Raw genomic sequence first — 53,998 nt, forward strand, 5'->3', positions numbered from 1 at the left:
GTCGATCCGCCGCCGCGTGCCGCCGGTCGTCATCTCCGGCAGCGCATCCACCGGGAAAAACCCCGCCGCCTTGATCTCGCGGTCGGGTGACTTGGGGGCGGTCTGGCGGAAGTCCGTCACCAGGTAGACGCCGACATGGTCGCGCCGGCTGGCATGACGGTTGTGGTGGAGGCTGACCAGCGCCGGCGGGCCGGTGAGCTCGATATTGCCCTCCTCGAAAAGCTCCCGCTCCAGCGCCTGCAGCATCGTCTCGCCGGTCTCGACGCCGCCTCCCGGCAGCTGCCAGCCGGGCACGTAGGTGTGCTCGATCAGGAAGACGGCGTTCGCCGCGCGGTCGTAGACGATGCCGCGTGCGCCGAGCGTCATCGGCCGGCGGAACAGAAAATAGAGGTGGAACAGACGGCCGCGCAGGCCGGGCCAGCCGGTCTGGCGGAACGGATCGGACGGCGCGCTCATTGTGCGTCCCGGAAGCGGTGGCACGGCCATGCGCCATCCGCTACAGAGGTTCTATGTTCCGGCTCGCGCATATCTCGGATGTCCATCTCGGGCCCCTGCCCCCTGTAACCTATCGCCAGCTCGCCTCAAAGCGGATCACCGGCTACATCAACTGGCAGCGCACGCGCAGCAGGAGTTTCCACGACGGCGCGCTGGGCGCGATCGTCGCCGACATGAAGGAAGCTGCCCCCGACCACACCGCCGTCACCGGCGACCTGATGAACCTGGCGCTCGCCGAGGAGATCGCGGTGTCGCGCAAATGGCTGGAGATGCTGGGCGCGCCGGCAGACGTCTCGGTCGTGCCCGGCAACCACGACGCCTATGTGCCCGGCGCGCTGCGCAAGGCCTGTGAGGCGTGGCGGCCGTGGACGGAGGGCGAGCACGGCTGGGCGAAGACGAATGTCAACGGCTTCCCTTATGTCCGCGTCCGCGGCCGGGTGGCGATCATCGGCGTCTCCTCGGCGCGCGCCACTGCCCCTTTCCTCGCCACCGGAAGCTTCACCGACGAGCAGGGCCGGCGCCTCGGGCGCATCCTGCATCGCGCCGGCGAGGAGGGCCTGTGCCGCGTCGTCCTGATCCACCATCCGCCGGTGCGCGGCGCGGACCCCGCCCACAAGCGGCTCTACGGCATCGGCACCTTCCAGAAGGTCGTGCGCCGCCACGGCGCGGAGGTCGTGCTGCACGGCCACACGCATCTGCCGACGCTCAACTGGATTCCCGGCAAGGGCAAAAGCCAGGTCCCCGTGGTCGGCGTGGCCGCGGCAGGCGAGAGCCTCGGCCACGAGAAGCCGCTGGCGCAGTATAACCTGATCGAGATGGAGGCCGACGAGGGCGCCGAATGGCGCATCCGCCTCACCCGCCGCGGTCTCGTGGGCCCGACGGGCCGCGTCGAGCAATTGTCGCAGCAAGAGCTGATCGAACCGGCGAAGCGCGCCGAGGCTACGGCATGACGGCAGGCGGCAGCTTGTCCCACAGCCAGGCGAGCACGGCGGTCACCCCGGCCGCGGCGCCGATGACGATGAAGGTGAGCGCCCACAGGAACCACGCCCATCTGTCGCCGGTCGAGGACGGCGCCGCCTGCGTCTCGACCGCCAGGGCGGCGGGGTGAACATCGCCATTCATCATGCGTTCGCGTTCGATCATCCGCTCGGCGATGTAGCGCGTCACCTTGTCGGCCACGTCCTTCATCTCGGCGGTTTCGGCGAGCACGACACGGCCGAGGCGGGTGTCGCGCACGAAGCGGTAGACCCGGCGATCGCGGCCCATCGCGACATGCGCGGTAGCGTCGATCCACAAGCGCGGCTGCAGGCCGGACGAGATGGTGAAGTCGAACTGCTCGCTGTCCTTCGGCGTCTCTTCGAACACGGTGCTGAGTTCCTGCGCCAGAAGCTCCAGCCGCATCCGGCTCGCCTCGCGCAGCTCGACCACGACATCGTCGCGATCGGCGAGCGCGTTCTTCATCTCGCGGATCTGCTCGGCCAAGCGGCCCAGCGACTCGGGATGCTTCGGACTCTGGCCGGACTCACTCATCGGCGAACGCTCCACACAGGCGTGTTAACCGATCATTAACACAAAACGGTGCGCCAGAGCTACGTCGCCCGTCGCATGGTGGTTCGTATGGCGTGGATGACGCTCTTGCGCGCTTCCTCGGGCAGCATATGGCCGATGCCGGGCAGGACGACGAGCTGGAAGCTCTCCGGCAAGCCCTCGGACTGCGAGAACGGCAGCACCGGATCGTCCGTGCCCCACACGACGGTGACGGGCATGGCGAGCGTCGCCAGGCTGTCGCGCGGGATCTCGCCCTGCTTGCCGTCCTTCGCGATCTTGCCGACGATCTCCACCAGCTTCGCCTCCTGGCCGGGCAGCGAGCGGGTCGCGGCGAGTGCAGCGATGTTCTTGGTCGGCATGTCGAAGCCGGGCGCGCCGAGCGCATTGACCGCGGCGCGCAAGCCATCGGTGGAGCCGGGTGAGGCGAGGTTCTTCAGCCGGTCTTCGCTGATATCCGGGCCGAAGCCGCCGGGCGCCAGAAGGGTCAGCGAGGCGACGCGGTCGGGCGCGCGCAGCGCCATCAGCGTGGCAACGGCGCCGCCCATCGAGAAGCCGGCGACATGCACGCGCGCAATCCCGCGCTGGTCGAGGTCGGCGAGGATCGCCTTCGCCATGCCCGAGGCCGACCCCGCCGCCGGATGGTCCAGCGAGCGGGCATGACCGGGAAGGTCGTAGGCGAGCACGCGGGCGTCGCGCGCCAGGTCCGGCTGGATGTCGTACCAGTCCATCCAGTGGCCGCCGAAGCCGTGCAGGAGAACGAGCGTCTCGCGCCCGTTCCCCTTCTCGCGCGCGTGCAGCGTGTCGCTCAAGCCTTGGCTTTCCTGCCTTCGAGGATGCGGTTGGCCGCGGAGACCACCGCTTCGAGCGAGGCGGCGACAATGTTGGTGTTGATGCCCGCCCCAAACAGCCTGCCGCCCGGATGCTCCATCTCGACATAGGAGATGGCGGCTGCGTTCGAGCCGCGCTGCATCGAGTGCTCCGAATAGTCGAGCACCGACATGTCGACGCCGACATGGCGCGACAGCGCGTCGACGAAGCCGTCGATCGGGCCGGTGCCCGTGCCGGTGATCGTCACCTCCTTGCCGCGGTCGAGGATCGTCGCCTCGACCTTGCGGCGCTGGCGGTTCTCCGGGTCCGAGATCGTCTGGTGGTCGACGAACTTCAGACGACCCTTCGGCTGGTCGACATAGCGCTCGAGGAACTGCTCGTAGATGCGCTTCGCCGGCACTTCCTTGCCCTCGGCATCGGTGATCGACTGGATGTGCTGCGAGAACTCGACCTGGAGGTTGCGCGGCAGGTTCAACCCGTAATCGGCCTGCAGCACGTACGCGATGCCGCCCTTGCCGGACTGCGAGTTGATGCGGATGATCGCCTCATAGGTGCGGCCGACGTCCTTGGGGTCGATCGGCAGGTAAGGAACCTCCCATAACTCCTTGTTCGCCTTCTTGATCGCCTTCATGCCCTTGTTGATGGCGTCCTGGTGCGAGCCGGAAAAGGCGGTGTAGACCAGCTCGCCGACATAGGGGTGGCGCTCAGGGATCTTGAGCTGGTTCGAATATTCGTAGACGTCCTTCATCCGGTTGATGTCGGTGCAGTCCAGCTCGGGGTCGATCCCTTGGGTGTACATGTTCAGCGCGAGCGTCACGATGTCGACATTGCCGGTGCGCTCGCCATTGCCGAACAGCGTGCCCTCGACCCGGTCGGCGCCCGCCATCAGTGCCAGCTCGGTGGCCGCCACACCCGTGCCGCGGTCGTTGTGCGGGTGCAGCGAGACCATGATCGAGTCGCGCCTGTCGAGGTTGCGGCACATCCATTCGATCATGTCGGCATAGATGTTGGGCGTCGACATCTCGACGGTCGCCGGCAGGTTGAGGATCAGCTTGTTGTCCGGCGTCGGATTGACGATCTCGGTGACGGCGTTGCAGATCTCCAGCGCCACATCGAGCTCGGTGCCCGTAAAACTCTCCGGCGAATATTCGAAGCGGAAGCCGCCGCCCGCCTTCGCCGCCATGTCGGTGATCATCTTCGCCGCATCGGTCGCGATCTGCTTGATGCCGCGCACGTCCTTCTCGAACACGACGCGCCGCTGCAACTCGCTGGTCGAGTTGTAGAAATGCACGATCGGATGGCGTGCGCCCTGCAGCGATTCGAAAGTGCGCGTGATGAGTTCGGGGCGGCACTGCACCAGCACCTGCAGCGAGACGTCGTCCGGAACGCCTGCTTCCTCGATTGCCCAGCGGGCAAAGTCGAAATCGGTCTGCGAGGCCGACGGAAAGCCGATCTCGATTTCCTTGAAGCCCATGTCCAGCAGGAGCTTGAACATGCGAGCCTTGCGGTCATGGCCCATCGGGTCGATCAGCGCCTGGTTGCCGTCGCGCAGGTCGACCGAGCACCAGATCGGCGCAGTCTCGATGCGCTTCGACGGCCAGGTGCGGTCGGGAATGTCTATGAAGGGATAGGGCTGGTATTTGCGCGGGGCGTCCGGCATGCCGCGCTTCTGGGATATCGGGCTGTGCTTGTTCATCTGTCGTTCTCCGGAGCCGCCGGCGCGCTGAGGCGTGTACGGACGGCGTCCTAGCATGCATTGATCGAGATTGGGACTGGCGAGGAGCGCAAGCCTGGGCGGCTATCGACCGCCGGGCGCCCCTCTTCAGCGAGCCCGGCGATCGCCGATAAGGCCGAGAAGAAGCAGGGTCGAGGAGAACGCGCGCGCCGTCTCGCCCGCGAAGGCGGCGAAACGGGAGACGGTGATGGTCTGGCGCGACGACATGGCGCGCTCAATATCCGAAGCCGCGCGCCGGCGCAAGCCGTCAGGCCGGCTTTGCGGCATTTGCCTGTTCGATGAGCCGCGCGCTGCGGCCAACGAGCTGGCTGGAATAGATCACCGCCGCGCAGCCGATCGGGAAGATCACTTCGTTGATGATGCTCGACGCGATCTGCACGGCGCCGGGCGACAAGCCCTTCGAGACCGCCACCTGATAGGTGAAGAAGGCGATGGCGCCGCCGAACACCACGCCCACCAGCCCGCCCGAGCCGAAATAGCGCGTGGCGCGGACCTCGCTTTTCTGGACGAGACGCGCCAGCAGCCAGCCGAGCACGCCGTATTCGACCGCGCGCAGCACCGAGATGGCGCTGAGCGACAGGACCGGCTCCTGCTCGGCCGCGGAGACCAGCCCCGCCATCACCTTCTGGCTGGACTTGGCGAACGCCACCGCGAGCGGCGCGACCAGAAGCGACACCAGGCCCGCAACCAGCGGCTTTGCCTTCGACACGGCCGTGACGATGCCGACCCCGACGCAGATCAGCAGCGACCAGGAGACGCCATGCGTGAGATCGGCGATGATCGTCGAGGTCGCCGGCGTGATCCCGCCCGCGAGCTTCGAGAGGAGGATCAGGCCCTGGATGGCGAAGCCGAGCAGGATCGAGAGCAATGCGATCAGCGCGATGCGCCTGACCAGCGCGCCGGCCTGCTCCCCATCGGCGGGCTCGCCGTCCGCCACCTCGATCCGACCGTCCGTCATCTCATACGGGCTCCTGCACATGCCGTTACGTAATGGCCGAGCGAGACGATGCTTGCAAGCCCTTGGCGTTCCTAGTCGGGCTCGCGGACCCGCTCCGCGAGCCAGCGCACGACCGGCGGGCCGGCGAGCAGGACGATCAGGAAGCGCATCATCTGCATTGCCATGACGAAGGCGATGTCCACCGAACTGGACGCAGCAGCGATGATGGCGACGGTGTCCATGCCGCCTGGGCTGGTTGCCAGATAGGCGGTCAGCGGGTCGATGCCGAGGGAGTGGACGAGCACCCACGCGACCGCGCCGCAGAAGCCGATGAGCAGGAGGACGGCCAGCATGACCTGCGGCAGCGAGCGGCCGGCATGCGCGAGCACCTTGCGGTCGAAACGCAGCCCGATCGACCAGCCGACCAGCACGTAGCTTATGGCGAGCAGCCAGTGCGGCAGTTGCAGCGGCAGGCCGAAGCCGGCGTGGACGACGATGCCGAGCAGCATCGGCCCGAGGAAGATCGCCGCCGGCAGGCGCACCAGCCGGCCGCCGACAACACCGGCCAGCGCGACGGCGAGCGTCGTCATGAACGGTCCCCACTGCAGCGGCGGGAACCATGCGACCGGCGACCGCTCGATCCCCGACGTGTCGACGAACAGCCTTGCGATCAGCGCGGCGGCGATCGAGACCATGATGACGCGGACATATTGCATGAAGGCCACCAGCCGCGCGTCGGCGCCGAAGGCGTCGGCCATCAGCACCATCGCAGAGGCCGCACCCGGCGCGGAGCCCCAGATCGCGGTCGTTCCGGGAAGGATGCCGAACCGGGCGATCAGGCCGCCGAGCCCGCCGCTGGCCACCAGCGTGGCGAGCGTCGCGCCAAGCAGGATCGGCCAGTCGTCCAGAAGGGCGGCGAACAGGGCGGGCTCAAGCGAGGCCGCGATGAGGCAGCCGATGATCGCCTGCGCGCCCAGCAGGGCGACCGGCGGCAGGCTGAGCCGCGCGCCGAGGACGCCGACCACGATGCCCGCGATCATCGGCCCGATGAGGAGCCCGGCCGGCAGGTCCGCCCACTCGAACAGCGCGGAGAAGGCGACGGAAAGAACGACGAGCAGGGCCCACCAGCCCAGCTTCGCAAGACGAGATGTCGGATCGGCCTGCTGTTGTCCCATATACCCTTTCTAGAACCTGCGGCCCGCCGGGCGAACAGGCAATCTCGCCGGGCAGCCATGCGCGACGTCAGGCGAAGGGCACCGCAGCGGTGCCGAGCGGCAGCTTCGCTTCGTCGTCGGGCTCAACGTGGATGGTGACGCGAACGCTCGGGATCTCCGCCTTCAGCGCCTCCTCGATCCGGTCGCAGATCGCATGCGAATCGCCCACCCGCATGTCGGCGTCGACGATGAGGTGGAACTCGATGAAGGTGGCGCGGCCGGCGATGCGCGTCTTCAGGTCATGCACCTCGAGCGCGCCCTTGGAATTGGCCGAGATGATCTCGCGGATGCGGATGTTCTGGTCGAGCGGCACCGCCTCGTCCATCAGGCCGCTGAGCGAAGACGTGATGACCTTCCAGCCCTGGAACAGGATGTTCAGCGCCACGATCAGCGCCAAGAGCGGATCGAGGAACACCCAGCCGGTGGCGATCGCGCCAAGCAGGCCAGCGAGCACGCCGACCGAGGTGACGACGTCGGTCATCACATGCCTGCCATCGGCAACCAGCGCCGGCGACCGCTCCTGCCGGCCGGCGCGGATCAAAAGCCACGCCCAGAACGCATTTACCGCCGCCGCGGCGGCGTTGATGCCGAGGCCGAGGCCCGGCTCGTCGAGGGTAACGGGCGCCTGCCAGGCGCGGAACACTTCGGCGAGGATCAACAGCGAGGCGACGACGATCAGCACGCCTTCCAGCACGGCGGAGAAATACTCCGCCTTGTGGTGGCCGAACTGATGGTCCTGGTCGGCCGGCTTGTGGCTGACATTGATCGCCCAGAACGCGGCCCCGGCCGCGATGACGTTGACGATCGATTCCAGCGCGTCCGAATAGAGCGCGACCGAGCCGGTCAGCCACCAAGCGACGAATTTGAGAGCCATCACCGCGAAGGCGACGATGATGGACCAGAAGGCGAGCCGGGCGACCCTGCGCTTGGGTGTCATTCGCCGGCAGGCGCTCTACGGCGCCCCCCTCTGTCCTGCCGGACATCTCCCCCACGAGGGGGGAGATCGGCTGTCATTTCCATCCGCGCCAATTCTGCAACGTTCAATTCTGGCGAAAAGCCGCGTGCCGGCCAATCTCCCCCCTCATGGGGGAGATGTCCGGCAGGACAGAGGGGGGCGCGAAGGAACGCCACCTTTGCCAACTCCAAGCTCACGCCGCCTTCACCTTCGCCCGCCGCGGCAGGTGCGCCACGACGTTCTCGATCATGCGCATGCCGGCGTTCTGGCCGAGCGTCATGATCGATTCCGGGTGGAACTGCACCGCCGCGATCGGCTCGTTGCGATGCTCGAAGGCCATGATGACGCCGTCTTCGGTCTCGGCCGTCACCAGGAACTCGTCCGGCAGCCGAACGGGATCGGCGAAGATCGAGTGGTAGCGGCCGACGGTGACTTCCTTGGGAAGGCCCGAGAAGACGATGCCCTGCTTGTTGATACGGATGCGCGACGGCTTGCCGTGCATCGGCACGTGCAGTTGGCGCAGCTCGCCGCCATAGGCCTCCGCCAGCGCCTGCAGGCCGAGGCACACGCCGAAGATCGGCAGCCCCCTCGCCCGCGAGCGCTTGATCGTCGACTTGCAGTCGAAGTCGGCCGGCGTGCCGGGCCCCGGCGACAGGACGACGAGATCGGGGCTGAAGCGGTCGAACACTTCGTCCGGCACTGGCGTGCGCACGGTGGTGACGTTGGCGCCGGTCTGGCGGAAGTAGTTGGCGAGCGTGTGGACGAAGCTATCCTCGTGGTCGACGAGCAGGATGTTGACCCCCTCGCCCACCCGCGCCGGCATGCGCTGCGTGACGGCGGCGTTGCCGGCCTTGGCCTCGCGGATCGCCGCCAGCATGGCCGACGCCTTGAGTTCGGTCTCCGCCTCCTCCTCGGCCGGGTCGGAATCGTAGAGCAGCGTGGCGCCGGCGCGCACCTCGGCGATGCCGTCCTGGATGCGGATGGTGCGCAGGGTCAGGCCCGTGTTCAGGTCGCCGTTGAAATGCACCATGCCGATCGCGCCGCCGTACCAGGCGCGCTGGCTCTTCTCGTTCTGCTCAATGAACCGCATCGCCCAGAGCTTCGGCGCGCCGGTGACCGTCACCGCCCAGGCGTGGCTGAGGAACGCGTCGAACGCGTCCATGCCTTCGCGCAGCCGGCCCTCGATATGGTCGACCGTGTGGATCAGCCGCGAATACATCTCGATCTGGCGCCGGCCGATGACCTTGACCGAGCCCGGCTCGCAGACGCGCGACTTGTCGTTGCGGTCGACGTCCGAGCACATCGTCAGCTCGGACTCATCCTTCTTTGAATTCAACAGTTTGAGGATTTGTTCTGAATCAGAAATTGCATCGTCGCCGCGGCGGATCGTGCCGGAGATCGGGCAGGTCTCGACACGGCGGCCGTTGACGCGCACGAACATTTCGGGCGAGGCGCCGATCAGATACTCGTTGTCGCCGAGATTGATGAAGAAGGAATAGGGCGACGGGTTGATGGTTTTCAGCCTGCGGCAGATCTCCGACGGCGTCGTCTCGCAGCGCTCGTAGAACATCTGACCGGGCACGACCTCGAACAGGTCGCCGCGCTTGAAGGAGAGCTTCGCCTTGTCCACCAGCCTGGCGAATTCGCCGGGCTCGTGGTCGCCGCGCGGGGGGATGCGGTCGGAGGTCTTGAACGGCCGCTCCTCGCCGCCGCGCGCGAGGCCATCGGTTGAGTGGCCCTCGGCGGCAAAGTCGTAATGATCGTGCCAGGCCCGCGCGGTGTAGTGGTCGACGACGAGAATCTCGTCCGGCAGGAACAGCACCAGGTCGCGCTGGCCGCGCGAGCGATCCAGCGTCAGCGTCACGGGGTCGAACTGGAAGGCGAGATCGTAGCCGAACGCGCCGTAAAGGCCGAGATTGGCGTCGTCATTGGTCTTGTAGAGCGCCACGATGGCACGCAGCACGGTGAAGACCGAAGGGACGCGGCTGCGCTCTTCCTCCGAGAACACCCGGCCGGGCTCGGCGATCTTCAACGCAATCAGCGCCGCCGTCGCCTCCTCTACCGCCACATCGGCAAGGGCGCCGACCGCCTTGCGGATCGCCGGCAGCATCGCCTCGCCGCGCCTGTTGAGCGCCTCGATGCGCATGTTGCGGCCGATCGCGGTGATCGCCACCGGCGGGTCGATGATCGCCGTGTCCCAGCGCGTGTAGCGGCCGGGATATTCGTAGTTGGAGGAGAAGACCGCGCCGCGCCGCGAGCTCAGCGCATCGATATAGGTGTCGATCGCGCCCTCATAGGGCGTCGGGCTGCGTCGTCGCGTGACCTCAACGCCGCCCTCCGTTGTGAAGCGCTCCGCGCCGTCGACCAAATGTTCCGTGCTCATCCTGCTCTCCGTTCCCCTTAGAGGCGGCCCGGGCGGAAAATGAAAATGGCCGCCCGGATATTCCGTTGCGGCCACCTGTGATTAGTACACGCGTGACGGGGCCGCTAGAGAGCGGGCCACCACCAGTTCGCGTTGATCGACTTCGAGATCATGGTGGAACGCATAGCCGCGAACGGGGCTATGCGCAACTGGAGAATTGCGGCGACTAGGCCAGCGCCGCGCGCGTCCGCAGCACCACGAACAGGAATGTCAGCATCGACAGAAGTGCTGCGAAGGAGCCGATGATGGCAAGGATCTCGGTCTGGCCCTGGATCGCCAGGATGATCCCGGGAAACATGAACCAAACCGCCAGCGTCGACAGCGCGAAGTGGACCTTCGCCAGCGGGCTCTGCGCCGCCGCCGGCACCACGTGATAGTAGACGCCGAACAGGGCCATCGTCGCCCAGCCGACGAGATTGAGGTGGCCATGCGCCGGCGCGAGCGTGTGGTCGTGCGACGCCGACATCCAGATGCCGAACAGCATGCCGAGCGTCACGTAGACGACAGCGGACGCAAAGAACCACAAAGCTACCCCTCTCATATCCCTCTCCGAATCACGTGTGAGACATCCCCCAACGTCAAGTCTAGGACGAACGCCTTGGTCCCGCCATCGGCTCATGGCTTCCGACAGTCTCCGCCGCGCCGCGGACGCGAGCGATGTCCGAGGGCTGGTCCAGCGCCCGCTCGGCCCGCTCCAGCGCCTCGCGCGAATGTCGCAGCGCGTCATCCCGAAACCGCCCGTCACCGCATCTGGCGAGCGCCGCGAAGGCCTTCTGCAGCCTGATCTGCACCTCGGCCTGGCCGGCGCCGTCGCGCGCAATGGGGTGGAACACGTCGTCGAACATCTCGGCGGGTTCGAGCGAAGGGACAAAGACGTCGGGAAACCGCGGTTCCTCGGGTTCGGCGTCGCGTTCGGGCTTCGCCGTCCAGACGGAGAGGATCCGTACAGTGCGGCCGATCACGTCGATCGCGGTGCCCGGGTCATTGATGCCCGGCGACAGCGCCCGAGAGGCGATCTCGGCCAGAACCGACAGGCCAAAGCGCGGGTCCTGATCGAAGGTGCGCTCCTCGCCGACCGTGTATCCTTCCCGGAAGGCGGCCTCGTTGTCCTTCGACAGCGGCACGCCGACCCAGACCAGGGGTCGGCCCGGATCGACGAAGGTTCCTGGCGTCGCACCAACCCAGACCTTCGTCTTTCGCGCCTCGCCGGCCTCGGCCAGCGCGGCGATGTCGAGATGCTGGACATAGCCGACTCGGTCGGCGAAGACCGGCGTCGCGTCGGGCGGCACCGGCTCGCCCAGTGTCAGCGGCGCACCGCCCAGATAGTGGTTGCGATGACGGTCCTTCAGCGCGCGCTCCGCCGCTTCCTCCACCTTCGCCGTCGTTTCCCCCACCCGTCCGAAGCCGAGCAGATAGTCGATCCAGCGCAGCAGCGTGACCACGATCAGCAGGACGACCCCCACCGTCACGACGAACAGGACCACCCGACCGCGCTCGCCATAGGATCCGGTCGACAGGGTGATGAGCGCAACCAGGCTGTAGAGGAACGATCCCACAAACGTGCCGAGCACGTTCTGCGCCGTCGTGTCCTGGATAAGGAGCCGCGTCGCACGCGGCGTCACGTTGGAGGTGGCGGCGGAATAGGCCGACACCATCGTCGACAGCGAGAAGGTCGTCACCGCCAGCATCGACGACGCGATGATGGTCAGGATGCTCTCGACCGAGTCCGCCCCGATCTTGGCGGAGATGCCGGCGGGCAGGTATGGCGCCACGACGATCGAGACCAGCGCCGCCGCGACCGACAGCAGCGAGATGATCGACGCCCGGAACCAGAGCCGGCGAGTGAGCAGGGCAAGCAGCCAGCGCCAGCGCGGTGTCATGATGCCGTCCTTCCTGCGCGCCGGGCGCTCATGCCTGCTGCCGCCTGCGCCAGGCCCGCAACGCGGCGACTACCAGCCAGCTGAGGCTCGCCCAGGCGATGCCGAACGCCCAGCCTGCCGCGACGTCGCTCGGCCAGTGCACGCCCAGATAGATGCGGCTGATGCCGATCGAGACGGTAAGGAGCAGGGCGACGACGAGGACATAAACCCGGATCGCGGTCGAATCGACCAGCCGCACGATCAGCGAGGCGAGCGTGAGATAGACCACCGCGCTCATGGCTGCGTGGCCGCTCGGGAAGCTCGCCGTGTGCACGGTCACCAGCTGCTCGACCACGTCCGGGCGCGGCCGGTCGTAAAACAGCTTCAGCAAATGGCTGACCGCCGTGCCGGACACCACCGCGAGCACGGTGAACAGTGCCGGCCCGAACATGCGGGCGACGATGAGATAGCCGACCACGAGCGCGACGATGATGGTCAAAAGAGGATAGCCGCCGAGCGCGGTGAGCTCCGCCATGAACTCGCGGAACCAGGGCGGCCCGAGCGGCGTCGCAAGGTCGTCCGGCCGGCGGAAGGCCGTGAGCAGCGCCCGGTCGAACGCATCGAACTCCGCCTCCGATACCTCGTCGGCGATCTGCACGAAGGCGTAGGCGCCGACGCCGGCGATCGCGGTAAGGACGAAGGGCGCGGACGTGACGGGCAGGTCGCGAAGGCCGCGGACGAGGTTGGTGATACGGTTCTTCATGTCTGCCTTGGTGTGGGCGGAATGCATCTGACATACGCGCCAACGGCAACGCTGGGCAATGCGGCCACGCGTCATCCATCCGGGCAAAAAGGCGGCGGCGAAGAAAATCTGCTGTAAACTGTCGAATGCGGGAAGCTCCGCGCGACATTCGTCCGGCACGCAAACGTGGCCGGAAAGGAACATCACCATGCAATACATGCTTCTCATTCACGTCGACGAAACGAAGATGCCCAAGGTCCCGACCAATGAGACCTACCAGATGGCGGCTGCCTACAATGCCTATACCGAGGCGCTGAAGAAGGCGGGCGTCCTTCTGGCGGGCGAACGGCTGAAGCCCTCCGGGACCGCGGCCGCCGTGCGGGTTCGCGACGAGAGGACCGAGGTCCTTGACGGGCCCTTCGCCGACACGAAGGAACAGCTCGGCGGCTACTACCTGATCGAGGCGCCGGACATGGATTCGGCCGTGCAGTGGGCCGCCCGCTGCCCCGGCTCCTCCACCGGTACGGTCGAGGTGCGCGAGGTTTGGCCAGCCATGGCCCCGGCCAATTGAACGCCGACGGCCCGGCTTCGGCGGCGCGGGCGGCGGCCGAACGCGCCGCCCGCGACAGCTACGGTCGGCTGGTCGCCTACCTCGCGGCACATACGCGCGACATCGCCGGCGCGGAGGACGCGCTGGCGGATGCCTTCGCCAGTGCGCTCGCCCAGTGGCCGACGAGCGGCGTGCCGCAGAAGCCCGAGGCCTGGCTGCTTGCCGTCGCCCGCCGCCGGCAGGTCGACGCGAGCCGCAAACGGCGCACGGCCGATGCCGCGAGGGAGCATGTCGCCATGATCGAGGACGAGCGCAGGGGCATCGCGGCAGACGAAGGCTTTCCCGACGAACGGCTGAAGCTGATGTTCGCCTGCGCGGCCCCGGAGATCGAGCCAGCGATGCGCGCGCCGCTGATCCTGCAGACCCTGCTCGGCTTCGACGCGGCCACCATCGGCGCAGCCTTCCTGGTTTCTCCAGCCACGATGGGGCAGCGCCTTGTCCGCGCCAAATCGCGCATCCGGCAGAAGGCCGTGCCGTTGCGCATACCGGACCGGTCGGAAATGCCCGCACGACTCGACGCGGTGCTGGCCGCGATCTACGCCGCCTTCGCGGAGGGATGGAGCGATGCGGCAGGCGCGGATGCGCGCCGCACCAATCTCGCCGGCGAGGCGATCTGGCTCGGGCGCGTGCTCTCGGCGCTGTTGCCCTCCGAGCCGGAAGTGCTGGGCCTTCTGGCTCTGATGCTGTTCGCGGAAGGCCGCAGCGCCGCCAGGTGCACGGCCGCCGGCGCCTATGTTCCGCTCGCCGAGCAGGACGTCGCCGCCTGGAACGACGAACTGATCGACGAGGCCGAGGCGCTGCTGCTGCGCGCCAGCCGTTTCGGCGCCTTCGGCCGCTATCAGATCGAGGCGGCGGTGCAGTCGGCGCATTGCGCCCGCAGGCGGACGCGGCTTGTCGACTGGCCGGCGATCCGGCTTCTCTACGAGGCGCTGGCGGGGATCTGCCCCTCCCCGGTCGTGGCCGTCAACCTCGCCGTCGCCATTGCCGAGACCGACGGGCCCGGCGCCGGCCTGAGGCATCTGGACGCCGTCTCGGACGATGCGCGGCTGACGGACTACCAGCCCTATTGGGCCGCGCGCGCCGACCTCCTCGCCCGCTGCGGAGACGTGCCCGAGGCCAGGCTCGCCTATGAACGCGCCACCGGCCTGCAGAGCGACCCGGCTGCGAGGGCGTTCCTGATTGCCCGTCGCGAGCGGCTCGGCGCCAGCCTCAACTGAGGCCGGCGCCGGAAGGATGTATCAGGCGCCTCAGCGCAGCGGCTCGCCGGGTTGGAACGCCTTGCGGATCATCTCCGCCATGCCGAGGATGGCCGCGCTCGAACGGCGCGGATTGCGCTTGAGGATGACCCGCGAGGCGTCGATCGGGGGAAAGCCGTCCGCGGCCGTCAGTTCGCGGCAGTCGGACGGGATGGCGCTGCGCGACAGCGAGGCGATCGCGAGCCCGGCGGATGCCACGCTGACGAGGCCGGCCAGCGTGTCGCTGGTATAGGCGACGCGGTAGCGGATGCCGTAACGCTGCAGAGAGGCGATGGCGAAGCGCGAACACCAGTTCGATTCGTCGTTGAACAAGGCAACCGGAACGGGGTCCCTGTCTTCCAGCCTAAACCCGACCGACACCGCCCAGACCGTCGTGTCCACGCACAATACGTCATGTTCCAGCTGCCGGTCGGGCACGTAGGCGACCACCAGATCGAGCTGGTCCTGGTCGAGCGCGGCAAGCTGCTTGACCGACGTGGCCGAACGGACCGTGACCTCGACGGCCGGATGCCGCTCGGCGAAGGCGGCGAGCGCGCGCGGCAGGATCGTCTGGCCCCATTCCTCCGGCAGGCCGATGCGCACCGGGCCGTCCAGCGGCGTGGTGCGGATCGCGACAGCCGTCTCGTCGAGCAGGCCAACGACGCGACGCGCATAAGGCAGCAACTGGTCGCCGCGCGGGGTCAGCGCGACGCCGCGCGGCCCGCGCGCGAACAGCGCCTCGCCGATGCCTTCCTCCAGCCGCCTGACCTGCATGCTGACCGCCGACTGGGTGCGCCCGACGCGTTCGGCGGCGCGGGTGACGTTGCCGGTCTCGGCAACCGCGAGGAAGGTGCGCAGAAGGTCGCTTTCGAGCGGAACGGTCATCGGTCGCCATCAGAAAAAACGATTTCTGGCATTGTCACTATTCGTTTGTCGAATGTCAAACGGAGCGGGACCATGTGCATGCCTCAAAGGACACGCCCATGGCCGAGACCTGCCCTCCCCGCGAAAAGACCCTGCTGATGCGCCTCGTCGCCGCCTGGCGCCGCCTGCATATCAAAGCCGTCCGGCGCCGCACCGTCGAGCGCCTCGTCGCCCAGGGCGATGTGCGCCTGCTGGAGGACACCGGCATGGACCGCGCGGAGGCGCAGGCGCTCATCGAGCAGCGGCGGCTGCATCGCGTGGCGGAACTGACCGGCCTGCGCGGACGCGGGCTCTGATACCGAGCCTTAGAACAGCCCCTCGATATATCCCATGTCGTTGAGGTAGATCTTCTCGGACGACGGGTTCCTGGGCAGGCCGGGCATGGTCATGATCTCGCCGCAGATCGCCACGACGAAGCCGGCGCCGGCCGACAGGCGGACTTCGCGCACCGGCACGACATGGCCGGTCGGTGCGCCGCGCAGGTTGGGGTCGGTCGAGAAGGAGTACTGCGTCTTGGCGATGCAGATCGGCAGGTGGCCGTAGCCCTGGTCCTCCCACTGCTTCAGCTGGTCGCGCACGCCCTTGTCTGCGATCGCCTCGAGGCCGCGGTAGATGCGCTTCACGATCGTGTCGATCTTGTCGAACAGCTTCATCTCGTCCGGATAGAGCGGCGCGAACTGCGCCTGGCCGCTCTCGGCGAGCTGCACCACCTTGTGGGCCAGTTCCTCGATGCCGGCCGAGCCCTGCGCCCAGTGCTTGCACAGGATCGCCTCCGCGCCCTGCTCGGCGACATAGTCCTTCATCGCCGCGATCTCGGCGTCGGTGTCGGAGACGAAATGGTTCATGGCGACGACCACCGGCACGCCGAACTGCTTCACGTTCTCGATGTGGCGGCCGAGATTGGCGCAGCCCTTCTTCACCGCCTCGACATTCTCCCTGCCGAGGTCTTCCTTCTTCACCCCGCCGTTCATCTTCATCGCCCGCACGGTCGCGACGATGACGGCCGCCGCCGGCTTGAGCCCCGCCTTGCGGCACTTGATGTCGAAGAATTTCTCCGCGCCGAGGTCGGCGCCGAAACCGGCCTCGGTGACGACATAGTCGGCCAGCTTCAGCGCCGTCGTGGTCGCCACCACCGAGTTGCAGCCATGCGCGATATTGGCGAATGGGCCGCCGTGCACGAAGGCCGGGTTGTTCTCCAGCGTCTGGACCAAGTTCGGCTGCATGGCGTCCTTGAGCAGCACGGTCATCGCGCCGTCGGCCTTGAGATCGCGGGCGTAGACCGGGCTCTTGTCGCGGCGGTAGGCGACGATGATGTTGCCGATGCGCTTCTGCAGGTCCTTCAGGTCGGTCGCCAGACAGAGGATGGCCATGACTTCCGAGGCCACCGTGATGTCGAAGCCCGCCTCGCGCGGATAGCCGTTGGCGACGCCGCCGAGCGAGCAGATGATCTCGCGCAACGCCCGGTCGTTCATGTCCATGACGCGCCGCCAGGCCACGCGGCGGGTGTCGATGCCGAGCTCGTTGCCCCAGTAGATGTGGTTGTCGATCAGCGCCGACAAAAGGTTGTGCGCGGTGGTGATGGCGTGGAAGTCGCCGGTGAAGTGGAGGTTCATGTCCTCCATCGGGACGACCTGCGCGTAACCGCCACCGGCCGCCCCGCCCTTGACGCCGAAGTTCGGCCCGAGCGAGGCCTCGCGGATGCAGGTGATCGCCTTCTTGCCGATGCGGTTCAGCCCGTCGCCGAGCCCCACCGTCGTCGTCGTCTTGCCCTCGCCCGCCGGCGTCGGGTTGATCGCGGTGACGAGGATCAGCTTGCCGTCCTTGCCGCCTTTTTTCGAGGCGATGAACTCGGCCGAGATCTTCGCCTTGTCGTGGCCATAGGGCAGCAGGTGCTCCTCGGGAATGCCGAGCTTGGCGCCGATCTTCATGATCGGCTGCTTCTTCGCGGCGCGCGCGATCTCGATGTCGCTCTTGTACTCGGCCATGGCGGTCTCCCCCATCTCGCGATAACGGCTCCTCCCGTCGCGTGCGGCGCATCAAGCCCGAGCGAGGATGTTTCCGCCGTCCCAAAACAGCCGCCGAATACGCGAAAAACGACAGGTTTGGGAAGCGCCGCGCACCCCTGTCAGCACGCGGCAGGAGAGTTGGGCGGCAGGGCCTGATCTTTCTCGGCCCGGCGCGTTATCCTGTCTGCAGATGTAGGAGGATAAGATGAGCTATGTCGACGGTTTCGTTCTCGCAGTCCCGAAGGACAAGGTGGAAGACTACCGCAAGATGGCCGAACTCGGACGCGAGGTGTGGATGGATCATGGAGCGCTGGGCTACATGGAGGCGATTGCGGACGATGTGCCCTATGGCGAGCTGACCTCGTTTCCGCGGGCAGTCATGGCAAAGGAGGATGAGATCACCTTCTTCTCCTACATCGTCTACCGCGACCGCGCCCACCGCGACGATGTGCAGGCGAAGGTCATGGCCGACCCGCGCATGAACTTCGATCCGGCCGATTCTCCCTTCGACATGAAGCGGATGATCTTCGGCGGCTTCTCCGGCATGGTCGAGGGCTGATGGCGAAGCGGCCGGTCCATCCCATGCCCGCAGATGTCGCAGCCGCACTCGGCGACGGCGGCGTGGAAGCCGACTACGCGGCGCGGCCGCATTACCAGCGCAACGACTATGTCGGCTGGATCGGCCGGGCCAAGGGCGATGAGACGCGCCGCAAGCGCATCGGCCAGATGGTCGACGAGCTGAGGCGCGGCGGCGTCTACATGGGCATGGACCACGCGCCTAGAGTCTGTACTCAATAAGGCTTGAGTTGCTGAGCGAAGCTTGATTCAAGGTTATCGAAAGGAGCCTTGAAATGGCGCGCTATGATCTGAGCGAGGCGGAGTGGCGGATTGTGGGGCCGCTGCTTCCGGCGGTAGGCAAAGGGGCTCGCCGTGCAGACGACCGTCGGGTCGTGAATGGCATTTTCTACGTGCTGAGGACAGGTTCGCCCTGGCGAGACCTGCCGGAAAGATACGGCCCATACACGACGGTCTACAACCGCTTCAATCGATGGGCGAAGAAGGGCGTCTGGCTGAGGATGTTTGAAGCCTTGGCCGAGCGATCTCCGCAGTCGCTTCAGTTGATCGACAGCTCGATCGTCCGCGCGCACCAGCATGCCGCGGGCGGAAAAAAGGGGGGCCGGATCACGCCATTGGCCGTTCTCGTGGCGGACTGAGCACCAAGATCCACGCGGTGGTCGATCAGGACGGCCTGCCGGTGCGCTTGCTGATCACGCCCGGCCAAGCTTCAGACAAGACCGCTTTCCCGGACCTCTTGGCAGGTCTTCCGGCCGCTACCGTCGTGGTCGCCGACCGCGGCTACGACAGCCGAGCGATCGTCGAGATGGTCGTCACACGCGGCGGAACGGCGCATATCCCGACACAAAGTCAGGTGAAGCTGAAACGATCGGTCGATCCCCAACTCTACCGGCAGCGGAACCTGATCGAGCGCTACTTCTGCAGTCTCAAACAATTCCGTCGCATCGCAACCCGCTTCGACAAGCTGGCACGCAACTTCCTCGCCGCCGTCGCACTCGCATCAGCGCGGCTGTGGATACGCGCTATTGAGTCCACGCCCTAGTCGGAAAGACTAAGGCTGCGACGCGGTCCCAACCGCCGGGATTCCTTCCAATGGCCGCGAATCACGGGTAACAAGGAACGGAAGGAACCGGCGGCGGGTGTGCACGTTGTGGCGGTGCCCTGAAAAGTCCGCGAGTTCATCCTATCTTGGCCTTGATGATCAACGACCGCCATACCCTCCCCCGGACCCTCGCCGCGGCGTTGCGCAACCAGCTGCCCCATTTCGTCAAGATCGGCGAAGACGATCCCTGCACCACCATCGCCTCCTACAACGTCCACAAATGCGTCGGCACGGACGGCCGTTTCGACCCTTCACGCACCGCGGCGGTGGTGGCGGAGCTCGACGCCGACATCGTGGCCCTCCAGGAGGCCGACGAGCGGCTCGGCGAGCGTGTCGGCCTGCTCGACCTCGAGGCGCTGGCGAAATCCACCGACCTTGTGCCGCTTCACATGCCGCAGGGCTCGCGCAGCCACGGCTGGCACGGCAACCTGCTGCTCGCCCGCGCCGGCGTCGTGCAGGAGGTCAAGACGATCCACCTTCCCGGGCTGGAGCCGCGCGGTGCACTGATCGTCGACCTCGAGATCAAGGGCGTCCACCTGCGCGTCATCGCGGCGCATTTCGGCCTCTTCCGCCACTCGCGCAAGCGTCAGGCCAACGCCGTGCTGGAAGCCGCGCAGGGCGTCATCCGCCCGACCGTCATCCTGGGCGACCTGAACGAATGGCGGGTCAACACGCGTTCCTCGCTTCTGTCGCTGCTGCCGCATTTCGGGCCGCTCAACGCCGTGCTGCCGAGTTTCCCCTCGCGTTTTCCGCTGCTCGCGCTCGACCGCATCCTTGCCCGGCCGCAGGCGATGATCTCGTCGATCGAGGTCCACCGCTCGCCCTTGGCGCGTGTCGCCTCCGACCACCTGCCCATCAAGGCGCGGCTCAAGCTCGCCGGCGCCGCGACGGAGGGCGTTCGCGATGCGGCGTGATGCCCGTCTCACGGCCGGAGGGTCCTGAGGGCGCGGCGATGGACACCGCCATCACCAGAACCGATAACGACCGGGCCGCAGCCGGCAGGAGCGGCCTGCTGTTGGTCTCGGAAAACGACGACGCGCTGGCCGTGCGCATCCTGGCCGCCCGCGGCGCCACCGCCACGCTCGACCTGATGTACTACATCCTGCGCGACGACCGGTCGGGCGGGCTGCTGCTCAAGGAGATCGTCGCGGCTGCCGACCGCGGCGTGCAGGTGCGGCTGCTGATCGACGACATCAACCCGCAGTCGAGCGACGAGACCTATCTGGCGCTCAACAGCCACGCCAATATCGAGCTGCGCCTGTTCAACCCGGTCGGCCTGCGCAACGGCTCGGTGTTGCGTTGGCTGGAACTGGTGTCGCGCGCGTTTGCCCTGACGCGGCGCATGCACGCCAAGGCCTTCATCGCCGACCGGCGCATCGCGATCGTCGGCGGTCGCAACATCGGCGACGAGTATTTCGAGCGCACCGATTCCGCTTTCCGCGACCTCGACATGGTGATGCTGGGAAGCGCCGTTGACGACACTGTGGCGATCTTCGAGCGCTACTGGACCTGCCCCGCCTCGCGGCCGTTGCATCTGGTGCATCCGACCGTGCGCCGCCGCTCGGCAAGCAGGCTGCGCGTGGCCGAACTCGATGCCGGCAAGGTGATCGGCGACACCCGTTCGATCGACGACTTCGTCGCCGCCCATGGCGGCATGCGCTGGTCGTACGGCGCGCGCGTGCTCGCCGACCCGCCGGAAAAGGTGCACGGCCGCCGCCTCCGCTCCTGGCTGATGCGCAAGCTGATGGTCGAGATCCGCTCTGCAGAGCGCAGGCTGGAGATCGTCTCGCCCTATTTCATCCCCGGGCGCAGGGGGGCCGCGATCCTGGAGAAGATGGTCGGCAAGGGCGTGAGCGTCACCGTGCTCACCAATTCGCTGGCGGCCACCGATGTCGCCGCCGTGCACGGCGCCTATGCCAATTATCGCAAACGCTTACTGAGGGCGGGCGTCGCGCTCTACGAGTTCCAGCCCGCAGGCCGGCAGAGGAAGTTGTCGATCTTCGGCTCGAAGGGCGCCAGCCTGCACACCAAGGCGTTCGCGGTGGACGAGCGCCTGGGCTTCATCGGCTCGTTCAACTTCGACCCGCGCTCGGTGTCGCTCAATGCGGAGATGGGCGTGCTGTTCGAGGACCCGGAGCTGGTCGCGGCCCTTCTCGACCATTTCAAGGCCGAGCGCGCCCCCGACGTCAGCTACCGTCTCACGCTGGACGGCAGCCGCATCCGCTGGAATCGCTCGGAAGGCGAGGGCAAGTTGCGCTATGGTGAGCCGAAGGCGAGCATAGGCCGGCGGCTCATCGCCTTCGTGGTGCGCTGGCTGCCGATCGAATCGCAGCTGTAGTGGCGTAGACGCCAGCCGGGCCGGGAGGCTCAGATCGTGGCGAGCAGCCCGTCGACCAACCTTCGCACTGCGGCCTTCGCCTGTTCGACCGTGCGGCCCTGGTCCTGCCGCAGGCGATACCAGACGTCGAAGCTCAGTACCGTCAGGAAGGCGTCGAACAGCGTCTCGTCGCGCTTCACTTCGGGCGGGAGGATCGCACACAGCCGCTCGATGTCGGCATCGACGGCGCAGCGGTGCTTTGCCTTCAGGTATTCGGACTGCAAGAGCCGCGCATTCGCCTGCACCTTGAAGGGCATCACCCATTCGAAGGCCTCGGCGCGGCGGTCGATCATCTCGATGATCCGGCCCTGCCAGTCGCTGGCGATGAAGGGCCTGCGCATGATCGGCTGGATCTGCGCGTCGATCTGGTCGCCGACCTCCTGGTAGAGGCTGTCCATGTCCTCGAAATGCCGGAACACGGTGCGCAGGCCGACCTTGGCCTCTTCCGAGACCCGCTCGGCGCTCGGCATGATTTCGCGGTTGCGGATGAGGGTGATCAGCGCATCGACGATGCACTTGCGGCTGCGCTCGGCGCGAAGGCGGCGTCCGTCGGGCAAAGACCCATCGTCCCGCGGCCGCTCGGCCGTCATGGTGTCGAATGTGGTCTCAGACATCTGCCTTTCTCCTTTCGCCCTTGCGAGCTTACATCATCTCCACAACTGTCGTCTTCCCTATCGTGTTCCCCGCCCGGATTTTCTCGGACGGAGAGGACGGCCGGGTTTGTCCTGGCCGCCCCTCAAGCTCCGGCTTAGCGGCCGGAGTAGTTTTCGTTCTGGTTGATCTGGAACCCGTCGGTGCCGGTCACGGTGGCGCTGGCCTGACCGGAGACGACATGCGACGCGGCCTGCGAGCCTTCAACGGTCTGGCCGTAGGGGTTCACGCCGTAGAAAGCGGGGACTTCCTGGGCACCGGCGACGCCGGCGAGACCGAGAAGAGCGACGGAAGCGAGGAGGAACTTGTTCATTGTCTTTGCCTTTTCTTGAGGGTGGGCGCGGAGGCGGCGCATCGCCCGCCTCCCGTGCCGGGTCCCGGCTTACTTGCCGGAGTAGTTCTGGTTGCGATTGATCTGGAAGCCGTCATGGCCGGGAACGGTCGAGTTCGACTGCTCGCGGACGATGGTGGCCGAATGAGCCTTCTGCTGCGAAGCCTCGACGGTCTGCCCGTAGGGGTTCACGCCGTAGAAGGCCGGAACTTCCTGGGCGCCGGCAACACCGGCCAGGCCGAGGAGCGCGACGGAAGCGAGGATGATCTTGTTCATTGTCTTTGCCTTTTCGTTGGGGGCGCGGAGGCGGCGCATGGCCTGCCTCCCGTGCCGGTCCCGGCTTACTTGCCGGAGTAGTTCTGGTTCAGGTTGATCTGGAAGCCGTCAGCGCCGGGAACGGTCGAGTTCGACTGGTCGCGGATGATGGTGGCCGAGTGAGCCGTCTGCTGCGAAGCGTCGACAGTCTGCCCGTAGGGGTTCACGCCATAGAAGGCGGGGACTTCCTGGGCGCCGGCAACACCGGCCAGGCCGAGAAGAGCGACGGAAGCGAGGATGATCTTGTTCATTGTCTTTGCCTTTTCGTTGTGGTTGGGGCGCGGAGGCGGCGCAATGCCCGCCTCCCGTGCCGGTTCCGGCTTACTTGCCGGAGTAGTTCTGGTTCAGGTTGATCTGGAAGCCGTCGGTGCCGGTGAGCGAAGCGCCCGACTGGCCGGAGACGATGGTCGCCGAATGGACGGTGCCCTGCGCGTCGGCCGACAGGCCATAGGGGTTCTGGCCATAGAAGGCCGGAACTTCCTGAGCGCCGGCGACACCGGCGAGGCCCAGAAGAGCGACGGAAGCGAGAACGATCTTGTTCATTGTCTTAGCCTTTCTTGTGAGGCTCGGCGGCGGCAGTTCGCGTCGTCGTCGTTGGCCTGACGGGGAAATAGGCACGTGTAGTGCCAATAACAAGTGGCATTGTTCGTGTCATTTTATCACGACTTTGTGAGCCGGCTTGTGATGGCTTGTCGTCGCCTTCGGGATATCGCTCATGCTCGGCCTGGCGCGAGACCGGAGTTTGAGAGCGGCGGGCTGTGGAAAGGACGCAACGGTCCGGCGCCCTATTTCTCCCTTGCGGGCGGGCGGGCGATTTCAGAAGCTTGGCGCAACCGCGAGACTGCGGATCACAAAATCGCAGCGGGAGGCACGAATTGACCCATCGCCACGTTCCGCCTCGGTCGGAACCGCCCTCGCCGCCCGACATTCAAGGCTGGTGATGGACGATCGCGTATCCCCTTCCGGTTTACCCCCGGCTGGCCTTGATGCTCTGCGCGAGCGACTGCGGCTGCTCTATCACGGCCGTGCGCCCGGCGCGGTGCGGTTCCAGTATGCCATGATGGCGATCGACATTCTGATCGTCGCCTTCTTCATCGCGAGCCCGGTGCTGCGAGACCGGCCGTCATTTCTCTGGATCGATTATTCTATCGCGGCGGTGCTGATGCTCGATATCGGCGCCCGCGCGCTCGCCTCCAGCGACGTCCTGCGCTGGCTACGGCAGCCGACGAGCATCCTCGACCTGTTCATCCTGATGACGCTTTTGTTTCCGCTGTGGCTCGCCAATCTCGGCTTCCTGCGCGTCCTGCGCTTGTGGACGCTGTCGCGCAGCGGTGTGTTCTGGCGGCCGCTTGTCAGGCGCGGCTACGGTCCCTGGCGTGAGGTCGTCGAGTCGGTGACCAACCTGATCACCTTCCTCTTCGTGGTGACAGGGTTCATCTACACCTTCTTCTTCAGCGAAAGCTCCGGCTTCGCCGGCTATGTCGACGCGCTTTATTTCACCGTCACCAGCATGACCACCACCGGCTACGGCGACATCCTCCTGGACGGCCCGTGGGGAAAGATCACCTCGGTCGTCGTCATGCTGGCGGGCGTAACTCTCTTCATCCGTCTGGGGCAGGCGATCTTCCGGCCGCACAAGGTCTTCTACCCCTGCGAGCGATGCGGCCTGCAGCGCCACGACCCGGACGCGGTGCACTGCAAGGCCTGCGGCAACCTGCTCAAGATCCCCGACCCGGGCGACTGAGATCAGCCGCGCCGCGCGGCATCGATCGCCGCGACGTCGATCTTCTTCATTTCCATCATCGCCTGGAAGGCACGCCGGGCTTCCTCGCCGCCGGCGGCCATCGCCTCGGTGAGCGTCCGAGGCGTGACCTGCCAGGAGACGCCCCACCGGTCCTTGCACCAGCCGCAAGCACTCTCCCGCCCGCCATTGCCGACGATGGCATTCCAGTAGCGGTCGGTCTCCGCCTGGTCGTCGGTGGCGATCTGGAACGAAAAGGCCTCGCTCTGCTTGAACGCCGTCCCGCCGTTGAGCCCGATGCAGGGAATGCCCGCGACGACGAAGTCGACCGTCAGCACGTCGCCCTTCTTCCCCGACGGAAAATCCGCCGGCGCATGGTGGACGGCGTTCACGCGGCTGTCGGGAAAGGTCTCGGCATAAAACCGGGCGGCGGCTTCGGCGTCCTTTTCATACCAGACGCAGATCGTGTTCTTGGGGATGGGCATGGGTGGCTCCTCCTTGGGGGTCTGGCCGGCTGTCTCGGCTCACGGCGATGGCCAACAGAGAGAAGAAGGGTAGTGTGCGAAAGGCGGCAGGCAAGACCGCGGCGGCAGTCTGCTGACGGCTACGGACATGCGAGGCCTTGCCCGCGATGCGCTCTGCAACGGCAGGCGGTCCGAGGCTGGCTCGGCGGCCGTGGACATTCTCGCCCGGATGGGCTTTGATTTCCCTTACGTCATCACGAGTCACAGGAGAATTGCATGAGACGTCTGGTTGCCTTGGCAGGTGCCGCGATTTCGCTGTTGCTGGCCGCGTCATCCGCATCCGCGGAAGTGGTCGATTGTACCCCGATCGAGACGGTGCCCATCGTCATCACGGTGCAAGGCATCTATTGCCTCAAGCACGATCTCGTCACGTCGATCACGAACGGCACCGCGATACTCGTCAACACCAACAACGTCACGATCGAGATGAACGGCTTCAAGCTCGGCGGCCTTGGCGGTGGAACGGGCACAACGGCCTATGGAATCGCCAGCTACAGCCGGCAGAACGTCACCGTGCGCAACGGCACCGTCCGCGGGTTCTACATCAACGTCTACTTGTTGGGTGGGCTCGGACACATCGTCGAGGATCTCCGGCTCGACGGCGCCAGAGGCCACGGCCTCTTCCTCGGTGGGTCCAACCTCGTCGCCCGCAACAACTTCATCACCAACACAGGAGATGGGGCTGGCTCAAGCGCGGCCGGTATTTATCTCGACAGCGGCTACCATATTTCGATCACCGGAAACATCATCGACAGCGTTTCGGAAACGTCGTCGTCCAACGGTATTCGCGCTGAATATGCCGAGCAGTCGGTCATCGAGAGAAATGAGATCCATGGCATTATCGGCGGAGGCACGCGAAACGGCATCTATGTAGGCAGCGGTTTGCGCAACGTTCTCAGAGACAACATCGTAACCACTTCGACGGGAAGCACTGGCATTGGCGCGTTCAGTTCGAGCGACGCCTGCGTCAGGAACGTGGTCACAATAACATTCGCAACGCCGTTTACCGGATGCGAGACAAGTAGAGAGAACGATTCCTTTTAGAGCCGTGCATGCACGGCATTGCGATCTGCCTGCTGGAGCAAACGAGGGATTTTTCCGCCAGGCAATGAGGTCAAGCCAGGGGCAGCCTACCTCCTCAACACCGCGCTCAGCACGTCCCTGATCCCGATTGCCCCCACAAACCGGCTCTGCTCGTCGAACAGCGCCACCGGCGAGGTCTGGCTCCTGTGCATCGCCAGCATCACCGTCTTCAGGCTCGTGCCCGGACGGGCCCAGAAGACGTGCGGGGCGTCGTCGGGGAGCGATTCCACGTCGTCACAGGAGACCCAGACCGCCGGCTTGCCGTCGCGCTCGGCGGCGGCGACCAGCCCGTCGCTGTCGATCTTGAAGCGCGTCGTGCGGCGGCGGTCGAGCCACAGCCAGCCTTCGCCGGCGCTTTCCAGGTCGCGCCGGTCGCGCATCACGTTCCAGGCGGTCAGCACCGAGAGCGGGTTCACATTGGCAATGAAGTCGCGCACATAGGCGTTGGCGGGTTTGAGCACGATGTCTTCCGGCGGGCCGGACTGGACGATGCGGCCGCCCTCCATGATCGTGATCCGGTTGCCGATCTTCAGCGCCTCCTCCAGGTCGTGGGAGACGAAGACGATCGTCTTCTTCAGGCTCTTCTGCAGCTGCAGCAGTTCGTCCTGAAGCTTGGTGCGGATCAGCGGGTCGAGCGCGGAGAACGGCTCGTCCATCAGGAGGATCGGCGCCTCGGTGGCGAAGGCCCGGGCAAGGCCGACGCGCTGCTGCATGCCGCCGGACAGCTCGTGGGCATATTTGTTCGCCCACTGGTCGAGGTTGACGAGTTTCAGCTGGCGCGCGACGCGCTCCTTGCGCTCGGCGTCCGGCACGCCGGCGAGCTCCAGCCCGAAGCCGACATTCTCGGCCACCGTGCGCCAGGGCAGCAGCGCGAACTGCTGGAACACCATCGCCACGTTCTTCTGCCGCATATGGCGCAGCGTCGCCTCGTCGCAGGAGACGATGTCGACCATGCGGTCGCCGTCCTTGACCAGCACCTGGCCGCGCGTGACGACGTTCAACCGGTTGACCGCGCGCAGGAGCGTCGACTTGCCCGAGCCCGACAGGCCCATGAGGACGGAAATCTCGCCCTCCTCGACGGTGAGGTTGGCGCCCGCGGCCCCCAGCACCTGGCCGGTCTTCTCCAGGATGTCGGCGCGGTCGGCGCCCGCGTCGAGCATGGCAAGTGCCGCCTTCTGGTTCTCGCCGAAGACGATGTCGACGTTGCGGAAATCGACGGCGACGCTCATTTGACGCCTCCCATCTTCACGCGGGAGATGCGGTCGAGGATGATGGCGAGCACGACAATGGCGAGCCCCGCCTCAAGCCCGAGCGGGATGTTGACCGAATTCAGCGCCCGCACCACCGGCTTGCCGAGACCGTTGGCGCCGATCAGCGCCGCGATGACCACCATCGACAGGCACAGCATGATGCACTGGGTGAGCCCCGCCATGATGGTGGGCAGGGCCGCCGGCAGCTCGACCTTGTAGAGCAGCTGGCGCCTGGTGGCGCCGAAGGCCTGCCCCGCCTCCAGCATCGGCTTCGGCACCGAGGTGATGCCAAGATAGGTGAGCCGGATCGGCGCAGGCGCGGCGAAGATCACCGTGACGATCAGGCCGGGCGCCACGCCAAGGCCGAACAGGATCAGCACCGGGATGAGATAGACGAAGGTCGGCATCGTCTGCATCAGGTCGAGGATCGGGTTGAGCCAGGCCCAGGCGCGCGGATTGTGCGCGGCCCAGATGCCGACCGGCACGCCGATGGCCATCGAGGCGGCGGCGGCGCCGACCACCAGGATGATGGTCTCGACCGTCTCCTTCCAGAGGCCCTGATTGATGATGAACAGGAGGCCCAGCGCCACGAACAGCGCAATCCGCCAGGAGCGCTGCAGATACCAGGCAAGTGCGACGATCGCCGCCACCACGATCACCGGCGGGAACCACAGCACGATGTCGATCAGCCCGTCGAGGACGAAGGTGGCCGCGTTGGCGATGGAGGAGAAGAACCACTCGAAGTTCTGCGTCAGGAAGTCGAAGAACTGCTTGCCCCAGCGCCCCACGGGGATCTTCATGCTGCGGATGAGTTCGCTGAGCGGATCCATGCTTAATCTTCCCCCTTGCCGGGAGGCGAAATACCCCCCTCTGCCCTGCCGGGCATCTCCCCCTCAAGGGGGGGAGATCTGCAGTTCGAACACCCGTTCCACTCACGCGCGATCTCGATAAGCGCCGCCCTTGGCGAAGCCGATCTCCCCCCTTGAGGGGGAGATGCCCGGCAGGGCAGAGGGGGGTGTAGCGCCCGCCCTACAGCGCGCCCTTCACCGCTTCCAGCCCGTCCTTGCCGTCGAGCGTGGTGACGCCCGCGAGCCAGGGGGTGATCGCGTCCGGATTGGCCTTCAGCCATTCGGTCGCGGCGACCGTGGCGTCCTTGCCGTCGTTGAGGATGGCGCCCATGATCTCGTTCTCCATCTTGAGGGAGAACACCATGTTCTTCAGCAGCGTGCCGACGTTCGGGCACTCGGTGGCGTAGCCGGCGCGGACGTTCGTCGCCACGATCGCGCCACCATAGTTCGGGCCGAACACGTCGTCGCCGCCCGACAGATACGCCATTTCGATGTTGGCGTTCATCGGATGCGGCTCCCAGCCGAGGAAGACGACGTCCTGCTTGGACGAAGCCGCCTTCTGCACCGCCGACAGCATGCCGGCCTCGGAGCTTTCGACCAGCTCGAAATCCTTCAGGCCGAACTTGTCGGCCGAGATCATGTCGAGGATCAGCCGGTTGCCGTCATTGCCGGCCTCGATGCCGTAGATCTTGCCGTCGAGCTTGTCCTTGAACTTGGCGATGTCCTCGAACGACTTCAGGCCGGCATCGAAGGTGTATTTCGGCACGGCGAGCGTATATTTGGCGCCTTCGAGATTGGTCACCAGCGTCTCAACGGTCTTGGCCTCGAGATAGGGCTTGATGTCGGCCTCCATGGTCGGCATCCAGTTGCCGAGGAAGACGTCGATGTCCTTGTTGGCGAGCGAGGTATAGGTGACCGGCACCGAGAGCAGCTGCGTCGACGGCTCGTAGCCGAGCGCGGTGAGCACGACGGAGGCGGTGGCCGTCGTGGCGGTGATGTCGGTCCAGCCGACATCGGCGAAACGCACCGCCTTGCAGCTTTCGGGGTCGGCGGCGAGCGCCTGGCCGGCGACGAGGCCGGCGCCCAGCGCCAGAAGCACTGATTTGGACTTCAGCATGAACAGTCTCCCATTTTGTCCCGATCGAGGGGGATATCTCTCGTTGTGCCCCGAACGAAACACCATTCTTCCGTTCTTTCAAGCCGCGCGCCTGTCCTTTAGCCGTCAGATCGCTGCCTGCCTGCGACGCACAGGGCGGCGGCCGGCAATTTTCGGTGGAACCGCGGCCCGCCCCCTCCCCGTTTCACGGCGCAGCGATTAAAGGCAGCTGAATGGCCAAGCTCTACTTCCACTATGCGACCATGAACGCGGGCAAGTCGACGATGCTGCTGCAGGCGTCGTACAACTACCGCGAGAGCGGCATGCACACGCTTCTGCTGGTCGCCGGTCATTACCGCAAGGAGGATCAGGGCTACATCTCGTCGCGCATCGGGCTCGAATCCGACGCCGACATGTTTCGCGACGGTGACGACCTGTTCGAGCTGGTCGCAGAGCATCACCGCCACCGGCCGATCCACTGCGTCTTCGTCGACGAGGCGCAGTTCCTGGAGGACGCGCAGGTCTGGCAGCTCGCCCGCGTCGTCGACCGGCTGGACATCCCGGTGATGTGCTACGGCCTGAGGACCGATTTCCAGGGCAAGTTGTTCTCCGGCTCGGAAGCGCTGCTGGCCATCGCCGACGAGCTGCGCGAGGTGCGCACGATCTGCCCGTGCGGGCGCAAGGCGACGATGGTGGTGCGCCTCGGCCCCGACGGCAAGGTCGCCAAGCAAGGCGACCAGGTGGCGATCGGCAAGGACGTCTACCGCTCGCTCTGCCGCCGCCACTGGGAGGAGGAAATGGGCCGCGTCGACCCGGAGGACTTCATCGGCTTTGCGGGCGGATGAACCGGGAATGCCAATCGTTACCGATATTTAATGCAACGATCTGATGCGAGCCTCGTTGGTCCGGCATAGGGACAACGTCACGAGGCAACCCAATGAAGATCTTCAGCAATACAATCTGCGCGGCCATCGCGCTCACTTTCGCGGCGGGTTCAGCCCTCCCGGTGGCCGCGGCCCCGCTCGTTGCGCCGAACGCGCAGACGGAAGCGGCTGGCGGCAACGTGCTCGATGTGCAGATGAGCGGCGAGCAGCGTCAGCGACGCTTTGACAGGCGCCAGGATCGCCGCGAGGACCGCTTCGAGCACCGGCAGGATCGTCGCGAGGCACGGTTCGAGCGCCGCAACGGCCGTTACTACTACAACGGCCACCGCGGATACCGCGAGCGCCGTGACGGATATCGGTACTACAACGGCTACTGGTTCCCCGCCGGCGCATTCATCGCGGGCGCGATCATCAGCGGCGCGATCAACAACGCCACCCAGTCCAGCGGCTCCGCCCACGTGAACTGGTGCCACGACCGCTACCGGACCTATCGCTCGTCTGACAACACCTACATGTCGAGCGCAGGCTACCGTAAGGCATGCAACTCGCCCTACAGCTGAGCCGCACTGACTGACGACGAGGCCCGCCACCGGACGACCGGGGCGGGCCTTTCCGTGAGCGCACTCACGGCCGTCCGGCAGGACCTCCGCGGGGCGCGGTGACGAACCCCATCGCGAGCAGGACCAGTTCGTCCTCGAATTCCGGATCGGCGAGATCCGATGTCTCGGTCATGACGGCCGTTCGCACCGCACCCATGATCGCGCTGCCCAGCACCAGGGTCGCCGTGCGGCTCAGGGGCCGGAACGGGCCATCGCCTCCCGCGCTCCGCACCGCCTCCGAGATCTCGTCGACGGCGGCCTCGAAGAACTGCGCCTGGGCCTCGCGCCCGACCACGGGCATCAGCGACAGCAGAATCTTGCGGCGGACGCGCTGCCGCTTGTCGAAGGCCTCGAGCAGGGCCCTGATCGCAGCGCGGATCGCAGGCTCCGGGTCTTCCGGATCGAGCTCTTCAAGGGCGCGCCTTATCCCCTCGCTCACCCGCACGCGCTCACGTTCCGCCATGGCGGCGAGAATGGCCGTGGCGTTCGGGAAGTACTGATAGAGCGACCCGATCGAAACGCCGGCGCGTTCAGCGATACGGTTCGTGGAGGCGTTCTCGTCCTGGTCGAGAAGCTGAGCGGTCGCCTCTATGATCGACTCCACCGTCTGCCGCGCGCGCTCCTGCCCAGGCTCTTTTCGCTTGAATATCAAATGCCTGACCATTTGCTGCCACCGCCTTTGGGTCGCCGGGACGATGCGAGTATGAAAAAGCGAGCAATGCTCACATGATACTGGGAACGCGGTTCGCCGCAATCCCTCTATCCCGGAGCGGTCACATGGAATCGATATCGACGGGTTGGGCGATCACCTTCGCCATCATCCTCGCCTCGATGACGATCCGCAGCCTCATCATCGTCGGCGCGGCCTTCGCCTGGTATAACGCATCGAGCTTCGCCCAGCGGCGGCGCGTCTATCGCCTTGCCTATGCCGAAGGGCAGATCGGCAGCGAACTGCAGTCTGCCGTGACGGTGATCGCCTTCGATGCGCTGGTCTTCTCGACGGTCAGGCATTTCGGTTTGGTCCAGTACGCGCAGGATACGAGCGCGCTGCTGTTTGCCGGCAGTTTCCTGCTCGTCTTCCTGTTCACCGAGGTCTGGTTCTACGCCACGCATCGCGCGCTGCACCACAAGGCCCTGTTCTGGATCCATCGCCAGCACCACACGGCCAAGGTGACCGACCCGCTGACGTCGCTGTCGTTCTCGATCATCGAGCGCGCGATCCTGATTGGTGGAATCCTCGGCTTCTCGGCATTGGTCTCGCTCGCCATCCCGCTAAGCATGGGCGGTCTGATCGCCGCCGGACTGTCGAACTACGTGCTGAACGTGCTCGGGCATTCCAACGTGGAGTTCATGCCGGAATGGTTCGCCAAGTCGCGGATCGGCCGCTTCTTCATCACCCCGAGCTACCACGCCATGCACCATGCGCGGTTCCGGGGCCACTACGGGCTTTTCACCACGGTTCTCGACCGCTGGTTCGCAACGCGTTTCGAGGACTACGAGCAGGTCTACGACCGGGCCCGGGCAGGACGAGGCCTCGACCGGCTGGGCGAGCGTGTCGAGAGCTCGCCCCGCGTTTCCCGCCGCGCCGTTGCCGGAGCCCGGTCGTGACGCGCGCCATCGTTGTCGCCTTGCTCGCGCTGGCGGGTCCGGCAGATGCGTCCCAGCCCGAGATCCCCGCCGAGCAGCGCGAGGCCTGCCAGCGCGACTACATTCGCCATTGTCTGGGGACGACGCCCGGAGAGGGACGGGTCATCCAGTGCATGATCGACAGCTTCGACAAGCTCAGTCCGAAATGCGCCGCGAGCCTGACAAAGGCCGCCTGTGATCCCCAGGTGGCCGCCATGGCTCCGATCGCGATCGAATGTCACGGTGGAAAGGTGCCGCAGGCCACGGCGAAGCCCTGATCCTTCGGGCGCGCGTTTCCGCAATGTTGCAATTCAGCGCCAAAGCGCATCCCCGCGACTTTCAATCGAAACACTGCACCCATATATTCGCCCGCGTGACCGAACGTCGGCCCCGGAGGGAATTCATGGCGACACTGCAGAACTTCGATTCCGAGATCGAGAAGACCAAGCGCACCGTCGAAGACATGCGCTCCAAGATCGAGCAGTCCGGAATCCTGCTGGAGAAGTTCGCCAAGACGGACGCCAAGATCGGCCAGGCCGATTTCGACATCGAGAACGCCCGCATCGAGGACGTGCTCAGGCAGCAGAAGACGATGGAGGCGAACATCGCCGACCTCATCATCGGCCTCGAGGACGCGACCAACGTGTTCGGCACCGAATTCGAGACGATGAAGAGCTACACCGGCTGGGAAAACTTCATCGGTATATTCTCGCAGCAGCGCAAGCAGCGCATGCGCACCGAGCGCGTGCGCAACATGTCGCTGGCCGGCAACCTGCAGGAACTGCTTGCCAAGTCCGACACGATCGTCGGCATCCTGAAAGAGCAGAAGAACGTCCTCGAACAGCGCTACAAGACCTCGGAGGCCAGCCTCAGCCAGGTGATCGAGCGCCGCAAGGTGACGATGGAGAGCCTGACCGCGACGCAGAAGCGCATCGAGGAGCTTAACCCGCTGCTGCTCGACATCGAGAACAAGATCGCCGCCTCCACCAGCCAGCAGGAGCGCACCCAGCTCGAAGGCGAGCGCTCGAAGCTCGCCACCGAATACAACGAAAAGCAGGCGAAGGAGCAGGAGCTTCTGGCCGAGAGCCAGACGCTGGAACGCTACACGTCGATGTTCCAGACCTTCGTCGATTCGCTCAACAACCAGATCGCCGCGCAGTCGACGCTGATCAACAAGCTGACCATCGACACCGAGCAGCGCATCGTCCTCTACAAGGCGCTGGAAGACTCGTTGAAGACCGCCGCCCAGCAGGACGTGGCGCACAAGATCAACACGCTGGGAAGCCAGGTGGACAATACGGCCGAGGAGACCATGGCCGGCATCGGCGCCGCCGCCCAGAAGCACATCGGCGACCTGCTCGAAATGCACGAGAAGAACATGGTCACCACCGCCGACATCCAGCGCCGCAAGAAGCTCGCCGACGATGCGTTTGCCCGCCGCTTCGACGAGGTAATGCGCAAGCACAATTCGGCGGATTACGTGAAGGCTTGAGGCGACATACGACCAAGCCGGTGGACATCGGACCCCCCTCTGGCCTGCCGGCTGCCCCCGATGCTGGCGTCATCCTCGGGCTTGTCCCGAGGATCTACGGCGTTCGGATGGATAGCGACGGGCATCAGACACCCCCGAGCAACGCGCCAGAGCCAGTGTCTGCAAACTCGGTAGATCCTCGGGACAAGCCCGAGGATGACGACGCTCGGGCGGCAGGGACAGGCCAGCAGGCCTCGTTGCTCTCAAGGCGTCACACATCTCCGCCTCAAACGCGGAAGCACCCATGACCCCCGACAACCCCGCCGCCCGCTATTTCGACGCGATCGCAGCCGCGCTCACAGGGCTCGACATCTTCCTGCGCGACGATTCCTCGCCGCTCTACCGGCACGACGTGATCGCGCAGGTGGTGGCGGAATACGTCGTACGGCTGGAACACTCGTTCGGCGCCTGGCGCAACCGGCTGGGCTTCATGGAGAGTTTCCGCATCTCCCGTGCCGAGAGCGGCTTCCCGGTGTTCCAGAACGTGCTGGAACTGGAGAACGACCGCCGCACCGCCGAGCAGCGCCTGACGGCAATCCCCTCTCCCGAGGCGCTGCGCGCCGAGATGGCCGACTTCATCCTGCGCCACAAGGCGATGCCCACCGAGCTGCAGCGCATGATGGCCGAGCGGCTCTACCTGCAGGAGGTCTCGACCGGGCAGGTCTTCGCGCCTTTCGTGCTGCCGAAGACGGTGAAAGTCTCGGCCAATCCCAAGACCATGCGGCCCTATTACTTCGTCCACTGGGGCGCATTCGACGGGCTGGCCAACCTGCCGCTGGTCTACATGGCCGCGGTCGAGGATTCCTCCGACAAGATGGTCGACACGCTGGTGACCCGCGACGGCCGCCTGAACGAGAAGGTGGAGATTCCCCTGCCGGTCGAGGGCCTGCTCAATCCCGATCTCGCGCACAGGTTCGACGACTTCGCCGCCAAAAACTCCGCCTACACGCTCACCCCCGCCACCATCGCCGGCAATCTCGACAAGGATTTCGAGACGCTGCACCCCAAGCAGTTGCGCCGCTTCGTACTGGGGCCATTCTATTCGGCCGGCATCACCGAGCACAATTCGACCGTCGCCGAGGTGCTGAACAAGGTGCGCAAGGCCGAGAACGCCTGGCTGCTGACCTGGACGGTGCAGGAGGTCTATTCCAAGAACGAGCGCCCCGGCCGCCGCGGCCTCTTCTCCAGCGAGAAGGCGACGCAGGAGTTCTACATCAACACCGACGACCTCGAAGCCGCCCGCATGGGCGTCTCGACCTACGAGAAGCACGCCCTGGTCCCGCACGAGGCCTACCAGGCCCTCTACGCCGCCGGCGAGGCGCAGAAGATCTTCGGCGGCTACAAGGTGCACATCCTGTCCGGCGGGCGGGTGATCAGCGACGTATGATTAATTTCCTGCAAGAGAAAAGCAAACTCCAGATTCGGAAGATTTTTGCCATCGCCGGGGCCGCTTCTGGTTTGCACATTTTTTCAAGTATATTTGGAGACGCGGGAGATTTCTTATCTTCTACATTTTCCAGAATTGTACTGAACTACGATATTTTTGTAGAGGCGACAATTTCACGCATCGGCAGATTAATAGGAATTGACGTAAGTGGATATGAACCTCAGATTGCATTCGCAACTATAATTCTCACACCGTACCTCATTCGATGGCGCCAATTTCAGTTCGGCGGGTATCTTGATGACCATCAGAAGATTCTCGGAACTTTAAATTTTCTTGCGTTTACACTCATAGCCACCACATTCAATCAATGGAATTTCGATCCCTGGGCAGGGTGGTTAATGGGATCCGTAGTTTCACTTGCGTTCATTGGAGCATCTGCTGACGCTATATTAAGAGATGGTGATCACCTGAGAACAACTAGATCAATAATATTCATATTTTTCTTGCTTTGCTTTGGATTATCAATGCTAGGGTTACTCGACAGCGTTGATCATGTATTCTCTGTTTCCCCTAGCATTACGGGAGTTTTAGTGACAATTTTTGTCTCTTTGGTTTATGTAATCGGCGTTTCATCGCGGATAGATGGTTATTATCCATTTATGACCGGGATGATATTTTTCTCAGTACTATATCTTATAAACCTACTTCTTAAAGACGTATTTCCTGCAATCGACCGCTATCTTGGATCAATTGGAGTCTGACATGGACACCGGCCTGACGACCATCGATGAGAAGGACATCGACAAGCACCGCGCCACCGCGCAGTCGATGGTGACCCGCGTCATCGTGCTCGAAGCCTCCGCCGGCCTGTCGAACACCGCGCTCGCCGGCACCGGCCGCCGTTTCGTCTCGACGGTCTCCACCGGCTCGGTGCAGCGCACCAAGGAGGTCGAGCTCGCCAAGCGGATCGCCGCCGTGCGGCCCGACGACCAGATGCTGTCGATCCTGCAGCATACGCTGCTGTTCCGGGCGCGGCGCGGTCTCTCCGTGGCGCTGGCGGTGGCGGATGTCTTCGCGCGCGGCAACGATCTCGAGGCCCTGCAGGCGAAGAATGCGCGTGCGCCGCTGGAGGGCGAGGAGGCGTCGAACTTCAAGAAGCTGATCAACGCCTCGGCCTATGTCGCCGCCTTCGCCTTCGCCTCCTATCTCGCGCAGACCATTGAGGCCGACGGTGAGCCGCCGAACGACATCGCCGAGCCGGATTTCCTCTTCGACACCGCGCAGGACGCGTTGAAGTCGTTGGTGGCGGGGCTCGACGCCGGCCTTGCCGGCGCGAAGGACGACCACGACATGATGGCGCGCGCGAAAGCCTTCGCCCGCATCGCGATCGAGGGCCTGTTGACGCGAAAAGGCCGTTTCGACGGGCTCGGCGCTTTCGAGGACGCGCATATCCGCATCGAGGCGGACGACTTCACGCTCAACGGCTTTGACGTCGCACCCGGCCAGAAGGCCAAACCGCTGGTGATGACCTTCAAGAAGCCGGAGGAGGTCGTCGGCAACCACATCGCCAAATACCAGGCGGTGAAGCTCGCCAAGATGCTGGTCGCCTACGATTTCGACCGGCAGATGAACCCGTTCGTCGAGTTGGGCGGCTTCCTGTTCACCTTCATCGGCGACGGCGCGCCCGGCACCGGCAAGACGACGCTGATCCAGATGATCGCCGGCCTGGTCAACGGCCACTGCCAAGTGGCGGGCTATCCGTTCCACTACCAGAACTTCGGCGTCGACCAGATCTCGTCCTACCAGGGCAAGTCCGGCCAGAACTGCCGCGCCTTCGTGGAGAACGTGCTGAATCCCAAGGCGATCGGCTTCGGCACCATCGATGACATCGACCAGGTGGCGGCCAAACGCTCCGACGACCGCGCTTCCGCCGGCCAGCACGAGATCACCGGCGTTTTGATGGATGCCTTCTCCGGCGCAATGACCGTGGTGCGGGGCAACTGCTCCTTCGGCATGTTCTCCAACTACCCCGAAAACGTCGACGACGCTCTGCGCCAGCGCGCCGGCGCCCGCTGGCTGGTCGACGGGCCGCAGAGCCGCGACGACTATATCGACATCTTCGTGCTGCTCGCCGGCAAGAACCACAAGATCCCGCTCGGCGAGCACCAGCTCTACGCCGCGCAGGAGATCCAGCGCGCCGTCAACACTGCCTACGAAAGCCATTCGAAGCCGCACGAGGACGGGCTGATGCGCGTCTACGAGCGCTTCATGAAGGAGAACGGCCAGCCGAAGACCATGGCCGACATCGGCACCTATTTGCACCTGATCAAGGAAGCCGAGCCGCGCTTCACCGGCCGCGCCATCAAGAACGTCACCGACGCGATCAAGATGCGCGCCATGGACATCGAACTGCCCGACGACTGGTTCGAGAAGCCCGAAACCTTCATGCACAAGCCCTACGACGACAAGAAGGCAATGATCGAGGACCTTCGCGGCCCCTTCGACATGGAGATGGTCATGCAGGAAGTGAACCGCTACGCCGACTCGGAATTCCGCTACTCCGACAAGTCGGACGACGCCGCGGTGTCGAAGCTGATCCGCGACGCCAGGCTGCGCGAGCGGGCGGTCAAGGAGATGGAGGAGCTGAAGGCGAAGGGGCTGTGGGGAGCTTAGTTCCTTCTCCCCGTTCACGGGGAGAAGGTGCCCGAAGGGCGGATGAGGGGCAGCGTCATGCGTGGCAAGAACACTCGCCGGACCGAACAATCCCAACGTCTCCGCAAAGTCGACAACGATGCGGAGCGAGCACTATGGACCGAGTTGAGAGACCGCCGCCTCAACGGTTTCAAGTTCGTACGGCAGCATGGCATAGGGCTGTTCACCGCAGACTTTGCCTGCCGCGAGAGGAACCTTGTTGTCGAAGTGGATGGCAGCCAGCATGAAGGGTCGGTCAGGGACATCCGGAGAGACACTTCTATGAACATCAACGGCTGGAACGTACTTCGCGTCTGGCATATCGACGTCCTGCAGGATCGTCGCGCTGTTCTGGAAATGATCGTTGCCGCGCTTGACGGAAGACTTGGCGAGAGAATGGTCTCCAGCGAGACGAAGTATCTTCCCGCGACATCTGCGCCGGAGACTGGATTGTGAACGCTTGCGCCGCCCCTCATCCGCCCTTCGGGCACCTTCTCCCCGTGAACGGGGAGAAGGGGGAGTCGCGCTGATGGACCTCCTCCGCGACAACGACCTCATCTACGGCCGCCTGCTCACCGTCGACGAGCCGCATCTGATCGAGCGCTACAACAAGGCGCTGAAGGCGTTCGGGCTGAAGCCGACGAAGCTGAAGAGCTTCGACATCGACCGCACCGGCTTCTCGCCGCAGATCGCCGAGGAGTTGGGCGACCTGCAATATCTCGATCCGAACGAAGTCAATCGCCGCTTCATCATCCTGACGCCCGCGCAGGCCGAACTGCCGGTGGTGCACACCGCGTTCTCCAACACCTCGCAGCTGATGTTCGAGTTCTATTCGAGCAACCGGCGGGTGATCGACGCGCTGACGATCAAGGATGTGATCTACGGCGAGATCGAGGATTCGGTGTCCAAGGTCGAGGACATCGAGGACCTTTTGTCGATCAACCAGGTCGAGTTCCGCGTGCTCTCGGCGGAAGACGTGCTTGGCAAAGCCGGCGAATTGGGCGCGCTGGTCGACCGGCTGAAGCTCGAGCCGGATGCCTGGCGCGACACGGCCATGCTGGAGCGGATGGTGGATCTCGCCAAGGTCACCGGCGACATCCGCGAGAACAAGCTGGTGCCCGACCGGGTGATCTTCCGCCACGAAGCGTTCTGGACCAGCCATTTCGGCGGCATCTACGTTTTCATCGACAAGGATATGACGACCGTCATCTCCGATCCCGCCGCCCCCGGCTTCCGCCGCTCGCGGCCGTGGCAGGTGAGCTATCTCGGCATCCGCGACGCCGAGCGCGTGTTCCGCTTCCTTGCCTCCACCGGGCGGCTGGACCTGCCGCGTGCCTCGTGGATCGAGACGTCGAACTATCTCGAGCACCGCGCCGAGATGGCGGTACGTGCGCTGATCCACAGGCAGCAGCCGAACCTCGACTTCGACAAGGTCGACAAGGTGTGGCTGCAGACCTGGATCCACTCCAACGCCGACCTGATCAACAAGGACGGCATCTTCCCGTTCCTCAACGCGGCCAAGCGCGAGCTTGCCCAGACCGGCAAGCTGCGGCTGGAGGACATGGAGCCCGAGCGGCGCTTCCTGGTGGTGCGGGCCAGGCCCGACCATCCCGACGCCTGGCTCACCAACCGGCTGATCTCGGATTTCGTGCCGGACGATTTCGTCTCCCGCTACGTCTTCAACAAGCAGAGCTTCTACAAGGAATACGAGGCTTGGCCGGCGCGCTGGCGCGCGCATGTTGTCGAGACGCTCAAAACCACATATCTCAAGGACAAGGCGGCGTTCCGCGAGCGGCTCTACGGGCTGAAGGACTGAACGCGAGACACATTCGCAGGCTGAGGGAACCCATGCTCGATCCGATCGTCGCTTTCGTCACTATGGTGTTCCAGTGGATCGGCCGCGCCATCGGCCTTTTGATCGGCATCCTGATGTGGCCGTTCCTGTGGTTCGGCCGCTGGTACCTGCAGAAGGGCTGGATCCTGAAGGCGGGGCTGGGCGCAGCGATCCTGCTGCTCGCGGCACTCTATGCCTATTTCATCTATTCCACCCAGCGCTGGACGGATTTCGACCCCGACTACGTCGCGAAATACAATTTCGAGCAGCGCCGCCGGTCGGCCGGCGAGCAGGCAGCCTTGCCGCCGCAGCCCTCGCCCGCGATGGCGACCGTCGAGGCGCCGGTGACCTATCCCACCGCCACCGCGAACACGGGCCCGTCTGTGGCGGACGCGCCCGCAGCTGCCGCTGCCGCCCCGAGCGGCCGAAGCTGCGGCCGCTCGGCCATCGCCGAGGTGGCCGCCGACCTGACGGATTTCAACGTCAACCGGAACGCGTGGATCTCGTCGATGATCCTCTACAAGCTCGGCCTGTTCGGGTTGTCCTGGGACAAGACGCCCTTCCTCGACAACAAGGCCTCGTTCCAGCGCGGCATCCACGAGGCGATCCGGCGCACCGCGACGGAGCTCGCCGACAATCTTGGCCGCGTCCGCGGCACCTCGCAGATCGACGCCAATCTGCAGAGCGCGCGCGGCAACGCCCAGTTCGACGAATACACCTGGTATGTCGGCCTTAACCCGCCGGGCCCCAAGACCCCGACGCCGGCCTACTACCGCGAGATCGTGCGGGACCTGCGCGCCTTCGACGACCGGCTGGCGCGCTGCGAGGCCGTGTTCGACGCCCGAGCCGACAACCTGATCCAGTATCTCGACCGCGTGGCGAGCGCATTGGGCGACACTTCCGCGATCCTGCGCGAGCGCTCGGAGAACTACGATCGCGGCTTTTTCGACACCCGTGCGGATGACCGCTTCTGGTTCTCCTACGGCCAGCTCTACGCCTATTACGGGCTGATGACTGCGTCGCACGCCGATTTCGAGGACGTGATCCGCGAGCGCAACCTCGACAATCTGTGGAACGCGATGGAAGCGCAGTTCCGTTCCGCGCTGAAGATCCGGCCGTGGATCATCGTCAACAGTTCGGAAGACGGGCTGTTCGCCACGCACCTTGCGACGATGGGGTTCTACGTGCTGCGCGTCCGTTCCAACCTGATCGAGGTGCAGGCGGTGCTCCAGCGCTGACGCCACGTCGGCGGTCTGGACATCCTGCGCGATCGGGTTATGTGAGCGGCAACGTCATTCGCGAAGGAGGGCGCCATGCCTCCGGAAACGGTCACGAAGCCGAGGGTCAAGGTCAAGCCGAAGACCGAGCGGCCGAAGCTGCACAAGGTCATTCTCGTCAACGACGACTTCACGCCGCGCGAATTCGTGGTGATGGTGCTGCGGGCCGAATTCCGGCTTACCGACGACCAGGCCTACCGCGTGATGATCACGGCGCACCAGAAAGGCGTCTGCGTCGTCTCGGTCTATCCGAAGGACGTCGCCGAGACCAAGGCCACCCGCGCCACCGACGCCGGCAAGGCCGCCGGCTTCCCGCTGATGTTCACGACGGAACCGGAGACGTGAGGCCAGCCCTACAGCTTTTCCTCGAAAACCTTGCGGTAGTCTGCAATAGGCCGGTACAGCCTCATCGGCTGCCCGGAGAACCGTATGAAGCTTTCCCGCTCGTAGAACCGCTGCGCGTCCTCATCCTTGGCTTCGACGACGACAGCGAATGAAGCTACCTCGCTGCGCATGGCACGAAAGAGTGCATCAGCCAACATATGCCGTCCGTGCCCCCTGCCACGATGGCGATGATCGACGGCGAGCCGTCCAACAAGGGTAGCTGGAACAAGCGGATATCGCGGCAACTTCCTCGCAATCCGTTCTGGAAACTCACCCACGCTCACACCTGTGGCGGACAGGGTATAATATCCAACGATCGTACCATCTGTTAGCAGCAGGACGAATGGCGCGGCCATCCCTTTGCGAGCATCCTGCCCAATCTGAGTCCGAAAGTAGCGATCCAACGGTTCGACGCCACTCTCGAACGACGATCGATCGTGAGACGCGTCGAGCGCTACTACGTTCGCTCGCTCACCGGATTCTTCAAACACCGGTCGCCCGACGGTAACGCCGTATCGTTTCACGCAGACGATCGTTCACCGGCTGCGGGTTTAGCAGGGCCTCTACAAACGCCTCGGCATCCTTTACGGACAGGTCGATCCGCTGATAGTCGTCGATCGCGCGCTGCGCAGCGTCTTGCACACTGGACAATACGAAATCCGTAACGCTGCGCCCTTGCAGCGCGGCGGCGCGCTCGATCAGCCCCTTCTGATACGGAGTGACCCGCGCCTCAAGCCGTTCGCTGCGCACGCGCGCGCTGGGCTTTTTTGTCGCTGTCTGTGTCATGATCACCTACCTTGAAGAAAAGGTACGGCCAGTGGCCGGAAAAGTCAACGAAATTGGGAAACCGCTCTGTCGTCTGGCCTTCACGCGCGCACGCGATAGAGTGTCTGGACAGGACAGGGATGGTGTTCCAAGGAGACGATAGATGAACAAGCTCCTCGCCGCGGCGTTCGCCGTCGGCTTTTCCGCTCAATTCGCACTGGTCGGAGTGACGATGGCCCAGGACAACCGGATCGACCAGGTGCGACCCGACGCGCCGGAACTCGCGCCCTATGGCGAGCTTGAGATCGGCGTGCGCACGATCGACCTCGTCAACAAGGATCAGGTCGACATCGTGAAGGTAGAGCCCGGCAAGGAGCTTCCGCGCTACGACCGTCCGCTCAAGGTCGAGGTCTGGTATCCGGCTGCGCTGTCGCCGTCGGCGCGGCCGCGCATCTATGAAGGCGTCTTCCTGCGCGACGGCGAGACCCAGGTGACGCTCCACGGCAGAGCGTTGCGGGATGCGGAGCCGATCACGGGCGAAGAGCCATACCCGCTCGTCATCGTGTCGCACGGCTACCCCGGAAACCGATTCCTGCTCAGTCACTTGGCCGAGAACCTTGCCTCGAAGGGTTATGTCGTCGCGGCAATCGACCACACGGATTCGACCTATAACGACCAGGGCAAGTTCGGCTCGACGCTGGTCAACCGGCCGCTCGACCAGAAGTTCGTCCTCAACGAGATCGAGCGGCTCGGCGGCGAGGACGGCAGTTTCCTCAACGGGCTGGTCGACACGGAAAAGGCGGCCATCATCGGCTATTCGATGGGGGGCTACGGCGCGGTCATCTCCGCCGGCGCGGGCGTCACCGAGGCCGCCGTCGGCTACGAATGGGGCGCGCCGGAAAAGACGCTTGCTGTGAACCAGGCCGGCTCGGAGAGCCACAATGGTTTGCCTGACGAGCGGGTCAAGGCGGTCGTCGCCTTCGCGCCGTGGGGCATGGAGCGCGGCTTCTGGGACGAGGACGCGCTCGCCAAGATCCAGAAGCCGATCTTCTACGTCGCCGGCAGCGTCGACGACGTCTCGGGCTACGACAAGGGCGTGAAGGCGATCTACGAGGGCACGATCAACGCCGACGCCTATCTCCTCACCTTCGAGAACGCCAACCACAATGCCGGCGCGCCGATCCCCGCGCCCGTCGAGTCCTGGAAGAAATCCGAAAAGCTCGGCTGGGCGCCGTTCGACCACTACGCCGATCCGGTCTGGGACACGGTCAGGATGAACAACATCTCCCAGCATTTCGTCACCGCCTTCCTCGGCAAATATTTGAAGGAAGACGAGGAGATGGAGGCCTATCTCGACGTGGTCCCCAATGCCGCCGACGGCGTCTTCGCCGCCAACGAGGACGGAACGTTCAAGCCCGAGCACACCTACTGGAAGGGCTTCGCCGACCGCACCGCCAAGGGCCTCACGCTCAGCCAGCGCATGGCGGGGAGCAACTAGTGGCCGGTGACAGGACAGCTTGTCACTGACATTCTGTGCCTGACGGGTCGAATGACGCAACGAACCCGTCAGGATTGACGCCAGCCGGCCAGAAAGGTATCATGATGATACCTTCGATGGTGGGATATTTGAACAACATGGCTTTGCGCGGATGACGCAGCCTTGGGATGCCGGCCGTGCGACGGATGAGATCAGATCGATTGCGAGAAACCCGAAGCTCAGCATCACGTACAAGCTGCATGCGCGCGAGCGGCTTTCGGAGCGCGGTCTGATCATCTCCGATGTGCTCCATGCGCTCAGGTTCGGGAACGTCCATCGAGCGCCGGCTCCTGCAACGCGTCCGGGCCATTTCCGCTATCAGATCGAATGCAGGACGCCGAACAGCGGCAGCCGGTCGATCGGAATTGTTGTCGTTCCCGCCAAGGATGAATGTCTTCTCACGATCGTGACCGTCATGTGGCTCGACGAATTCGAGCGTGTGGCGGGGTCGATCATTGGAGCTACGGACGATGGGTAAGATGCATCACTACACCGAGAGCGGACTGCTCAATGTCTATATCGATGGCATTGTGGCCGAGGTGGATGAGGAAGGCGATGAGATCCTCACGATTCCCGCAGTCAACGAGCTGCATCACGTCATCGCCCTTGGGATCGTCAACCATCCGAAAGGCATCAGCGGCGACGAGCTGCGCTTCCTGCGGTCGGAGATGGGCTTCACGCAATCGGAGCTGGCCCTTCTGGTACACCGCGACAAGCAGTCGATCGGCCGTTGGGAACGCAACGAAATCGAAATCGATGGCACGGCGGAAGCATTGGTGCGTCGTCTGGCCGTTGAAAAGCTCGGACTACCGGTCGAAGCCGGGATCGACGAGCTCTCGCGGCGAAGCGTTCCGACGGCCGAAGAGCAACCCATCCGGGTCCGAAAGCTGGAGGGCGACGCCCGCCCTTACGAACTGATGGCGGCTTAAGTCTTACGAGCGCCGTCGAGTTTCCCGAGCCCCCTCCTCCCCCTTCGCCCTTGCCCTCCCCGTCCATTGGTGGTTCCATACCCGCATGGCCTCAACCGGCCGCACGGCCGGACAGGCCATGCGACGGCCGGACGGGCCGGCCGCCGCTCATGTGCAACGCATGAGAGGAGGAAAGCATGGGCAAGCGCGCCGGAGAGAGGCGCAAGGGACCGAAATGCATCGCCATCATCGGTCCCTTCGCGAGCGGCAAGACCACCCTTTTTGAAGCCATCCTCGCCCGCACGGGCGCCATCGCCAAGCAGGGCAGCGTCGCTGCCGGCACCACGGTCGGCGACAACACGCCGGAGGCCCGCGCTCACCAGATGAGCACGGAGGCGACCTTCGCCACGGTCAATTTCATGGGCGAGTCGATCACCTTTGCCGACTGTCCCGGATCGATCGAGTTCTCCTACGAGGCGGTTCCGATCCTCGCCGCCTGCGACGCGGCGATCGTGGTCGCCGAGGCCGACGACAAGAAGATCCCCGCCCTCCAGCTCATCCTGCGCCAACTCGACGATCTCGGCCTGCCGCGCATGCTCTTCCTCAACAAGGTGGACAAGATCAGCGCCGGCGTCCGCGACGTGCTCAAGCTGCTCCAGCCGGCGAGCTCGCGGCCGTTGCTGCTGCGCCAGATCCCGCTGCGCAAGGACGGCATCGTCGTCGGCTCGATCGATCTCGCGCTGGAGCGCGCCTATGTCTGGCGCGAGCATGCCGAGAGCGAAATCACCGCGATCCCCGACGACGAGAAGGCGCGCGAGGTGGAAGCCCGCTTCGCCATGCTGGAGCGGCTGGCCGACCATGACGACACGCTGATGGAACAACTGCTCGAGGAGATCGAGCCGCCACGCGACGAAGTGTTCGACGACCTCTCGGCGGACCTGCGCGAGGGCGCGGTGACGCCGGTGCTGATCGGCTCGGCCGAGCACGGCAACGGCATATTGCGCCTGCTGAAGGCCATCCGCCACGACGCGCCCGATGCCTCCGACACGCGCAAGCGGCTCGGCGTCTCCGGATCGAGCTGCGTCAGGATCATGAAGACGTTCCACACGCCGCACGGGGGCAAGCTGTCCGTCGCGCGCATCTTGAGCGGGACCGTCGCCGACGGCGCGGAACTCGCCGCCGATGGCGCGCGAAGCGGCAAGGTGACGGGCGTCTATCGTCTCACCGGCCGCGACCAGGCCAAGCTCGGCGTCGCCGCGGTGGGCGACACCGTGGCATTGGGCAAGCTCGACGATTTCCGCACCGGCGACGTGCTGGCGATCGGCAAGGTCGCACCGGCAAAAGCCGACCTCCCTCTGCCGCCCGAGCCGGTGTATGCGCTTGCGCTCAGGCCGCGCGAGAGGAAGGACGACGTCAAGCTGTCGGCCACCCTACAGCGCATGGCGGAGGAGGACCCGTCGCTCTTCGTGTCGCAGAACCAGGACACCGGCGAGACGGTGCTTGCCGGCCAGGGCGAGATGCATCTGCGCGTCGCGACCGAGAAGCTGGAAGGCCGCCACCAGATCCCGCTCCAGTCGCGCGCGCCGCAGGTGCCCTACCGCGAGACGATCCGCAAGGCCACGCAGCAGCGCGGCCGGCACAAGAAGCAGTCGGGCGGCCACGGCCAGTTCGGTGACGTGCAGATCGAGATCAAGCCGCTGCCGCGCGGCGCCGGCTTCGAGTTCACCGACACGATCACCGGCGGCGTGGTGCCCAAGACCTACATCCCCTCGGTCGAGGCAGGCGTGCGCGACTTCCTCAGGACGGGGCCGTTCGGCTTCCCGGTCGTCGATATCGCGGTCAACCTGTCGGACGGCTCGTACCACTCGGTCGATTCCTCCGACATGGCGTTCCAGATGGCGGCGAAGCTGGCAATGAAGGAAGGCATGGCGGCCTGTTCGCCGGTGCTGCTGGAGCCGGTGATGAGGGTCGAGATCGCGACGCCGTCCGAGGCGACCGCGCGCATCACGGCCCTGATCCCGCAACGGCGCGGCCAGATCCTCGGCTACGACGCGCGCGAGGGCTGGCCGGGCTGGGACGTGGTCGAGGCGACCATGCCGCAGGCGGAGATCGGCGACCTGATCGTCGAATTGCGCTCCGCCTCGGCGGGCGTCGCCTCGTTCCGTGCGATCTTCGATCACATGGCCGAGCTGACAGGACGCCTCGCCGACGAAGTGACGAGCGCGCAGGGCAAGGCGGCCTGACGCCGAAAACGGCCCGTGCGGAGCTGGAAAGAAAAAAGGCCGGATCCAAAGATCCGGCCGAGTCAATTGGAAGTGCCGTTTCCGGCTGAACCTCCAGAGGGGAACACTCATGAGCGCTAATGGGAGGAGAACGCGCTCAGGAGATGATCGTGATATGTGCGCGTCGTGCCGAAATAACAAGCAGTCGATGCGCAGACCTGCCATGCAAATACGCATGGATGCCCGATTTTGCTCGCTTTTTCGGCGTCCTGGACCAAGCCCTTACGTAAGCTTGCCTAATCAATAGGCCCAGCTGCGCGCCTTTGCGACGAGGAAATCGCGGAAGACCTGGAGCTTTACCTGGTTCTTCATCGCATCCGGATAGCAGAAATAGGTGTCGAAGGACGGCACTTCCGTATCGGTCAGCACCTGCACCAGGCCTGAGTCCTTGTCGATCACGTAGTCCGGCAGCATGGCGATACCGGCGCCGCGCTGCACCGCGCGCTTGATCGACAGAATGTCGTTGATCTGGAGCAGATTGACGCGCTTCGAGCCGTCCGGTCTCCCTGCCGTCTCCAGCCAGTTCACATCGCTGATGTGGACGGGAATGGACTCGCCGAAGGAGACGACGCGATGGTTGTCGAGATCGGCGAGCGAGGTCGGCTTGCCGTGCTTCTCGATATAGGAGGGCGCGGCGTAGATGTGGAAATGCACCGTGAAGACGCGGCGCTGGATCAGGTCCGGCTGCTGCGGCTGCCGCATCCGGATGGCGCAGTCGGCCTGCCGCATCGTGAGGTCGAGTTCCTCGTTGGAGAGAATGAGCTGCAGCTGTATCTCGGGATAGAGCTCGAGGAATTCCGGCACGCGCTCCGTCAGCCAGCCGGCGCCGAGGCCGACCGTGGCGGTGACCCTGAGCGGGCCGGACGGCCGGTCCTTGGCCTCGGTGAGGCGCGACCTGACATTCTCCAGCTTCATCAGCACGTCATGCGCCGTGCGATAGAGCATCTCGCCCTGCTCGGTCATGACGAGGCCGCGCGCGTGGCGATGGAACAGCGGCACGCCGACGTCGTGCTCCAAGGCGCTGACCTGGCGCGAGATCGCGGATTGCGACAGCCTCAGCTTCTCCGCGGCGTGCGTGAACGATCCGGCCTCGGCGGCGGCGTGGAAGACACGCAGCTTGTCCCAGTCGAGCGGCATGTCATTCCCCCGTGCACGAGCGGACACCAGTTCTTACTCGGCCGCGTCGCGGACCGATTCCATTTCCGCGAGATATTTCTCTGCCTCGAGCGCGGCCATGCAGCCCATGCCGGCCGCCGTCACCGCCTGGCGGTAGATGTCGTCGGTGACGTCGCCGGCGGCGAACACGCCGGGCACGTCGGTGCGGGTCGAATCGGGCGCGGTCCACAGATAGCCGTTCGGCTTCTGCTTCAGCTTGCCCTCGAAGAGGCTCACCGCCGGCGCGTGGCCGATGGCGACGAACACGCCGTCGATCGGCATCTCGCTCACCGCGCCGGTGCGGATGTTGCGCAGGCGGATGCCGGTGACGGATGGCGGCAGCGGCTTCTTGCCCTCGACGCCGACGATCTCGTCGACGACGTGGTCCCACATCACCTTGACGTTTTCCTTCCGGAACAGCCGCTCCTGCAGGATGCGCTCGGAGCGGAACTCGTTGCGGCGGTGAATGACGGTGACCGACTTGGCGAGGTTGGAGAGATACAGCGCCTCCTCGACGGCCGAATTGCCGCCGCCGATCACCACGACGTCCTTGCCGCGGTAGAAGAAGCCGTCGCAGGTGGCGCAGGCCGACACGCCGAAGCCCTTGTAGGTCTCCTCGCTCTCGATCCCCAGCCATTTCGCCTGCGCGCCGGTGGCCACGACCAGTGCGTCGCAAGTGTATTCGTCGCCGGAATCGCCCTTGAGCACGAAAGGCCGGCGCGTCATGTCGACGTCGACGATGATGTCGTTGACCATGTCCGTGCCGACATGCTCGGCCTGCTTGCGCATCTCTTCCATCAGCCACGGGCCCTGGATTGGATCGGCGAAGCCCGGATAGTTCTCCACGTCGGTGGTGATCATCAGCTGGCCGCCCTGCTGCATGCCGGCGATCAACATCGGCTTCAGCATCGCGCGCGCGGCATAGATGGCGGCCGTGTAGCCTGCCGGTCCCGAGCCGATGATGGCGACCGGTGCGTGGCGAGTGGACATGACAAAACCCTCGATCGAGCCGTGCGGGAGGCCCCGCGCCGCACGCGAAAACATGACGGCATGGCAGATGTAAGGAGTCTGCACGTATCTGTGAAGTATGCGCGCCGGTTGCACACAGATCGCGATGGGTCAGGCGCGAATGGACTTTCCGTCAGACGCCAGTTCGCGTAACTTTGTTGCGTACCCGAACCAGATTCCATCCGCGAAGGAGAACCCCATGGCGCCGAAAGCCGACCTCGACGCCATCGACTGGAAAATCCTGAAGGAACTGCAGGACGACGGCCGCATGACCAATGTCGAGCTGTCGAAGCGGGTCGGCATCTCCGCGCCGCCCTGCCTGAGGCGCGTCAAGCGGCTGGAGGACAGCGGCATCATCCGCGGCTATCGCGCGCTGATCAATGCGCCCGCGCTCGGCCAGCAGGTTGTCGCCTTCTGCCTGATCGGCCTGCACCACCAGTCGGACGCCGAGCTGAAACAGTTTTCCGAGCGCACACGCGGCTGGCCGATCGTGCGCCAGGCGTGGATGGTCTCCGGCGAATCCGACTTCATGCTGCACTGCGTCGCGCCCGACCTCGCCACCTTCCAGAGCTTCGTCATCGAGGAGCTGACCTCGACGCCGAACGTCGACACCGTCCGCACCGCGCTGACCATCCGGCAGGTGAAGGACGAGGGGCTGGTGGACATTCCGTGAGGATGGCGCATCGCTCCCGGCTTCCGGTTTGACCCTGGCCCGCTCCGCCGCTAGAGCCATCGGATCGGCTGTATTGCCGGACCACGGACCGGTCGCCAGATGACTGACATTGCCCTCTCCGCCTACATCATCTGCAAGGACGAGAAGGATTTCCTCGGCGACTGCCTGGAAAGCCTGCACGGCTTCCGCGAGATCATCATCGTCGATTCAGGCTCCACCGACGGCACGCTCGACCTGATCCGCGAGCACCAGGCGCGCGGCGTGCCGATCAAGCTGTTCGAGCGCGAATGGCCGGGCTTTGCGGCACAAAAGCAGTTCGCGCTGGAGCAGTGCACCCATCCGTGGTGCTTCAACCTCGATGCCGACGAGCGGCTGACGCCGGAGCTGCGCGACTGGCTGGCAAAATTCCAGCCTGGCGAACAGGCCGGCATCGCCTTCAAGCGCGTCGACTACCTACCCGGCCACGGCTATCCGCCGCCCTCCGTGCACGCCCAGTTCCACCCCCGGCTCGTCCGCAAGGAGCGCGCCCGCTACGACCTCGATCTCAGGGTGCATGAAGGGCTGATCTTCGACGGGCCGGTGGAGAAAGTGCCCGGGCCACGGATGCTGCACTACCGCACGCTCTCGGTCGCCGAGGCGATGGAGAAGGCGATCGGCTATGCCGAGCTCAAGGCACGCGACATGCGCGACCGCGGCCGCAAGGCGAGCTTCGCGACGATGACGATCCGCCCGCTCGGCCGCTTCATCAAGTTCTACCTCTTGCAGCGCTTCTTTCTCTGCGGGCTTCCCGGCCTAATCTATTCGATCGAAGCCGCGATCTACGTCTTCCTCACCGAGGCCAAGCTCTACCGCAAGTCGCTCGGACCAGACGCCCCGCCGGAGTGAGCGGCAATAACGGCCATCAGTTTCTCGCAAGGCATCCCGTCGAGCAGGAAGACGTTCGTCAGCCCCGCCCGCCTCCCCGCGTCGATATCCGATTCCCGGTCCCCAACCATGATCGACCGCGCGAGATCGAGGCCCGCGATCTCGGCCGCCCGCAGGATCATGCCCGGATTGGGCTTGCGCATCGGGTGGTCGGCGACGGCGAGGTTCCCCTTGCCATCCTCGTGATAGGCGCAGGCGAGAACGAGGTCGATGCGGCAGCCTTCCGCCGACAGCAGCTCGACCACGCGGCGGTTCACCGCCTCGAACTCCGCCCAGCCGAACAGGCCGCGCGCGACGCCCGACTGGTTGGTGATGATCACGCTCGCCAGACCCGCCGCGTTCGCCGCGCGGATGGCGGGCAGGATGCCGGGGAGGAGAACGATCTCCTCCGGGTCGCTTGGATAGCCGGTATCGATATTGATCGTGCCGTCACGGTCGAGGAACAGCGCCGGACGGCCACGGAAAACGTCGAGGTCGGACAGCGGCTGCACCCACAGGCCGGGCTCGGCGAGATGCCGCGTCCGGTCCGCCTCAGCCATCGGCGAGCCGCGCCTCCACCTGCTCGCACAGGAAATGGTAGAGGCAGATATGGCCCTGCTGGATGATCGGCGTCGCCGTCGAGGGCACGTTGAGCAGGATATCGCACAGCGGCGCCAGCTTGCCGCCGGTGTCGCCGGTCATGCCGATCACCGTCATGCCGAGCTTGCGCGCCTCTTCCGCCGCGAGCAGGATCGAGGGCGAGTTGCCGCTGGTCGAGATGGCCAGCAACACCGCGCCCGGCCCGCCATGCGCCTCGACCTGGCGCGAAAACACCGTGTCGTAGCCGAAATCGTTGCCCCAGGCGGTCAGCACCGCCGCATTCGCCGGCAGCGCTATCACGTTGTACGCCTTGCGGTTTTTCAGGAAGCGCCCGACCAGTTCGCCGGCGATGTGCAGCGCATCCGACGCCGAGCCGCCATTGCCGCTGATCAGCAGCGGCTTGCCGGCCGAAAGTGCCGTGACCACCGCCTCGACAGCCTGGTCCATCGCCGCCGACAGGTCGCGCTCGACCATCGCGGTCAGCGCGTCGGCCGAGCGGACGAGATAATCGTTGAGGCCGGCCATCAGTTCACCTGTCCCTGCAATTTGCGGATCGTCGCCGTTGTGGAACGGCCGGCGACGAGGTCGACCAACAGCACCTTGCCGCCATTGGCCTGGACGATGTCGGCGCCCACCACCTTGTCGATCGTGTAATCCGCGCCCTTGACCAGCACATCGGGCTTCAGACGCTCGATCAGGTTGAGCGGCGTGTCCTCGCCGAACACGACGACCGCATCCACCGAGGCAAGCGCCGCGAGCACGCAGGCGCGGTCGTGCTCGGTATTGACCGGCCGGCCCTCGCCCTTCAGCCGCCTGACTGACGCATCGCTGTTGAGGCCGAGCACCAGCCGGTCGCACTGGCTGCGCGCCGCATGCAGAAGGCTGACATGGCCGGCATGCAATATGTCGAAGCAGCCATTGGTGAAGCCGACCGTCAGCCCCTCGCGCTTCCACGCCGTGACGAGGCGCTCCGCACCTGCGAGGTCGAGCACGGCATCTACATGGCGCGCCGGGCCGCTGGCGCGTGACAGCGCGCCGATCAGTTCCTCGACCGTCAGGCAGGCCGTGCCGCGCTTGGCGACCACCACGCCCGCCGCCGCATTGGCGAGCTGGGCGGCGATGCTGCGATGCGCACCGGCGCCCAGCGCCAACGCGAAGGTGGCGATCACCGTGTCGCCGGCGCCCGAGACGTCGAACACCTCGCGCGCCTGGGTGGCGATGTGGCGCGCGTCCCCGGCGTCGACGACGCTCATGCCTTTCTCGCTGCGGGTGGCGAGGATGAAGTCGAAACCGTGCGCGGCGATCAGCTCGCGCGTCGCAAGCTCGATCTCGTCGTCCGACATCACCGCGCGCCCGACTGCCTCGCCGAGTTCCTTGCGGTTGGGCGTGACGGCGGTCGCCCCGGCATAGTGGCCGAAATCTCGGCTCTTTGGGTCGACCAGCACCGGCTTGCCGGCAGCTTTCGCAATCGCGATCAGCTCGGCTGCGACGCCATTGGTCAAAACGCCCTTGCCGTAGTCGGACAGCACCGCGATGTCCGCATCGGCCAGCGCCGCCGCGAACCGGGCGACAAGTTCCGCGCGCGTCGGCGCATCGAGCGGAGCCACCTCCTCCTCGTCGAAGCGCAGCACCTGCTGGTTCATGGCGATGAAGCGGCTCTTGCACGAGGTCATGCGCGCCCGCGACACCACGACGCCGGCCGCATCGATGCCGAGGTCGGAAAGCATGGACAGCACGGTGCGGCCGGCGGGATCGTCGCCCACGGCCGAGATCGCGCTCGCCTTGCCGCCCAGCGAGACGATGTTGGCGACGACGTTGCCTGCCCCGCCGAGCGCCTGCGTCGCCGCGCGCCCGTGCAGCACGGGTATCGGCGCTTCGGGCGAGATACGCTCGACGACGCCGCTGACGAAGCGGTCGAGGATGAAGTCGCCGGCCACCAGCACCCGGACGCCAGCAAGGCGACCGAGCACGCGATGAACGGTTTCGATCGAAGGAAGGGAGGTGTCGCTCATTCTGGTCCGGTGTGAGGCGCGGCCAGCCGGGCCGACGCCCGCAGGGCGATATACCCTGCACCGCTGCAGCGCAACCATGGCGATTTGTCGACAGGCGTGGCCGGCTCGACTATATGCAGCCGAACTTCGGGACAAGAGAACCGCCCATGATCATCGTGACAGGCGGGGCCGGCATGATCGGCTCCAACATCGTGGCCGCGCTCAACGCGGAAGGACGGGACGATATTATCGTCGTCGACGACCTGACCGACGGCCACAAGATCGCCAACCTCGCCGACCTGTCGATCGCCGACTATCTCGACAAGGACGATTTCCTTCCCCGGCTGGAAGCGGGCGAATTCGGCGCCGTCGACGCCGTGTTCCACCAGGGCGCCTGCTCGACCACGACGGAGTGGAACGGCAAGTTCATGATGGAGGTGAACTACGCCTATTCGAAGCGGCTGCTGCACGCTTGCCTCGGCGCGAAGGTCCCCTTCCTCTATGCCTCCTCGGCCTCGGTCTATGGCGGCGGCTCGGTGTTCCGCGAAGAGCTGGAATT

General features: G+C 65.3%; 60 protein-coding genes and 1 pseudogene (2 of these 61 only partly in view). 30 read left to right on the forward strand and 31 right to left on the reverse strand.

Annotation, left to right across the window (positions count from 1 at the left end; all coding sequences use genetic code 11):
* A protein-coding gene (locus tag B9Z03_RS21430; protein WP_085467799.1) for an NUDIX domain-containing protein crosses the window boundary here: on the reverse strand, window positions 1-456 show its 5' portion. Its footprint begins 39 nt before the window's first position; only the first 456 of its 495 coding nucleotides appear in the window; it begins with the start codon at window positions 454-456; its stop codon lies beyond the left edge, outside the window.
* 53 nt (window positions 457-509) lie between these two features.
* On the opposite strand from B9Z03_RS21430, the gene B9Z03_RS21435 reads away from it, so the two are divergent.
* Window positions 510-1,445: a metallophosphoesterase family protein gene (locus tag B9Z03_RS21435; protein WP_085466072.1), complete on the forward strand. Its 936-nt coding sequence runs from the start codon at window positions 510-512 to the stop codon at window positions 1,443-1,445.
* On the opposite strand, the gene B9Z03_RS21440 is transcribed toward B9Z03_RS21435, so the two are convergent.
* The 10 genes from B9Z03_RS21440 to B9Z03_RS21495 form a co-directional block, all read right to left on the reverse strand.
* A complete protein-coding gene (locus tag B9Z03_RS21440) occupies window positions 1,435-2,025 on the reverse strand; it encodes a hypothetical protein (RefSeq protein WP_085466073.1) in 591 nt (196 codons plus the stop codon). The two genes, B9Z03_RS21435 and B9Z03_RS21440, sit on opposite strands and share 11 nt — an antisense overlap.
* Window positions 2,026-2,084: 59 nt before the next feature.
* A complete protein-coding gene (locus B9Z03_RS21445; RefSeq protein ID WP_085466074.1) occupies window positions 2,085-2,852 on the reverse strand; it encodes an alpha/beta fold hydrolase in 768 nt (255 codons plus the stop codon).
* On the reverse strand, window positions 2,849-4,531 hold the full coding sequence (leuA, locus tag B9Z03_RS21450) for a 2-isopropylmalate synthase (RefSeq protein ID WP_085467800.1): 1,683 nt from the start codon (window positions 4,529-4,531) through the stop codon (window positions 2,849-2,851). The genes B9Z03_RS21445 and leuA overlap by 4 nt, the downstream gene beginning before the upstream one ends.
* Before the next feature lie 322 nt (window positions 4,532-4,853).
* Window positions 4,854-5,564, reverse strand: coding sequence for a hypothetical protein (locus B9Z03_RS21460; protein WP_085466076.1), 711 nt, complete (start codon window positions 5,562-5,564; stop codon window positions 4,854-4,856).
* A 71-nt stretch (window positions 5,565-5,635) separates the two neighbouring features.
* Window positions 5,636-6,718, reverse strand: coding sequence for an AbrB family transcriptional regulator (locus B9Z03_RS21465; protein WP_085466077.1), 1,083 nt, complete (start codon window positions 6,716-6,718; stop codon window positions 5,636-5,638).
* A 67-nt stretch (window positions 6,719-6,785) separates the two neighbouring features.
* A complete protein-coding gene (locus B9Z03_RS21470) occupies window positions 6,786-7,694 on the reverse strand; it encodes a cation diffusion facilitator family transporter (RefSeq protein ID WP_085466078.1) in 909 nt (302 codons plus the stop codon).
* A gap of 211 nt (window positions 7,695-7,905) precedes the next feature.
* On the reverse strand, window positions 7,906-10,095 hold the full coding sequence (locus B9Z03_RS21480; protein ID WP_085466079.1) for an anthranilate synthase: 2,190 nt from the start codon (window positions 10,093-10,095) through the stop codon (window positions 7,906-7,908).
* A gap of 205 nt (window positions 10,096-10,300) precedes the next feature.
* A complete protein-coding gene (locus B9Z03_RS21485; protein ID WP_085466080.1) occupies window positions 10,301-10,675 on the reverse strand; it encodes a hypothetical protein in 375 nt (124 codons plus the stop codon).
* A gap of 43 nt (window positions 10,676-10,718) precedes the next feature.
* Window positions 10,719-12,014, reverse strand: a complete 1,296-nt coding sequence (locus tag B9Z03_RS21490; protein WP_085466081.1) for a DUF2254 domain-containing protein — start codon at window positions 12,012-12,014, stop codon at window positions 10,719-10,721.
* A 28-nt stretch (window positions 12,015-12,042) separates the two neighbouring features.
* Window positions 12,043-12,756 carry a phosphatase PAP2 family protein gene (locus B9Z03_RS21495; protein ID WP_085467801.1) on the reverse strand — a complete coding sequence of 238 codons (714 nt, stop codon included), beginning with the start codon at window positions 12,754-12,756 and terminating at the stop codon, window positions 12,043-12,045.
* A 187-nt stretch (window positions 12,757-12,943) separates the two neighbouring features.
* Here B9Z03_RS21495 and B9Z03_RS21500 point away from each other — a divergent pair, with 187 nt between their 5' ends.
* The gene (locus B9Z03_RS21500) at window positions 12,944-13,306 is read left to right on the forward strand and encodes a YciI family protein (RefSeq protein WP_085466082.1); all 363 of its coding nucleotides are present in this window, start codon (window positions 12,944-12,946) and stop codon (window positions 13,304-13,306) included.
* The gene (locus tag B9Z03_RS21505; RefSeq protein WP_244561807.1) at window positions 13,279-14,562 is read left to right on the forward strand and encodes an RNA polymerase sigma factor; all 1,284 of its coding nucleotides are present in this window, start codon (window positions 13,279-13,281) and stop codon (window positions 14,560-14,562) included. The genes B9Z03_RS21500 and B9Z03_RS21505 overlap by 28 nt, the downstream gene beginning before the upstream one ends.
* A gap of 30 nt (window positions 14,563-14,592) precedes the next feature.
* Here the strand turns inward: B9Z03_RS21505 and B9Z03_RS21510 are convergent, their stop codons facing one another.
* Window positions 14,593-15,465 (reverse strand): LysR substrate-binding domain-containing protein, encoded by an 873-nt coding sequence (locus tag B9Z03_RS21510; protein WP_085466084.1) that lies wholly within the window; start codon window positions 15,463-15,465, stop codon window positions 14,593-14,595.
* Window positions 15,466-15,563: 98 nt separating this feature from the next.
* Here B9Z03_RS21510 and B9Z03_RS21515 point away from each other — a divergent pair, with 98 nt between their 5' ends.
* Entirely contained in the window at window positions 15,564-15,800 is a 237-nt protein-coding gene (locus B9Z03_RS21515; protein WP_085466085.1) for a hypothetical protein, read from the forward strand.
* Window positions 15,801-15,809: 9 nt separating this feature from the next.
* Here the strand turns inward: B9Z03_RS21515 and B9Z03_RS21520 are convergent, their stop codons facing one another.
* Window positions 15,810-17,489 (reverse strand): formate--tetrahydrofolate ligase, encoded by a 1,680-nt coding sequence (locus B9Z03_RS21520; RefSeq protein WP_085467802.1) that lies wholly within the window; start codon window positions 17,487-17,489, stop codon window positions 15,810-15,812.
* Window positions 17,490-17,715: 226 nt separating this feature from the next.
* Between B9Z03_RS21520 and B9Z03_RS21525 the strand changes: the two genes are divergently transcribed.
* From B9Z03_RS21525 to B9Z03_RS21545, 5 genes and pseudogenes are all read left to right on the forward strand, one after another.
* Complete coding sequence (locus B9Z03_RS21525; RefSeq protein ID WP_085466086.1) at window positions 17,716-18,069, forward strand: DUF1428 domain-containing protein; 354 nt, start codon at window positions 17,716-17,718, stop codon at window positions 18,067-18,069.
* Window positions 18,069-18,308 (forward strand): YdeI/OmpD-associated family protein, encoded by a 240-nt coding sequence (locus B9Z03_RS21530; RefSeq protein ID WP_085466087.1) that lies wholly within the window; start codon window positions 18,069-18,071, stop codon window positions 18,306-18,308. Before B9Z03_RS21525 ends, B9Z03_RS21530 begins: the two co-directional genes overlap by 1 nt.
* A gap of 53 nt (window positions 18,309-18,361) precedes the next feature.
* Window positions 18,362-19,128 (forward strand): annotated as a pseudogene (locus B9Z03_RS21535) (IS5 family transposase).
* Between the two features lie 155 nt (window positions 19,129-19,283).
* Window positions 19,284-20,102, forward strand: coding sequence for an endonuclease/exonuclease/phosphatase family protein (locus B9Z03_RS21540; RefSeq protein ID WP_085466088.1), 819 nt, complete (start codon window positions 19,284-19,286; stop codon window positions 20,100-20,102).
* Between the two features lie 38 nt (window positions 20,103-20,140).
* The gene (locus B9Z03_RS21545) at window positions 20,141-21,526 is read left to right on the forward strand and encodes a phospholipase D family protein (protein WP_085466089.1); all 1,386 of its coding nucleotides are present in this window, start codon (window positions 20,141-20,143) and stop codon (window positions 21,524-21,526) included.
* A gap of 29 nt (window positions 21,527-21,555) precedes the next feature.
* Here B9Z03_RS21545 and B9Z03_RS21550 read toward each other — a convergent pair whose 3' ends face one another.
* From B9Z03_RS21550 to B9Z03_RS21570, 5 genes are all read right to left on the reverse strand, one after another.
* Window positions 21,556-22,179: a TetR/AcrR family transcriptional regulator gene (locus B9Z03_RS21550; RefSeq protein WP_085466090.1), complete on the reverse strand. Its 624-nt coding sequence runs from the start codon at window positions 22,177-22,179 to the stop codon at window positions 21,556-21,558.
* A gap of 134 nt (window positions 22,180-22,313) precedes the next feature.
* Complete coding sequence (locus tag B9Z03_RS21555) at window positions 22,314-22,529, reverse strand: hypothetical protein (RefSeq protein WP_085466091.1); 216 nt, start codon at window positions 22,527-22,529, stop codon at window positions 22,314-22,316.
* A 69-nt stretch (window positions 22,530-22,598) separates the two neighbouring features.
* The gene (locus B9Z03_RS21560; protein ID WP_139832360.1) at window positions 22,599-22,823 is read right to left on the reverse strand and encodes a hypothetical protein; all 225 of its coding nucleotides are present in this window, start codon (window positions 22,821-22,823) and stop codon (window positions 22,599-22,601) included.
* A gap of 65 nt (window positions 22,824-22,888) precedes the next feature.
* Window positions 22,889-23,113 (reverse strand): hypothetical protein, encoded by a 225-nt coding sequence (locus B9Z03_RS21565; protein WP_085466093.1) that lies wholly within the window; start codon window positions 23,111-23,113, stop codon window positions 22,889-22,891.
* A gap of 70 nt (window positions 23,114-23,183) precedes the next feature.
* Window positions 23,184-23,405 carry a hypothetical protein gene (locus B9Z03_RS21570; RefSeq protein ID WP_085466094.1) on the reverse strand — a complete coding sequence of 74 codons (222 nt, stop codon included), beginning with the start codon at window positions 23,403-23,405 and terminating at the stop codon, window positions 23,184-23,186.
* Between the two features lie 397 nt (window positions 23,406-23,802).
* Between B9Z03_RS21570 and B9Z03_RS21575 the strand changes: the two genes are divergently transcribed.
* Window positions 23,803-24,606 carry a potassium channel family protein gene (locus tag B9Z03_RS21575; protein ID WP_085466095.1) on the forward strand — a complete coding sequence of 268 codons (804 nt, stop codon included), beginning with the start codon at window positions 23,803-23,805 and terminating at the stop codon, window positions 24,604-24,606.
* 2 nt (window positions 24,607-24,608) lie between these two features.
* Here B9Z03_RS21575 and B9Z03_RS21580 read toward each other — a convergent pair whose 3' ends face one another.
* Complete coding sequence (locus B9Z03_RS21580) at window positions 24,609-25,088, reverse strand: VOC family protein (protein WP_085466096.1); 480 nt, start codon at window positions 25,086-25,088, stop codon at window positions 24,609-24,611.
* Window positions 25,089-25,343: 255 nt separating this feature from the next.
* Between B9Z03_RS21580 and B9Z03_RS21585 the strand changes: the two genes are divergently transcribed.
* A complete protein-coding gene (locus B9Z03_RS21585) occupies window positions 25,344-26,171 on the forward strand; it encodes a NosD domain-containing protein (RefSeq protein WP_085466097.1) in 828 nt (275 codons plus the stop codon).
* A gap of 86 nt (window positions 26,172-26,257) precedes the next feature.
* On the opposite strand, the gene choV is transcribed toward B9Z03_RS21585, so the two are convergent.
* The 3 genes from choV to B9Z03_RS21600 all read right to left on the reverse strand — a co-directional run bounded on the left by choV (window position 26,258) and on the right by B9Z03_RS21600 (window position 29,425).
* On the reverse strand, window positions 26,258-27,439 hold the full coding sequence (choV, locus tag B9Z03_RS21590; protein WP_085466098.1) for a choline ABC transporter ATP-binding protein: 1,182 nt from the start codon (window positions 27,437-27,439) through the stop codon (window positions 26,258-26,260).
* The gene (choW, locus tag B9Z03_RS21595) at window positions 27,436-28,290 is read right to left on the reverse strand and encodes a choline ABC transporter permease subunit (protein ID WP_085466099.1); all 855 of its coding nucleotides are present in this window, start codon (window positions 28,288-28,290) and stop codon (window positions 27,436-27,438) included. The genes choV and choW overlap by 4 nt, the downstream gene beginning before the upstream one ends.
* A gap of 199 nt (window positions 28,291-28,489) precedes the next feature.
* The gene (locus B9Z03_RS21600) at window positions 28,490-29,425 is read right to left on the reverse strand and encodes a choline ABC transporter substrate-binding protein (protein ID WP_085466100.1); all 936 of its coding nucleotides are present in this window, start codon (window positions 29,423-29,425) and stop codon (window positions 28,490-28,492) included.
* Window positions 29,426-29,637: 212 nt separating this feature from the next.
* Between B9Z03_RS21600 and B9Z03_RS21605 the strand changes: the two genes are divergently transcribed.
* The gene (locus B9Z03_RS21605; RefSeq protein WP_085466101.1) at window positions 29,638-30,249 is read left to right on the forward strand and encodes a thymidine kinase; all 612 of its coding nucleotides are present in this window, start codon (window positions 29,638-29,640) and stop codon (window positions 30,247-30,249) included.
* A gap of 92 nt (window positions 30,250-30,341) precedes the next feature.
* Complete coding sequence (locus B9Z03_RS21610) at window positions 30,342-30,848, forward strand: BA14K family protein (RefSeq protein WP_085466102.1); 507 nt, start codon at window positions 30,342-30,344, stop codon at window positions 30,846-30,848.
* Between the two features lie 64 nt (window positions 30,849-30,912).
* Here the strand turns inward: B9Z03_RS21610 and B9Z03_RS21615 are convergent, their stop codons facing one another.
* Window positions 30,913-31,491 carry a TetR/AcrR family transcriptional regulator gene (locus tag B9Z03_RS21615; protein WP_176247589.1) on the reverse strand — a complete coding sequence of 193 codons (579 nt, stop codon included), beginning with the start codon at window positions 31,489-31,491 and terminating at the stop codon, window positions 30,913-30,915.
* A 173-nt stretch (window positions 31,492-31,664) separates the two neighbouring features.
* Between B9Z03_RS21615 and B9Z03_RS21620 the strand changes: the two genes are divergently transcribed.
* The 10 genes from B9Z03_RS21620 (at window position 31,665) to clpS (ending at window position 41,578) form a co-directional block, all read left to right on the forward strand.
* Window positions 31,665-32,495 carry a sterol desaturase family protein gene (locus tag B9Z03_RS21620; RefSeq protein ID WP_176247590.1) on the forward strand — a complete coding sequence of 277 codons (831 nt, stop codon included), beginning with the start codon at window positions 31,665-31,667 and terminating at the stop codon, window positions 32,493-32,495.
* On the forward strand, window positions 32,492-32,791 hold the full coding sequence (locus B9Z03_RS29935) for a cysteine rich repeat-containing protein (RefSeq protein WP_176247591.1): 300 nt from the start codon (window positions 32,492-32,494) through the stop codon (window positions 32,789-32,791). Before B9Z03_RS21620 ends, B9Z03_RS29935 begins: the two co-directional genes overlap by 4 nt.
* Before the next feature lie 125 nt (window positions 32,792-32,916).
* Entirely contained in the window at window positions 32,917-34,005 is a 1,089-nt protein-coding gene (locus B9Z03_RS21630; RefSeq protein ID WP_085466105.1) for a hypothetical protein, read from the forward strand.
* A 283-nt stretch (window positions 34,006-34,288) separates the two neighbouring features.
* On the forward strand, window positions 34,289-35,431 hold the full coding sequence (locus B9Z03_RS21635) for a hypothetical protein (protein ID WP_085466106.1): 1,143 nt from the start codon (window positions 34,289-34,291) through the stop codon (window positions 35,429-35,431).
* Window positions 35,428-36,192 (forward strand): hypothetical protein, encoded by a 765-nt coding sequence (locus tag B9Z03_RS29535; protein WP_139832361.1) that lies wholly within the window; start codon window positions 35,428-35,430, stop codon window positions 36,190-36,192. The genes B9Z03_RS21635 and B9Z03_RS29535 overlap by 4 nt, the downstream gene beginning before the upstream one ends.
* Window position 36,193: 1 nt before the next feature.
* Window positions 36,194-38,104, forward strand: coding sequence for an AAA family ATPase (locus B9Z03_RS21640; protein WP_085466107.1), 1,911 nt, complete (start codon window positions 36,194-36,196; stop codon window positions 38,102-38,104).
* Window positions 38,105-38,161: 57 nt separating this feature from the next.
* Window positions 38,162-38,578, forward strand: a complete 417-nt coding sequence (locus B9Z03_RS21645) for an endonuclease domain-containing protein (RefSeq protein WP_085467803.1) — start codon at window positions 38,162-38,164, stop codon at window positions 38,576-38,578.
* Window positions 38,579-38,651: 73 nt separating this feature from the next.
* Window positions 38,652-39,938 (forward strand): DUF6638 family protein, encoded by a 1,287-nt coding sequence (locus tag B9Z03_RS21650; protein ID WP_085466108.1) that lies wholly within the window; start codon window positions 38,652-38,654, stop codon window positions 39,936-39,938.
* Window positions 39,939-39,970: 32 nt separating this feature from the next.
* A complete protein-coding gene (locus B9Z03_RS21655; RefSeq protein WP_085466109.1) occupies window positions 39,971-41,194 on the forward strand; it encodes a DUF2333 family protein in 1,224 nt (407 codons plus the stop codon).
* Window positions 41,195-41,269: 75 nt separating this feature from the next.
* A complete protein-coding gene (gene clpS / locus B9Z03_RS21660) occupies window positions 41,270-41,578 on the forward strand; it encodes an ATP-dependent Clp protease adapter ClpS (RefSeq protein ID WP_085466110.1) in 309 nt (102 codons plus the stop codon).
* A gap of 8 nt (window positions 41,579-41,586) precedes the next feature.
* Here the strand turns inward: clpS and B9Z03_RS21665 are convergent, their stop codons facing one another.
* Both B9Z03_RS21665 and B9Z03_RS21670 read right to left on the reverse strand, forming a co-directional pair.
* A complete protein-coding gene (locus tag B9Z03_RS21665; protein WP_085466111.1) occupies window positions 41,587-42,108 on the reverse strand; it encodes a GNAT family N-acetyltransferase in 522 nt (173 codons plus the stop codon).
* The gene (locus B9Z03_RS21670; protein ID WP_085466112.1) at window positions 42,101-42,403 is read right to left on the reverse strand and encodes a type II toxin-antitoxin system TacA family antitoxin; all 303 of its coding nucleotides are present in this window, start codon (window positions 42,401-42,403) and stop codon (window positions 42,101-42,103) included. Before B9Z03_RS21670 ends, B9Z03_RS21665 begins: the two co-directional genes overlap by 8 nt.
* 142 nt (window positions 42,404-42,545) lie before the next feature.
* Here B9Z03_RS21670 and B9Z03_RS21675 point away from each other — a divergent pair, with 142 nt between their 5' ends.
* A complete protein-coding gene (locus B9Z03_RS21675; RefSeq protein WP_085466113.1) occupies window positions 42,546-43,880 on the forward strand; it encodes an alpha/beta hydrolase family protein in 1,335 nt (444 codons plus the stop codon).
* 22 nt (window positions 43,881-43,902) lie between these two features.
* Here B9Z03_RS21675 and B9Z03_RS30325 read toward each other — a convergent pair whose 3' ends face one another.
* Window positions 43,903-44,196 carry a hypothetical protein gene (locus B9Z03_RS30325; RefSeq protein WP_244561809.1) on the reverse strand — a complete coding sequence of 98 codons (294 nt, stop codon included), beginning with the start codon at window positions 44,194-44,196 and terminating at the stop codon, window positions 43,903-43,905.
* Between B9Z03_RS30325 and B9Z03_RS30675 the strand changes: the two genes are divergently transcribed.
* The 3 genes from B9Z03_RS30675 to B9Z03_RS21690 all read left to right on the forward strand — a co-directional run bounded on the left by B9Z03_RS30675 (window position 44,164) and on the right by B9Z03_RS21690 (window position 47,070).
* Window positions 44,164-44,397, forward strand: coding sequence for a hypothetical protein (locus B9Z03_RS30675; RefSeq protein WP_432417043.1), 234 nt, complete (start codon window positions 44,164-44,166; stop codon window positions 44,395-44,397). The two genes, B9Z03_RS30325 and B9Z03_RS30675, sit on opposite strands and share 33 nt — an antisense overlap.
* Window position 44,398: 1 nt before the next feature.
* Entirely contained in the window at window positions 44,399-44,848 is a 450-nt protein-coding gene (locus tag B9Z03_RS21685; RefSeq protein WP_244561810.1) for a helix-turn-helix domain-containing protein, read from the forward strand.
* A 176-nt stretch (window positions 44,849-45,024) separates the two neighbouring features.
* On the forward strand, window positions 45,025-47,070 hold the full coding sequence (locus B9Z03_RS21690; protein WP_085466116.1) for an elongation factor G: 2,046 nt from the start codon (window positions 45,025-45,027) through the stop codon (window positions 47,068-47,070).
* Window positions 47,071-47,349: 279 nt separating this feature from the next.
* Here the strand turns inward: B9Z03_RS21690 and B9Z03_RS21695 are convergent, their stop codons facing one another.
* Both B9Z03_RS21695 and trxB read right to left on the reverse strand, forming a co-directional pair.
* Entirely contained in the window at window positions 47,350-48,246 is an 897-nt protein-coding gene (locus B9Z03_RS21695; RefSeq protein WP_085466117.1) for a LysR family transcriptional regulator, read from the reverse strand.
* 33 nt (window positions 48,247-48,279) lie between these two features.
* On the reverse strand, window positions 48,280-49,254 hold the full coding sequence (trxB, locus tag B9Z03_RS21700) for a thioredoxin-disulfide reductase (protein ID WP_085467804.1): 975 nt from the start codon (window positions 49,252-49,254) through the stop codon (window positions 48,280-48,282).
* Between the two features lie 217 nt (window positions 49,255-49,471).
* Between trxB and B9Z03_RS21705 the strand changes: the two genes are divergently transcribed.
* Together B9Z03_RS21705 and B9Z03_RS21710 are read left to right on the forward strand one after the other, a co-directional pair.
* Window positions 49,472-49,945: an Lrp/AsnC family transcriptional regulator gene (locus B9Z03_RS21705; RefSeq protein ID WP_085466118.1), complete on the forward strand. Its 474-nt coding sequence runs from the start codon at window positions 49,472-49,474 to the stop codon at window positions 49,943-49,945.
* A gap of 99 nt (window positions 49,946-50,044) precedes the next feature.
* Window positions 50,045-50,830 carry a glycosyltransferase family 2 protein gene (locus B9Z03_RS21710; RefSeq protein ID WP_085466119.1) on the forward strand — a complete coding sequence of 262 codons (786 nt, stop codon included), beginning with the start codon at window positions 50,045-50,047 and terminating at the stop codon, window positions 50,828-50,830.
* Here B9Z03_RS21710 and B9Z03_RS21715 read toward each other — a convergent pair.
* Genes B9Z03_RS21715 through rfaE1 form a run of 3 tightly spaced genes read right to left on the reverse strand, consistent with a single transcriptional unit; the run spans window position 50,791 to window position 53,460 of the window.
* Window positions 50,791-51,408 carry a D-glycero-alpha-D-manno-heptose-1,7-bisphosphate 7-phosphatase gene (locus B9Z03_RS21715; protein WP_085466120.1) on the reverse strand — a complete coding sequence of 206 codons (618 nt, stop codon included), beginning with the start codon at window positions 51,406-51,408 and terminating at the stop codon, window positions 50,791-50,793. The genes B9Z03_RS21710 and B9Z03_RS21715 overlap by 40 nt on opposite strands.
* Window positions 51,401-51,973: a D-sedoheptulose-7-phosphate isomerase gene (locus B9Z03_RS21720; RefSeq protein ID WP_085466121.1), complete on the reverse strand. Its 573-nt coding sequence runs from the start codon at window positions 51,971-51,973 to the stop codon at window positions 51,401-51,403. Before B9Z03_RS21720 ends, B9Z03_RS21715 begins: the two co-directional genes overlap by 8 nt.
* Complete coding sequence (rfaE1, locus tag B9Z03_RS21725) at window positions 51,973-53,460, reverse strand: D-glycero-beta-D-manno-heptose-7-phosphate kinase (RefSeq protein ID WP_085466122.1); 1,488 nt, start codon at window positions 53,458-53,460, stop codon at window positions 51,973-51,975. Before rfaE1 ends, B9Z03_RS21720 begins: the two co-directional genes overlap by 1 nt.
* Before the next feature lie 146 nt (window positions 53,461-53,606).
* On the opposite strand from rfaE1, the gene rfaD reads away from it, so the two are divergent.
* A protein-coding gene (rfaD, locus tag B9Z03_RS21730) for an ADP-glyceromanno-heptose 6-epimerase (protein ID WP_085466123.1) crosses the window boundary here: on the forward strand, window positions 53,607-53,998 show its 5' end (the start). 559 nt of this gene lie beyond the right edge of the window; the window shows 392 of its 951 coding nt (coding positions 1-392); its start codon is at window positions 53,607-53,609; its stop codon lies off the right edge, out of view.

The organism is Mesorhizobium australicum (assembly GCF_900177325.1).
GTDB classification, from domain to species: Bacteria; Pseudomonadota; Alphaproteobacteria; order Rhizobiales; family Rhizobiaceae; genus Mesorhizobium_A; species Mesorhizobium_A australicum_A.

Excerpts from the sequence above, each read along its gene's own strand:
- B9Z03_RS21435 (WP_085466072.1), top strand. The coding sequence starts at position 510 with ATGTTCCGGCTCGCGCATATCTCGGATGTCCATCTCGGGCCCCTGCCC.
- B9Z03_RS21720 (WP_085466121.1), bottom strand. The coding sequence starts at position 51,973 with ATGGCCGGCCTCAACGATTATCTCGTCCGCTCGGCCGACGCGCTGACC.
- B9Z03_RS21600 (WP_085466100.1), bottom strand. The coding sequence starts at position 29,425 with ATGCTGAAGTCCAAATCAGTGCTTCTGGCGCTGGGCGCCGGCCTCGTC.
- B9Z03_RS21560 (WP_139832360.1), bottom strand. The coding sequence starts at position 22,823 with ATGAACAAGATCATCCTCGCTTCCGTCGCGCTCCTCGGCCTGGCCGGT.
- B9Z03_RS21545 (WP_085466089.1), top strand. The coding sequence starts at position 20,141 with ATGGACACCGCCATCACCAGAACCGATAACGACCGGGCCGCAGCCGGC.
- B9Z03_RS21485 (WP_085466080.1), bottom strand. The coding sequence starts at position 10,675 with ATGAGAGGGGTAGCTTTGTGGTTCTTTGCGTCCGCTGTCGTCTACGTG.
- B9Z03_RS21500 (WP_085466082.1), top strand. The coding sequence starts at position 12,944 with ATGCAATACATGCTTCTCATTCACGTCGACGAAACGAAGATGCCCAAG.
- B9Z03_RS21540 (WP_085466088.1), top strand. The coding sequence starts at position 19,284 with ATGATCAACGACCGCCATACCCTCCCCCGGACCCTCGCCGCGGCGTTG.
- B9Z03_RS21695 (WP_085466117.1), bottom strand. The coding sequence starts at position 48,246 with ATGCCGCTCGACTGGGACAAGCTGCGTGTCTTCCACGCCGCCGCCGAG.
- B9Z03_RS21460 (WP_085466076.1), bottom strand. The coding sequence starts at position 5,564 with ATGACGGACGGTCGGATCGAGGTGGCGGACGGCGAGCCCGCCGATGGG.
- B9Z03_RS21610 (WP_085466102.1), top strand. The coding sequence starts at position 30,342 with ATGAAGATCTTCAGCAATACAATCTGCGCGGCCATCGCGCTCACTTTC.
- B9Z03_RS21685 (WP_244561810.1), top strand. The coding sequence starts at position 44,399 with ATGCATCACTACACCGAGAGCGGACTGCTCAATGTCTATATCGATGGC.
- B9Z03_RS21650 (WP_085466108.1), top strand. The coding sequence starts at position 38,652 with ATGGACCTCCTCCGCGACAACGACCTCATCTACGGCCGCCTGCTCACC.
- B9Z03_RS21575 (WP_085466095.1), top strand. The coding sequence starts at position 23,803 with ATGGACGATCGCGTATCCCCTTCCGGTTTACCCCCGGCTGGCCTTGAT.
- choW (WP_085466099.1), bottom strand. The coding sequence starts at position 28,290 with ATGGATCCGCTCAGCGAACTCATCCGCAGCATGAAGATCCCCGTGGGG.
- B9Z03_RS21670 (WP_085466112.1), bottom strand. The coding sequence starts at position 42,403 with ATGACACAGACAGCGACAAAAAAGCCCAGCGCGCGCGTGCGCAGCGAA.
- B9Z03_RS21690 (WP_085466116.1), top strand. The coding sequence starts at position 45,025 with ATGGGCAAGCGCGCCGGAGAGAGGCGCAAGGGACCGAAATGCATCGCC.
- leuA (WP_085467800.1), bottom strand. The coding sequence starts at position 4,531 with ATGCCGGACGCCCCGCGCAAATACCAGCCCTATCCCTTCATAGACATT.
- B9Z03_RS21525 (WP_085466086.1), top strand. The coding sequence starts at position 17,716 with ATGAGCTATGTCGACGGTTTCGTTCTCGCAGTCCCGAAGGACAAGGTG.
- B9Z03_RS21530 (WP_085466087.1), top strand. The coding sequence starts at position 18,069 with ATGGCGAAGCGGCCGGTCCATCCCATGCCCGCAGATGTCGCAGCCGCA.
- rfaE1 (WP_085466122.1), bottom strand. The coding sequence starts at position 53,460 with ATGAGCGACACCTCCCTTCCTTCGATCGAAACCGTTCATCGCGTGCTC.
- B9Z03_RS21490 (WP_085466081.1), bottom strand. The coding sequence starts at position 12,014 with ATGACACCGCGCTGGCGCTGGCTGCTTGCCCTGCTCACTCGCCGGCTC.
- trxB (WP_085467804.1), bottom strand. The coding sequence starts at position 49,254 with ATGTCCACTCGCCACGCACCGGTCGCCATCATCGGCTCGGGACCGGCA.
- B9Z03_RS21580 (WP_085466096.1), bottom strand. The coding sequence starts at position 25,088 with ATGCCCATCCCCAAGAACACGATCTGCGTCTGGTATGAAAAGGACGCC.
- clpS (WP_085466110.1), top strand. The coding sequence starts at position 41,270 with ATGCCTCCGGAAACGGTCACGAAGCCGAGGGTCAAGGTCAAGCCGAAG.
- B9Z03_RS21705 (WP_085466118.1), top strand. The coding sequence starts at position 49,472 with ATGGCGCCGAAAGCCGACCTCGACGCCATCGACTGGAAAATCCTGAAG.
- B9Z03_RS21570 (WP_085466094.1), bottom strand. The coding sequence starts at position 23,405 with ATGAACAAGATCGTTCTCGCTTCCGTCGCTCTTCTGGGCCTCGCCGGT.
- B9Z03_RS21630 (WP_085466105.1), top strand. The coding sequence starts at position 32,917 with ATGGCGACACTGCAGAACTTCGATTCCGAGATCGAGAAGACCAAGCGC.
- B9Z03_RS21480 (WP_085466079.1), bottom strand. The coding sequence starts at position 10,095 with ATGAGCACGGAACATTTGGTCGACGGCGCGGAGCGCTTCACAACGGAG.
- B9Z03_RS21515 (WP_085466085.1), top strand. The coding sequence starts at position 15,564 with ATGGCCGAGACCTGCCCTCCCCGCGAAAAGACCCTGCTGATGCGCCTC.
- B9Z03_RS21470 (WP_085466078.1), bottom strand. The coding sequence starts at position 7,694 with ATGACACCCAAGCGCAGGGTCGCCCGGCTCGCCTTCTGGTCCATCATC.
- B9Z03_RS21465 (WP_085466077.1), bottom strand. The coding sequence starts at position 6,718 with ATGGGACAACAGCAGGCCGATCCGACATCTCGTCTTGCGAAGCTGGGC.
- B9Z03_RS21550 (WP_085466090.1), bottom strand. The coding sequence starts at position 22,179 with ATGTCTGAGACCACATTCGACACCATGACGGCCGAGCGGCCGCGGGAC.
- B9Z03_RS21715 (WP_085466120.1), bottom strand. The coding sequence starts at position 51,408 with ATGGCTGAGGCGGACCGGACGCGGCATCTCGCCGAGCCCGGCCTGTGG.
- B9Z03_RS21520 (WP_085467802.1), bottom strand. The coding sequence starts at position 17,489 with ATGGCCGAGTACAAGAGCGACATCGAGATCGCGCGCGCCGCGAAGAAG.
- B9Z03_RS21585 (WP_085466097.1), top strand. The coding sequence starts at position 25,344 with ATGAGACGTCTGGTTGCCTTGGCAGGTGCCGCGATTTCGCTGTTGCTG.
- choV (WP_085466098.1), bottom strand. The coding sequence starts at position 27,439 with ATGAGCGTCGCCGTCGATTTCCGCAACGTCGACATCGTCTTCGGCGAG.
- B9Z03_RS21675 (WP_085466113.1), top strand. The coding sequence starts at position 42,546 with ATGAACAAGCTCCTCGCCGCGGCGTTCGCCGTCGGCTTTTCCGCTCAA.
- B9Z03_RS21635 (WP_085466106.1), top strand. The coding sequence starts at position 34,289 with ATGACCCCCGACAACCCCGCCGCCCGCTATTTCGACGCGATCGCAGCC.
- B9Z03_RS21640 (WP_085466107.1), top strand. The coding sequence starts at position 36,194 with ATGGACACCGGCCTGACGACCATCGATGAGAAGGACATCGACAAGCAC.
- B9Z03_RS21710 (WP_085466119.1), top strand. The coding sequence starts at position 50,045 with ATGACTGACATTGCCCTCTCCGCCTACATCATCTGCAAGGACGAGAAG.
- B9Z03_RS21440 (WP_085466073.1), bottom strand. The coding sequence starts at position 2,025 with ATGAGTGAGTCCGGCCAGAGTCCGAAGCATCCCGAGTCGCTGGGCCGC.
- B9Z03_RS21655 (WP_085466109.1), top strand. The coding sequence starts at position 39,971 with ATGCTCGATCCGATCGTCGCTTTCGTCACTATGGTGTTCCAGTGGATC.
- B9Z03_RS29535 (WP_139832361.1), top strand. The coding sequence starts at position 35,428 with ATGATTAATTTCCTGCAAGAGAAAAGCAAACTCCAGATTCGGAAGATT.
- B9Z03_RS21620 (WP_176247590.1), top strand. The coding sequence starts at position 31,665 with ATGGAATCGATATCGACGGGTTGGGCGATCACCTTCGCCATCATCCTC.
- B9Z03_RS21605 (WP_085466101.1), top strand. The coding sequence starts at position 29,638 with ATGGCCAAGCTCTACTTCCACTATGCGACCATGAACGCGGGCAAGTCG.
- B9Z03_RS21555 (WP_085466091.1), bottom strand. The coding sequence starts at position 22,529 with ATGAACAAGTTCCTCCTCGCTTCCGTCGCTCTTCTCGGTCTCGCCGGC.
- B9Z03_RS21565 (WP_085466093.1), bottom strand. The coding sequence starts at position 23,113 with ATGAACAAGATCATCCTCGCTTCCGTCGCTCTTCTCGGCCTGGCCGGT.
- B9Z03_RS21495 (WP_085467801.1), bottom strand. The coding sequence starts at position 12,756 with ATGAAGAACCGTATCACCAACCTCGTCCGCGGCCTTCGCGACCTGCCC.
- B9Z03_RS21510 (WP_085466084.1), bottom strand. The coding sequence starts at position 15,465 with ATGACCGTTCCGCTCGAAAGCGACCTTCTGCGCACCTTCCTCGCGGTT.
- B9Z03_RS30325 (WP_244561809.1), bottom strand. The coding sequence starts at position 44,196 with ATGGACGTTCCCGAACCTGAGCGCATGGAGCACATCGGAGATGATCAG.
- B9Z03_RS21645 (WP_085467803.1), top strand. The coding sequence starts at position 38,162 with ATGCGTGGCAAGAACACTCGCCGGACCGAACAATCCCAACGTCTCCGC.